Annotated in this window: 54 protein-coding genes (1 of these 54 running past the window's edge); 20 read left to right on the forward strand and 34 right to left on the reverse strand. The window is 39.3% G+C overall.

Annotated elements, in window-relative coordinates:
• The 6 genes from BUF13_RS20665 to BUF13_RS14170 all read right to left on the reverse strand — a co-directional run.
• On the reverse strand, positions 1 to 1,214 hold a 1,214-nt coding region (locus tag BUF13_RS20665; RefSeq protein ID WP_483188897.1), incomplete at its 3' end, for a glycine-rich domain-containing protein.
• Positions 1,215 to 1,545: 331 nt separating this feature from the next.
• On the reverse strand, positions 1,546 to 2,811 hold the full coding sequence (locus BUF13_RS14150; RefSeq protein WP_134204506.1) for a hypothetical protein: 1,266 nt from the start codon (positions 2,809 to 2,811) through the stop codon (positions 1,546 to 1,548).
• Positions 2,812 to 2,966: 155 nt separating this feature from the next.
• Positions 2,967 to 4,742, reverse strand: coding sequence for a transcription termination factor Rho (gene rho, locus BUF13_RS14155; RefSeq protein WP_073572487.1), 1,776 nt, complete (start codon positions 4,740 to 4,742; stop codon positions 2,967 to 2,969).
• Positions 4,743 to 4,944: 202 nt separating this feature from the next.
• Positions 4,945 to 5,634, reverse strand: a complete 690-nt coding sequence (recO, locus tag BUF13_RS14160; RefSeq protein ID WP_073572488.1) for a DNA repair protein RecO — start codon at positions 5,632 to 5,634, stop codon at positions 4,945 to 4,947.
• 98 nt (positions 5,635 to 5,732) lie between these two features.
• Positions 5,733 to 6,317: a thymidine kinase gene (locus tag BUF13_RS14165; protein WP_073572489.1), complete on the reverse strand. Its 585-nt coding sequence runs from the start codon at positions 6,315 to 6,317 to the stop codon at positions 5,733 to 5,735.
• Position 6,318: 1 nt separating this feature from the next.
• Positions 6,319 to 6,669: a 2Fe-2S iron-sulfur cluster-binding protein gene (locus BUF13_RS14170; protein ID WP_317129069.1), complete on the reverse strand. Its 351-nt coding sequence runs from the start codon at positions 6,667 to 6,669 to the stop codon at positions 6,319 to 6,321.
• A gap of 9 nt (positions 6,670 to 6,678) precedes the next feature.
• Here BUF13_RS14170 and BUF13_RS14175 point away from each other — a divergent pair, with 9 nt between their 5' ends.
• Positions 6,679 to 7,779: a hypothetical protein gene (locus BUF13_RS14175; RefSeq protein ID WP_073572490.1), complete on the forward strand. Its 1,101-nt coding sequence runs from the start codon at positions 6,679 to 6,681 to the stop codon at positions 7,777 to 7,779.
• A 353-nt stretch (positions 7,780 to 8,132) separates the two neighbouring features.
• Here BUF13_RS14175 and rodA read toward each other — a convergent pair whose 3' ends face one another.
• From rodA to BUF13_RS14200, 5 genes are read right to left on the reverse strand one after another with little or no spacing between them, the layout of a single operon-like run.
• Positions 8,133 to 9,410, reverse strand: a complete 1,278-nt coding sequence (gene rodA / locus BUF13_RS14180) for a rod shape-determining protein RodA (RefSeq protein WP_073572491.1) — start codon at positions 9,408 to 9,410, stop codon at positions 8,133 to 8,135.
• Positions 9,410 to 11,212: a penicillin-binding protein 2 gene (gene mrdA, locus BUF13_RS14185; RefSeq protein ID WP_073572492.1), complete on the reverse strand. Its 1,803-nt coding sequence runs from the start codon at positions 11,210 to 11,212 to the stop codon at positions 9,410 to 9,412. The genes rodA and mrdA overlap by 1 nt, the downstream gene beginning before the upstream one ends.
• Complete coding sequence (locus BUF13_RS14190; RefSeq protein WP_073572493.1) at positions 11,212 to 11,733, reverse strand: rod shape-determining protein MreD; 522 nt, start codon at positions 11,731 to 11,733, stop codon at positions 11,212 to 11,214. Before BUF13_RS14190 ends, mrdA begins: the two co-directional genes overlap by 1 nt.
• On the reverse strand, positions 11,723 to 12,559 hold the full coding sequence (mreC, locus tag BUF13_RS14195; protein ID WP_073572494.1) for a rod shape-determining protein MreC: 837 nt from the start codon (positions 12,557 to 12,559) through the stop codon (positions 11,723 to 11,725). Before mreC ends, BUF13_RS14190 begins: the two co-directional genes overlap by 11 nt.
• A gap of 7 nt (positions 12,560 to 12,566) precedes the next feature.
• Complete coding sequence (locus tag BUF13_RS14200; protein WP_073572495.1) at positions 12,567 to 13,595, reverse strand: rod shape-determining protein; 1,029 nt, start codon at positions 13,593 to 13,595, stop codon at positions 12,567 to 12,569.
• A gap of 335 nt (positions 13,596 to 13,930) precedes the next feature.
• On the opposite strand from BUF13_RS14200, the gene BUF13_RS14205 reads away from it, so the two are divergent.
• The 7 genes from BUF13_RS14205 to BUF13_RS14240 all read left to right on the forward strand — a co-directional run bounded on the left by BUF13_RS14205 (position 13,931) and on the right by BUF13_RS14240 (position 23,186).
• Positions 13,931 to 14,404, forward strand: coding sequence for a ribosome maturation factor RimP (locus BUF13_RS14205; protein WP_073572496.1), 474 nt, complete (start codon positions 13,931 to 13,933; stop codon positions 14,402 to 14,404).
• A gap of 5 nt (positions 14,405 to 14,409) precedes the next feature.
• Entirely contained in the window at positions 14,410 to 15,654 is a 1,245-nt protein-coding gene (gene nusA, locus BUF13_RS14210; protein WP_073572497.1) for a transcription termination factor NusA, read from the forward strand.
• A 61-nt stretch (positions 15,655 to 15,715) separates the two neighbouring features.
• The gene (gene infB, locus BUF13_RS14215; protein ID WP_073572498.1) at positions 15,716 to 18,574 is read left to right on the forward strand and encodes a translation initiation factor IF-2; all 2,859 of its coding nucleotides are present in this window, start codon (positions 15,716 to 15,718) and stop codon (positions 18,572 to 18,574) included.
• Positions 18,575 to 18,895: 321 nt separating this feature from the next.
• Positions 18,896 to 19,441 (forward strand): hypothetical protein, encoded by a 546-nt coding sequence (locus BUF13_RS14225; RefSeq protein ID WP_073572500.1) that lies wholly within the window; start codon positions 18,896 to 18,898, stop codon positions 19,439 to 19,441.
• Between the two features lie 111 nt (positions 19,442 to 19,552).
• Entirely contained in the window at positions 19,553 to 20,662 is a 1,110-nt protein-coding gene (locus BUF13_RS14230) for a protein involved in meta-pathway of phenol degradation (RefSeq protein WP_073572501.1), read from the forward strand.
• Between the two features lie 42 nt (positions 20,663 to 20,704).
• Positions 20,705 to 21,634: a transporter gene (locus tag BUF13_RS14235; RefSeq protein WP_073572502.1), complete on the forward strand. Its 930-nt coding sequence runs from the start codon at positions 20,705 to 20,707 to the stop codon at positions 21,632 to 21,634.
• A 10-nt stretch (positions 21,635 to 21,644) separates the two neighbouring features.
• Positions 21,645 to 23,186 carry a vanadium-dependent haloperoxidase gene (locus tag BUF13_RS14240; RefSeq protein WP_073572850.1) on the forward strand — a complete coding sequence of 514 codons (1,542 nt, stop codon included), beginning with the start codon at positions 21,645 to 21,647 and terminating at the stop codon, positions 23,184 to 23,186.
• Between the two features lie 15 nt (positions 23,187 to 23,201).
• Here the strand turns inward: BUF13_RS14240 and BUF13_RS14245 are convergent, their stop codons facing one another.
• Positions 23,202 to 24,836 (reverse strand): carbon starvation CstA family protein, encoded by a 1,635-nt coding sequence (locus tag BUF13_RS14245; protein WP_073572503.1) that lies wholly within the window; start codon positions 24,834 to 24,836, stop codon positions 23,202 to 23,204.
• Positions 24,837 to 25,048: 212 nt separating this feature from the next.
• Between BUF13_RS14245 and accD the strand changes: the two genes are divergently transcribed.
• The 7 genes from accD to BUF13_RS14280 all read left to right on the forward strand — a co-directional run bounded on the left by accD (position 25,049) and on the right by BUF13_RS14280 (position 31,968).
• Positions 25,049 to 25,891 (forward strand): acetyl-CoA carboxylase, carboxyltransferase subunit beta, encoded by an 843-nt coding sequence (gene accD / locus BUF13_RS14250; RefSeq protein WP_073572504.1) that lies wholly within the window; start codon positions 25,049 to 25,051, stop codon positions 25,889 to 25,891.
• 135 nt (positions 25,892 to 26,026) lie between these two features.
• Entirely contained in the window at positions 26,027 to 27,331 is a 1,305-nt protein-coding gene (gene nqrF, locus BUF13_RS14255) for an NADH:ubiquinone reductase (Na(+)-transporting) subunit F (RefSeq protein ID WP_073572505.1), read from the forward strand.
• Positions 27,332 to 27,473: 142 nt separating this feature from the next.
• Complete coding sequence (locus tag BUF13_RS14260) at positions 27,474 to 28,625, forward strand: formimidoylglutamase (protein WP_073572506.1); 1,152 nt, start codon at positions 27,474 to 27,476, stop codon at positions 28,623 to 28,625.
• Positions 28,625 to 28,852 (forward strand): cytochrome b5 domain-containing protein, encoded by a 228-nt coding sequence (locus BUF13_RS14265; RefSeq protein ID WP_073572507.1) that lies wholly within the window; start codon positions 28,625 to 28,627, stop codon positions 28,850 to 28,852. The genes BUF13_RS14260 and BUF13_RS14265 overlap by 1 nt, the downstream gene beginning before the upstream one ends.
• A gap of 1 nt (position 28,853) precedes the next feature.
• Positions 28,854 to 29,696 (forward strand): N-acetylglucosamine kinase, encoded by an 843-nt coding sequence (locus tag BUF13_RS14270; RefSeq protein ID WP_073572508.1) that lies wholly within the window; start codon positions 28,854 to 28,856, stop codon positions 29,694 to 29,696.
• Positions 29,697 to 29,768: 72 nt separating this feature from the next.
• Positions 29,769 to 30,578, forward strand: a complete 810-nt coding sequence (gene murQ / locus BUF13_RS14275; RefSeq protein ID WP_073572509.1) for an N-acetylmuramic acid 6-phosphate etherase — start codon at positions 29,769 to 29,771, stop codon at positions 30,576 to 30,578.
• 118 nt (positions 30,579 to 30,696) lie between these two features.
• Positions 30,697 to 31,968: a pseudouridine synthase gene (locus BUF13_RS14280; RefSeq protein WP_073572510.1), complete on the forward strand. Its 1,272-nt coding sequence runs from the start codon at positions 30,697 to 30,699 to the stop codon at positions 31,966 to 31,968.
• Between the two features lie 31 nt (positions 31,969 to 31,999).
• Here BUF13_RS14280 and BUF13_RS14285 read toward each other — a convergent pair whose 3' ends face one another.
• The 11 genes from BUF13_RS14285 to BUF13_RS14335 all read right to left on the reverse strand — a co-directional run bounded on the left by BUF13_RS14285 (position 32,000) and on the right by BUF13_RS14335 (position 43,954).
• Positions 32,000 to 34,108, reverse strand: a complete 2,109-nt coding sequence (locus BUF13_RS14285) for a beta-L-arabinofuranosidase domain-containing protein (protein WP_073572511.1) — start codon at positions 34,106 to 34,108, stop codon at positions 32,000 to 32,002.
• Positions 34,109 to 34,175: 67 nt separating this feature from the next.
• Positions 34,176 to 34,481: a thioredoxin gene (gene trxA / locus BUF13_RS14290; RefSeq protein ID WP_073572512.1), complete on the reverse strand. Its 306-nt coding sequence runs from the start codon at positions 34,479 to 34,481 to the stop codon at positions 34,176 to 34,178.
• Positions 34,482 to 34,540: 59 nt separating this feature from the next.
• Positions 34,541 to 35,089, reverse strand: a complete 549-nt coding sequence (locus BUF13_RS14295) for an OmpH/Skp family outer membrane protein (RefSeq protein ID WP_073572513.1) — start codon at positions 35,087 to 35,089, stop codon at positions 34,541 to 34,543.
• A 15-nt stretch (positions 35,090 to 35,104) separates the two neighbouring features.
• Positions 35,105 to 35,635 carry an OmpH/Skp family outer membrane protein gene (locus BUF13_RS14300; protein WP_073572514.1) on the reverse strand — a complete coding sequence of 177 codons (531 nt, stop codon included), beginning with the start codon at positions 35,633 to 35,635 and terminating at the stop codon, positions 35,105 to 35,107.
• A 90-nt stretch (positions 35,636 to 35,725) separates the two neighbouring features.
• Positions 35,726 to 38,419 carry a BamA/OMP85 family outer membrane protein gene (locus tag BUF13_RS14305; RefSeq protein ID WP_073572515.1) on the reverse strand — a complete coding sequence of 898 codons (2,694 nt, stop codon included), beginning with the start codon at positions 38,417 to 38,419 and terminating at the stop codon, positions 35,726 to 35,728.
• 7 nt (positions 38,420 to 38,426) lie between these two features.
• A complete protein-coding gene (locus BUF13_RS14310; RefSeq protein ID WP_073572516.1) occupies positions 38,427 to 39,164 on the reverse strand; it encodes an undecaprenyl pyrophosphate synthase in 738 nt (245 codons plus the stop codon).
• 85 nt (positions 39,165 to 39,249) lie between these two features.
• Entirely contained in the window at positions 39,250 to 39,999 is a 750-nt protein-coding gene (gene porG / locus BUF13_RS14315) for a type IX secretion system protein PorG (RefSeq protein WP_073572517.1), read from the reverse strand.
• 104 nt (positions 40,000 to 40,103) lie between these two features.
• A complete protein-coding gene (locus BUF13_RS14320) occupies positions 40,104 to 40,979 on the reverse strand; it encodes an NAD kinase (RefSeq protein WP_073572518.1) in 876 nt (291 codons plus the stop codon).
• Between the two features lie 3 nt (positions 40,980 to 40,982).
• Complete coding sequence (locus tag BUF13_RS14325) at positions 40,983 to 41,648, reverse strand: CBS domain-containing protein (RefSeq protein ID WP_073572519.1); 666 nt, start codon at positions 41,646 to 41,648, stop codon at positions 40,983 to 40,985.
• A 129-nt stretch (positions 41,649 to 41,777) separates the two neighbouring features.
• The gene (gene chrA, locus BUF13_RS14330) at positions 41,778 to 42,974 is read right to left on the reverse strand and encodes a chromate efflux transporter (protein ID WP_073572520.1); all 1,197 of its coding nucleotides are present in this window, start codon (positions 42,972 to 42,974) and stop codon (positions 41,778 to 41,780) included.
• Positions 42,974 to 43,954, reverse strand: a complete 981-nt coding sequence (locus tag BUF13_RS14335) for an isopenicillin N synthase family dioxygenase (protein ID WP_073572521.1) — start codon at positions 43,952 to 43,954, stop codon at positions 42,974 to 42,976. The genes chrA and BUF13_RS14335 overlap by 1 nt, the downstream gene beginning before the upstream one ends.
• 68 nt (positions 43,955 to 44,022) lie before the next feature.
• Here BUF13_RS14335 and BUF13_RS14340 point away from each other — a divergent pair, with 68 nt between their 5' ends.
• The 5 genes from BUF13_RS14340 to BUF13_RS14360 all read left to right on the forward strand — a co-directional run bounded on the left by BUF13_RS14340 (position 44,023) and on the right by BUF13_RS14360 (position 47,777).
• The gene (locus tag BUF13_RS14340) at positions 44,023 to 44,793 is read left to right on the forward strand and encodes a hypothetical protein (RefSeq protein WP_073572522.1); all 771 of its coding nucleotides are present in this window, start codon (positions 44,023 to 44,025) and stop codon (positions 44,791 to 44,793) included.
• 39 nt (positions 44,794 to 44,832) lie between these two features.
• The gene (gene serS, locus BUF13_RS14345; protein WP_073572523.1) at positions 44,833 to 46,104 is read left to right on the forward strand and encodes a serine--tRNA ligase; all 1,272 of its coding nucleotides are present in this window, start codon (positions 44,833 to 44,835) and stop codon (positions 46,102 to 46,104) included.
• Positions 46,105 to 46,595: 491 nt separating this feature from the next.
• Entirely contained in the window at positions 46,596 to 47,228 is a 633-nt protein-coding gene (locus BUF13_RS14350) for a peroxiredoxin (protein WP_073572524.1), read from the forward strand.
• A gap of 8 nt (positions 47,229 to 47,236) precedes the next feature.
• Entirely contained in the window at positions 47,237 to 47,548 is a 312-nt protein-coding gene (locus tag BUF13_RS14355) for a thioredoxin family protein (protein ID WP_073572525.1), read from the forward strand.
• On the forward strand, positions 47,529 to 47,777 hold the full coding sequence (locus tag BUF13_RS14360) for a DUF6952 family protein (protein ID WP_073572526.1): 249 nt from the start codon (positions 47,529 to 47,531) through the stop codon (positions 47,775 to 47,777). The genes BUF13_RS14355 and BUF13_RS14360 overlap by 20 nt, the downstream gene beginning before the upstream one ends.
• Positions 47,778 to 47,849: 72 nt before the next feature.
• Here BUF13_RS14360 and BUF13_RS14365 read toward each other — a convergent pair whose 3' ends face one another.
• From BUF13_RS14365 to BUF13_RS14415, 11 genes are all read right to left on the reverse strand, one after another.
• Entirely contained in the window at positions 47,850 to 49,058 is a 1,209-nt protein-coding gene (locus tag BUF13_RS14365; protein WP_073572527.1) for an outer membrane beta-barrel protein, read from the reverse strand.
• 44 nt (positions 49,059 to 49,102) lie between these two features.
• A complete protein-coding gene (locus BUF13_RS14370; protein WP_073572528.1) occupies positions 49,103 to 49,990 on the reverse strand; it encodes a bestrophin family protein in 888 nt (295 codons plus the stop codon).
• Positions 49,991 to 50,009: 19 nt separating this feature from the next.
• On the reverse strand, positions 50,010 to 50,882 hold the full coding sequence (locus tag BUF13_RS14375) for a DUF808 domain-containing protein (RefSeq protein ID WP_073572529.1): 873 nt from the start codon (positions 50,880 to 50,882) through the stop codon (positions 50,010 to 50,012).
• A 129-nt stretch (positions 50,883 to 51,011) separates the two neighbouring features.
• Complete coding sequence (locus BUF13_RS14380; RefSeq protein WP_083586469.1) at positions 51,012 to 53,459, reverse strand: glycoside hydrolase family 95 protein; 2,448 nt, start codon at positions 53,457 to 53,459, stop codon at positions 51,012 to 51,014.
• Positions 53,460 to 53,553: 94 nt separating this feature from the next.
• The gene (gene coaE / locus BUF13_RS14385) at positions 53,554 to 54,147 is read right to left on the reverse strand and encodes a dephospho-CoA kinase (RefSeq protein WP_073572530.1); all 594 of its coding nucleotides are present in this window, start codon (positions 54,145 to 54,147) and stop codon (positions 53,554 to 53,556) included.
• Positions 54,140 to 55,105: a YbbR-like domain-containing protein gene (locus BUF13_RS14390; protein ID WP_073572531.1), complete on the reverse strand. Its 966-nt coding sequence runs from the start codon at positions 55,103 to 55,105 to the stop codon at positions 54,140 to 54,142. The genes coaE and BUF13_RS14390 overlap by 8 nt, the downstream gene beginning before the upstream one ends.
• 9 nt (positions 55,106 to 55,114) lie before the next feature.
• Positions 55,115 to 55,426, reverse strand: a complete 312-nt coding sequence (gene yajC / locus BUF13_RS14395; protein ID WP_073572532.1) for a preprotein translocase subunit YajC — start codon at positions 55,424 to 55,426, stop codon at positions 55,115 to 55,117.
• A gap of 3 nt (positions 55,427 to 55,429) precedes the next feature.
• Positions 55,430 to 55,972, reverse strand: a complete 543-nt coding sequence (locus tag BUF13_RS14400; RefSeq protein WP_073572533.1) for a DUF1573 domain-containing protein — start codon at positions 55,970 to 55,972, stop codon at positions 55,430 to 55,432.
• A gap of 1 nt (position 55,973) precedes the next feature.
• Complete coding sequence (locus BUF13_RS14405) at positions 55,974 to 56,273, reverse strand: YtxH domain-containing protein (RefSeq protein ID WP_073572534.1); 300 nt, start codon at positions 56,271 to 56,273, stop codon at positions 55,974 to 55,976.
• A 7-nt stretch (positions 56,274 to 56,280) separates the two neighbouring features.
• A complete protein-coding gene (nusB, locus tag BUF13_RS14410; protein WP_073572535.1) occupies positions 56,281 to 57,465 on the reverse strand; it encodes a transcription antitermination factor NusB in 1,185 nt (394 codons plus the stop codon).
• 117 nt (positions 57,466 to 57,582) lie between these two features.
• On the reverse strand, positions 57,583 to 57,671 hold the final stretch of the coding sequence (locus BUF13_RS14415) for a Glu/Leu/Phe/Val dehydrogenase dimerization domain-containing protein (RefSeq protein ID WP_073572536.1). It continues 1,012 nt past the right edge of the window; the window shows 89 of its 1,101 coding nt (coding positions 1,013–1,101); its start codon lies off the right edge, out of view; the stop codon is at positions 57,583 to 57,585.

A 57,671-nucleotide genomic window follows, 5' to 3' on the forward strand; every position in this document is an offset into this window, starting at 1 on the left:
GTAAAAGAGTTGTCAATACAAACAGTAGGGGATGAAGATGCAGCACCCACTGTTTGATTTGCAGTAACAGTAATAGTCCCAGTTGCATTTACACCGGAAGAGAGACATCCTTCAACCGGAATTGAATAATTGAATGTCCCAGAAACCGAAGGAGTACCGGAGATTGTAATTGTATTACCGCTCCAAGTAGCCGAAACCCCAGTTGGTAATCCATTCGCCCCATCTACACCATCATTGGTAATACCAGTAGCATCTGTGGTTGAATGGGTGATGTTGGTAAAAGAGTTGTCAATACAAACAGTAGGGGATGAAGATGCTGCGCCAACTGTTTGATTTGCTGTAACAGTAATTGTACCGTTAATAACATTACTTGTACAACTGCCTGTAGGTGTAATTGTATAATTAAAAGTACCAGAAACTGATGGAGACCCACTAATAGTAACATTTCCACTAGAATAATTTCCTGAAATACCAGCTGGCAAGCCTGAAAAGGTTGCTCCAGTTGCCCCTGCAATTTCATATGTAATATTTGTTATTGGATTATTAACACATAAAGTTTGGCTGTCTGTACCAGAGGCAGAAGTTAAAGTGTTTGAACAGGACCATGTGATAATTATTTGGCCGTTACCGCCTAAAGGTACAGTATTATTGGAATTACCAGAACCACCACCTCCTCCTCCAGGGTTAGTGCCAGCAATGCCAGAGTTTCCACTGATCCCACCATTGCCACCATTTCCACCATTTGGCGAGTTGCCTCCATTACCGCCAACACTTCCTGAGCGATTTGCTCCATTTCCACCACTCGTTTTAGTTGTACCGTAGCCTGCTGAGGCAAGTCCTCCAGCTCCTCCGTTTCCATTGTTGTTGCCTCCTCCAATTCCTCCTACTGCCATTAGGGTGGTGGCTGATGAAAACCAGGTGTTGCCACCATTTCTTGTTGTTGAAGTACCTCCTTGTCCAATAGAATAAGAAAAATTTGAAGGGAGAGAAGTAAAAGTCATTTGAGAATAAGCTCCAGCTCCTCCTCCTCCTCCGCTATTTGTGCCTCCTGCCCCTCCAGCACCCCAGACTTGGACTGAAATGGTTGTGATTTTGTCTGGAACCACAAATGTTCCTGAACCAGGAGAAGTGATTGTTTGAGTTTGGGCAATGGAATTCCAACTGACAAAAATCAGACATATAAATAGTATGATTTTAAGTAGCTGTTTTCCCATCTATCTCTATTTTCAAAAATGAATTTTAAACCATTAAAAATGCATTTCAAAATTACCATTATAATTCTTAAATCCATAATTTATTTAGCCACTTTTCTTAGTATTGACTTGATTTTCAGGATTTAAAAACTTTTTAAGCGCAATAAGATGATTGCGTAAGGCTTATGAAAAGCAATAATTGTTATTTATAATTCATTATTTTTGATTTAATCCAAATATTGTGCAATTAAATTGTAATAAAAGGCAATAAATCTATATAATATTCTGATAATTAAAAAAATACTTTAAGAATTCTCTTTATTCTGGAATGCAATCTTAGAAAATCAAAAAATTAATGGTTGCGTAAAATCTTAATCGTTTGACTATTGTCTTTCCAAACTAAATCCATAAAGTACATTCCTGCACCATAATTACTAAAAAATTGAGTGATATAGAAAGAAACCTCTGACGGATTTTGTAAAATTTGAGTCTCACCAATACCTCTGGAATTGCTAATCTTAAGGTAAATAGGTTCTCCATTCCACGTTTCTAAATCTTTTAATTCTAAGTGAATTGATTGGTTGGAATTAGAAGGATTAGGGTATAGTACCCAAGGGTTTGTTCCTGATTTTTTGGAATACTGAATTGATATGGTAAAACTTGATGTGTTTTCTCCGCTAAAATCAACTTGCTTGATTCTGTAATAAGCCACACCAGAAGCCAAAGGTAAATTGTAATCGGTATAGGAGTAGGAAAGAGGTTGATCTGAATATCCTTGCCCTTTTACAATTCCAATAGTTTCCCAATTTGAAACGTCATTCAAGGATCTTTCAATTTCGAAATGAGAGTTTTCCCATTCCTTAGCTGTTGTCCATTCTAATAAGCTGGATCGATTTGATGATTGAAAGATTCCCTTAAATTCTAAAAGTTCAATTGGAAGAACTCTGGCATTTATTATGTCACAAATATCTATAGTTTCACTGGTCCATGTAATATTACCAGATGTTCCAGAGGTTGGTGCTGTAAGACCATCGCACAATTCCGAACCAGTCCAACCCTCGATAAGGATTCCATTGGTTGGATCGACTTCAATATCTGCTGCCCCAAAGTTTAGGGTGGCATTTGGGCCTTGCAAGTTGATAGTGACTCCTTCAAAACCAAAAATATCACGATCACCTGATTGAGTTCGCGAATCAAAATTAACAGTTCCTCCATCTTCTATACAGACAGACACGTTACTCATTTCATTGAAATAAATCAGATTTAAAGTTGATCCAGCGCCAACCACTATACATCCATTGGTGATAGTAAAAGCTGCAGTATTTCCTTGACTTGATTTATCCATATTCAAGGTTGAGCCTCCTGTTAATATGATTCCTCCTAAATTAAATGAGTTGTTTACCGAAAAAGTATAGCTGTTTCCAGTGGAAAACTTTGCGATTTCCCCTTGAGAAAATGCTCCTGATCCACTCCAATAGCCAGAAGTGGTGGATACAGTACTAGGGCCTGAATAGGTACGTGGACTTCCGCATTCACTGCATTGTGCAAATGTGGAAATATCCGCCATAACCATTAGAATCATCAGTGATCCGATGATCCTTAGAAATGACTTACTCAAATATTTTTACTTTTAGGGTGATTGGTTCCCAAATGTAATTAATTCTTATAAGAATTTAGTTTGTTGATGGTTTTATTGACAAAAATCATGTTACCAGATACAAAAAAAGCCTCTCCATTGGAAAGGCTTTGAATTATGCGTGATTTTATATGGTTTTACCCGTTCATGCTTATTAAGAATTCGGCGTTGTCTCGAGTACCTTTCATTCTTTGAAGTAGGAATTCCATAGATTCTTGAGAGGTCATATCGCTCATCAATTTTCTTAAGATCCACACTCTTTGCATTTCTTCTTTGTCCATTAGGAGGTCTTCTCTTCTGGTGCCAGAACTCAAGACGTCGATAGATGGATAAATTCTTCTGTTGGCCAGTTTTCTGTCCAAAGCAAGTTCCATATTACCAGTACCTTTGAATTCTTCAAAGATCACTTCATCCATTTTGGAACCAGTTTCTACCAAAGCAGTAGCGATGATAGTCAAAGAACCCCCATTTTCCACATTTCTTGCAGCACCGAAGAATCTCTTTGGTTTGTGTAGAGCATTTGCATCTACACCACCAGAAAGGATTTTACCTGAACTTGGTACTACTGTGTTGTGAGCTCTTGCTAGACGAGTAATAGAGTCAAGCAAAATCACCACGTCGTGTCCTACTTCAACCATCCTTTTGGCTTTTTCCAAAACGATATTGGCAACTTTCACATGTCTGTCTGCTTGTTCATCAAATGTGGATGAAATCACTTCAGCTCTTACAGATCTTGCCATGTCAGTAACTTCCTCTGGTCGTTCATCGATCAAAAGGATCATCAAATGAACTTCAGGATGGTTTTTTGTGATGGCATTAGCGATCTGTTGAAGAAGTACCGTCTTACCAGTTTTTGGTTGAGCAACGATCATACCACGCTGCCCTTTGCCTATAGGGGCAAACAAATCTACAACCCTCGTTGACATTTTGTCTGGAGTAGTAGTTAAGTTTAATCTTTCCTCTGGGAAAAGCGGTGTCAAATATTCAAATGGTACACGATCTCTGATTTCGTCTGTTGTCTTACCATTGACAGTTTCGATTTTAAGTAAGGCAAAATACTTTTCACCTTCTTTTGGAGGACGGATAGATCCTTTGATGTGATCTCCGGTTTTCAGACCGAAAAGTTTGATTTGGCTTGGAGATACATAGATATCATCTGGAGAAGCCAAATAATTATAATCTAGAGATCTAAGGAATCCATAACCTTCCTGCATGATTTCCAAGACTCCCTCGTTTTCAATCACTCCGTCAAATTCCTTTGCGCTAACATAGGTTTTCTTTCGGTTGCTTTGAACAGTTTCGGCAGCTGGGATCATGACCTCATCCTGAGACTTGTAGTTCTTTCTTCTTGGTAATTCTACTTCTTGTTCAGGTTTTGCTTCTACTTTAGTAGGCTTTTCTTCCTGAGCTTTAGGGGTAGATTCTTCGGAAGCTTTATCAACATTGACCTCTTCAAAAACTCTTCTTCTTGGTCTAAAAGTCTTGCCTTCTTCGGCAGGTTTTTCTGTAGGTGCCTGCTTTTTAGCTGGCTCTTCTGATTTTGTTGGTACTGCTTCCTTTTTTGCTTTAGGAGCAGGTTTTGGTTTTTTTTCAGGCTCTTTAGAAGTTTTTTCTTCCTGAGGTGCTTCAGTCACGTTTTGCCTTTTGAACTTAGGCTTGTACTCAGGTTCTTCTTCTGGAGTGGATTTTTCAGCTTTTTTCTCTATTGGTTTTGGAGATTCAGCTTGTTGACTTTCTGCCAGGGATGGCTTCTTTTTTGGGAGGGCCTGCTCGGGGGTGATGGCTTGCTGATCTAAGATCGCGTAGACTAGTTCGTCTTTTTTGAGAGATTTGTGGTTTTTGACACCCAATTCCTCAGCGATTTCCTTCAGTTCAGATAAAAGCCTGATTCTGAGTTCTTCTATGTTGTACATAAAGAGGGTATGAAATGTGTATTATGAGTAAAATACGTAATAGGAATCGTGGATGATTTTCTGAGCAAAAAAGGTCTGCAGGAAAAACTCAAACCAAAGTGGGATGGTTTGTTCATTCACGGTGATGCCACAATATTAAGTTATCCATGCCGAATTCGCAAATTTTTGAGTCTTAGCTGAATAATATTTAATGGGTTTTTTATTAATTCATTAATTGTCGCAAAATGCCGATTGATTTCCAGGGAGTTACACTGTCAAGTTGCTCCCGATAAAAATCCAAAAAATAATCCAAAAGCTGCCTTCTTAAGTGGATTTCTGGTCTAAAATTGCAACTGTAACTATCTGACAAGAGGTTTTCTATATATTCTTTGATTATTGGAATTTCTTCAGCTGTGAATGGGAGAGAGCGGCTTTCTTCGAAAAACTCTTCAGGTTGATCAGGCCCAAACCCTAAAAATCGAGCTTTGTGGACTAAAAAGGCTAAGGGGAAATGCTTCAACTCAGTGCTTTTTTGATCCAAGTGGATTAGACTTTCTTTCAAGAAGTCAAAAAGCCATTCATTTTGGTAATTGTCATACAGGGATTTTCCAGCCACTTCTGCCATAAACATAGTGATTCCTGATCTGCTAAAATCAAACGGGATCAATTGGTACGGAAAACCAATTTTGGCTTCTGAAATTCGCTGAAGTCCTCCTTTTTCTTTTTCATAAACCACCAGGTCCAAAATTGTCATAGGTTGATATAAAGCTGCTTTGGATTTGGCTCCCTGACTTCTGACTCCATTGACTATATAGGACTTCAAGCCAAGTTCTCTGGTAAAAATACGAACAATGATACTGGTATCTTTGTATCGAATAGAACTCAAAACAATGCCTTCAGTTTTCTTTAGCATATCAGTGAATAGTCTTTAGAAGTAAGATATAAGAAATTAGAAATTCAACCTCCAACCACCAACTTCCCGACTTTCAACTACTTCCCAACTTTAGCAAATCACTTTTTGTCTTCGTAAAAGCATTTTCTGCAGCGCGCTTCATATGCATCTTTTTCTCCAAGCATGACTTTTTGTTTGGAATCAGAAAGTCTGAAGGAAAAGGCTGCCAAATCGCCACACTTCATGCAAATCGCATGAACCTTCGTTACATATTCAGCGATAGCCATCAGTTTGGGCATGGGCTCAAAAGGCATTCCTTCAAAGTCCATATCTAAGCCAGCTAGGATTACTCTTTTGCCTTTATTCGCCAGTTTTTGGGCAACAGATACGATTTGCTCATCAAAAAACTGAACCTCATCGATTCCGACTACATCACAATCCCCGCTTAATAGCAAAATATCATCAGCAAAATTGACAGGAGTGGAGCGGATAGAAGTTTCGTTATGAGATACCACATCTTCTTCGTGATATCTTTTATCTACACTTGGCTTAAAGATCTCTACCTTCTGTCTCGCTATTTTTGCACGATTCAATCTACGGATTAATTCTTCTGTTTTTCCGGAAAACATAGATCCGCAAATCACCTCGATTTGGCCTTTTCTTTCTGGGTTTTTATGTCGCTCTATGGATGGTTCAAAAAACATCTTACTCGCTATATTCTATATGCGGAAATTTATTAATTTCTGCAACTCTGACTATTATCTCGCCTTTTTCTAAAACCGCTTGGCAAGATAAGCGTTCATTGGATTGTAGACGGTTTTGATTTCTGTAAAAAAGTTCGCGCTCATTGGGCTCACTGAGATTTTGCATACCCTCTTGAACTATAATCTTACAGGAGGTGCATCTTCCTTTTTTACCACAGGCATGCATCCAATCGATACCGTTTTCATGAATTAATTCGATAACTTTACGATGTGATGCTTCAGAATTAATTGAAAGATTAAATAGGTTTTCAATGACTATTCTTGGCATTTGTTCGTTGACTTTTGTAAACATCACCTTGCAATGACAGTTCAAATTAACAGCAATTATTTAGAAAAATATTCAGAAGAGTTCGCCAGTATAGTTTGCGATCGATATTATTCCGGAAAACAATTTATTACTGGTCAGGATATCATCCAGTTAACTAGCTCAATTCAAGTTAACTTTTTTATCATCAAGAGACTTTTTGAATTGTGGCAGGAAGAATTGACCAAGCTGAATAGCAACCCTTACTTCGATTACAGAGACATTAGTGTTCATGAGGCTCTGACTCAGTTTATGAATGTGCTTTCTCGTAGAATCAAGGTGGAAAGAGGCAGTTTTGAGCCTTTGGTTTCTTATGCAGTATCTCAAGCCATTCAAGTAGCTACAGATCCAGTTTTATTTTACCAAAAGGAAATCGACAATGCACCTTCTGGAAAAATCAATGAATATCTGAAAGAGAATAAGAAGTATTATAAATGGCATGACAAGGTAGTTTCTTTCCTTATTGACAAAGCTAGATTTGGGCATGATGAATCTGCCTATAAAAGAGCCATAGCGGCAAATTATCAAGCGATTACTGATAATTTGGAATCTGTCAATTTGTTGATTGCTACTTTGGGAGATGTGAAAGCTTTTAATCTAGATGCTTACATCGAAAATGAGTCCACGGCAACTGTAACTTCCGACCCAACTCCTGTTTCAAATGACCAGGGATCATTTTTTGATTCTGTAGCAGAAAGCCCAACTCCAGAACCTCCGAAGCAGGAATTTAAACCAGAATTAAAACCAGAACCTGTTGTGGCTGATTTGCCTCCTTCATCCTCATTTTCCCATGGACCAATCAATGCTCAAGAGCTCAGGGCACGTTTTTCCGTGGAAACTTATCGAGGAATGAAGGGGGTGATTGGCGAACTTTCTGAAAGTTTGGCCATCAACCAGCGATTTATGTTTACCAAAGAATTGTTTGATGGCAACGCTGATTTACTAGGACATGCTCTCAAGTCAATCGATGAATGCCGGTCATTTGAGGAATCAATTGACTTAGTCAATAAACGATATGTGAATGAGTTGAACTGGGAACCCAATACAGAACCTGTTCAGGAGTTTTTACAACTCGTATATCGCAAGTTTGCAGATTAATGGAAGCCTCTTCGGAGGCTTTTATTTTTTAGGCCAATTCTAATAGGATTATCGAAATCTTTGGAAAGTGATGAGGCCAACTTTAAGATGAAATCTACTTCCCAAAGAAGAATTTAAAGAATACATTTTAAAATCCTTCCTACATACTTTCTACGACTTTCCTACGTGGTTCCTACGACTTTTCTTCGTGTAGAAGTGGTAGAAAAGTCGTAGGAACCTTAGGGGAAGCTCGGAGAAACCCAATAAGGGTTTAAGGCGTAATTATTTTAGATTATTCGTGGCATTGATTTCAATAGAAATTCCAAGAACTCTATGAATGTCCTATAACCTGGATTGAGCGAGGAGATGCCTTTTTAGCTGATTCTTCCCAATTGTTGGGATCTAGAAGAATCAAGTTTGACGAATATGAAAAGTAAAATAGTAAATGCCCAAAGGGAAGAACCTCCATAACTAAAGAAAGGTAATGGGATTCCTACCACAGGGAAAAGTCCTATGGTCATGGCAATATTGATCATAAAGTGAAAAAGTAAAATCGAGATCACGCAATAGCCATAAATCCGGGAGAATCTATTTTTTTGTCTCTCTGCCATAATCACGAGCCTAATCAGGAGTGTGACAAATAGGCCAATGACTACCAAGCTTCCAGTCCATCCAAATTCTTCCCCGAGAGTACAGAAAATAAAATCGGTATGTTGTTCTGGCACGAAATCAAACTTGGTTTGTGTACCTTCCAAATATCCTTTGCCCATCAATCCACCAGATCCAATGGCGATTTTGGATTGAGTCACATTCCATCCCACGCCTAATGGATCAATATTAGGGTTGAAAAGTACCATGATCCGGTTTTGCTGGTGCTCAGGGAGCTTGGATACCACAAAGTCAATACTGTAGCTATATGCAATCATGCCCAAGCCAATCAGAGAAAAAGCTACAATTCTTTGCCAAGTCTTTTTACCCATTAGGATAAGGATTACCATGATGGCAATAATTCCAATTGCAAGATAGAGGTTGTTTTCTATTCCAAGGGAAAGGAGAGAAAGAGCAATAAATCCAATCCCAAGAATGTAATATTTCTGTGGGAAGCCTTCTCTGTAAAACATTAGGAACATGGAAAAATATACCATGGCTGTTCCTGTATCCGGTTGAAGTAGAATCAGTGCAACCGGTAGGAAAAGGATACCAAATGCCTTTAATTGATCATTGGTTTTTGTCATGTCGAAAGTGGGTCTTTCCATGACCTTTGCGAGTGCTAAGGCAGTTGCCAATTTTGCAAATTCCCCTGGCTGGATTCTTAATGAGCCTATACCTATTGAAAGTACCTGTCCATTGACTTCCTTTCCTATAAAAGGAGTAGCAATCAATATCAGGATAAATAGCATGTAGATGTAGAGGGAGAGATTTTCAAAAAATCTATAATCTGCAACCATGATCAAAATGATCAGGACTACCGAAATACCAATTCGCACCAATTGTTGGCCTGAATTGATGGACATATCAAACATGCTTTGAGGTGCTTGGCTGTCGTAGACTGCAGCATATATATTGAACCAGCCTATAAAGACCAATGCAAAATATATGACAACGACTAGCCAATCTACTCGGCTTATTTGTACATCTGTTGAACCCCTCATTAATAAATAAAGTTGCCGGCTAATACGTAATCTTGAAGTTCTGGACGGGTGATATCACCCTTGATGTATTTTTCAATCATCAAAGAAGCGGTACTTGCTGCAGCACGTCCACCCCAGCCAGCATTTTCTACATAGACCGCAATTGCGATTTTTGGATCATCTTTTGGCGCGAAAGCCACAAATACGGAGTGATCTTCTCCATGTGGATTTTGTGCAGTTCCTGTTTTTCCAGCTATCACCAAATCTTTGATAATTGCTCTCGCGGCAGTCCCATAGAGTGCTTCAGCCATAGCGTCCTGAACCATGTCAAAATGATGAGCATCAACTCCAACCTCATTTTTTACTCGGTATTGTGCTGGAATCTGACTTGGGTCTCCGTCTACAGATTTGATTAGGTGAGGTGTGTAGTAATAACCTTTATTGGCAAAGATTGCTGCCAAGTTAGCCATCTGAACGGGAGTAACTTGCAATTCCCCTTGACCAATGGATAGGGAGTAGATAGTGGAATATTTCCAGCGACCTTCTCCATAAAATTTGTCATATAATCGACTTGAAGGCACATCTCCTCCTTTTTCCCCAACAATATCAATCCCCAATCTGCTTCCAAGACCAAATTTTAAAACTTTATCTCTCCAATCATTCAGGCCGATTTCAGTGTCTTTAAAGGTATTGCTTGAAACTTCCCTGTTGATCATCTTTCTGAATGCCTGATGATAATAAGGGTTACATGAGTTTCTAATCGCTCCAAATAAATTGACAGGAGAAGGGTGATTATGGCATGCTACCAAAGATTTATTACAGGCAAAAGTGGTTTCAGGAGTTAAAATTCCATCCTGAAGTCCAATTAAACTTTGCACTATTTTAAAAATGGATCCAGGAGGATACATCGCCATGATCGGTCTATTGAATAAAGGCTTTTGAGGGTCTTTGTTCAATTGGGTATATGTTTTTCCAAACTCAGATCCTGTCAAGTCATTCGGATCATAAAAAGGAGCAGAGATCATAGCCAAGATTTCTCCCGACTTAGGCTCGATAGCTACAACGGATCCGGTTTTTCCTTGCATTAAGAACTCTCCGTACAATTGAAGCTCTCTATCGATCGTGGAAGTAAGATTAATACCAGCAACTGAGGCCGTATCATATTCTCCGTCCTTAAATGGTCCTTTGTCGATTCCTCGAACATTTACCATTTTGTATTTTACTCCCTTTTCACCTCGTAGATCGTCTTCGTAGAATCGTTCCATTCCACTCAGACCAACATAATCTCCTTGAGAATAGTAGTGAGCGGAATCTCTTTCCAGTTGACGGGCATTTATTTCACCGATGTATCCTAAAGCATGAGCTGCAATTGGCTCAGGATAGGATCTTACGGACCTAGTCATGATGAAAAGACCTGGGTAATCAATCAAAAAGTCCTGCATTTTGGCAAAATCCGTAGTGGAAATTTGCTTAATCAATGGAGAAGGTTTTACAGAGGAGTATTTTTTTGCAGCTGTGTATTTTTCAATCAAATGCTCCTTGGTGATTCCAAACAAGTTTAAAAAACGGGCAGTATCCTCTACATGGAATTCTTTCGGTACGACCATCAGGTCGAAAATTGGATTGTTATAAACCAAAAGTTTCCCATTACGATCATAGATCAATCCTCTGTAAGGATGATCTACTACTCGTTGAATAGCATTTCTTTCGGCTCTCTTCATGAAGCTATCATCCAATACTTGGATAGAAAATAGCTTGGTCAGAAGAACTAAACCTACCAATAAAATTAAAATGATGACAACAACCGGTCTTTGATCGTTCATTAAATCCCCCTCTTGCGTTTAAAGAACAGTAACTGTACAAGTATAGCCAAAACGAAGGTTAAAATCGAGGAAAAAAAGCTTTTGTTCAGGACGCCAAATAGACCAGCGGTTCCCCATTGATCTATAAGGAAAAAGGCCAATGAAAATATGAAAATCAGAGGCATGGCATAGGTGAAGTACCAGCCGATTCCCATTTCTTTCAAATCTGGGTCTGTACTGTCCACATATCCTCCTGTAGGGCTTATGATTTTTAACCAATAGGGTCTAATAAATCCAATCAAAGTCGCTGCTGCAGTATGAATTCCTAATGAATCGTAAAAGATATCCACAGTAAAGCCTATTCCAAAGCTGATCAAAATCAATGGGATATGTGAAATAGTAACTGGGATAGATAAAATTATCAAGAGATAGATAAAGCAAAGTGCTACTCCGAACAATGCCAAGTTTTTCAACAGTAGGATTTGAACCAAAATCAGTACAAATGCCATCAGTAAGAAGGATATGATAACTCTAATATTCATTGATTACCTCCGCTTCTTGTTGAAGTGAATCTATTTCTGGCAGTTGTGTATTCTCTACCAAATAGACATAATTAATGCTGCTGAAATCTGAGCTTAATGTCACGGTGATATCCAGATGGTTTTGGTTTTCGCCTGGACCTACAGCTTTAATAACCCCAATGGGAATTCCCTCAGGGAAAATAGAACTAAAGCCAGAGGTTACCACTGTATCTCCTGATTGCGCTTTCACATGTCGGGGGATGTAAAGCATTTTAGCCTCGTTGGCGAGTTTGCCATCCCAGTTGATTGAACCAAAGACATCAGAAGTCTTGATTTTGGAAGAAACCAACATGCCTGTATTCAATAAGGAAATGGCTACCGAATAGTTTTCGGAAACTGTTTTGATTCTGCCTACTACACCGTCTTGGTTAAATACACCCATACCTACTTCCACACCATCTTTACTCCCTTTGTTGAGCGTCAAATGATTTTGAGAAAAGCGCAGTGTTTGGCTTATAACTCTTGCACTCTTGAATTTAAAAGTGGCTTCAAAAGCTGAATCTAAATCAAATGTGACTGAGTCAGATGGGGGATTCAAATTAGTAAGCGCTTCCATTAAGGCTGCATTTTGTTCAATCAGCTTCTCATTGGCTTCTGCTAATGAGAAAAAGTCCACAACATCTGACTGGGTTTGAAGTATCGACCCGGTCACTGCGGTGGATGAATTGAAGAAAGCAGCACCCTGAGGAGAATTATTGGCGACAATCATCCAGATTGCTACCAATTCAAGCAAAATAAAAAGAAGAAAAGACCTTAGACTATAAAGGAATTGAAGGATGCGTAGCATTCAGGGTTTAGGTCATCAATACGGTTCTGAAATTTTGTACGTTTTTCAAGGCGGTTCCGGTACCTCTCACTACCGCTCTTAATGGATCTTCTGCAATGTGAATTGGAAGCTTGGTCTTTTGGTGAAGTCTCTTATCCAATCCTTTTAGCAATGCGCCACCTCCAGTTAGGTGGATACCATTGTCATAAATATCCGCAGATAGTTCTGGTGGAGCGATTTCCAATGCTTTCAATACAGCTTCCTCGATTTTAGAAACTGATTTATCTAAAGCAAAGGCAATTTCTGAATAGGAAACCTTGATCACTTTTGGAATACCTGTCATCAAATCACGACCTCTGATTTCGTAATCCTCAGGAGCTTCGTCCAATTCTGTCAAGGCAGATCCGATTGCGATTTTTACTTTTTCTGCAGATCTCTCACCAATCAAAAGGTTGTGCTGTCTTCTCATATAATCCAAGATGTCCTTGGTGAATGTATCACCAGCCACTCGGATAGATTGATCAGCTACGATTCCAGAAAGTGCAATCAAAGCAATCTCAGTAGTACCCCCTCCGATATCTACGATCATGGAGCCCATAGGCTTCTCAATGTCAATACCAATACCAATAGCCGCAGCGATTGGTTCGAAAATCATATAAACCTCTTTTGCCCCAGCATGCTCCGCGGAATCACGGACAGCTCTTTTCTCTACTTCAGTGATACCAGATGGAATACAGATCACCATTCTGTGAGACTGAGGAAACATTCCTTTTTTCTGGCCGGGAATCATTTTGATCAAGCCACGGATCATTTGTTCTGCTGCGTAAAAATCAGCAATTACTCCATCTTTTAAAGGACGGATAGTTTTAATATTTTCATGGGTTTTCTCATGCATGTTCATCGCTTCACGACCCACAGCAAGGACACGATTATTGGTCTTGTCTATCGCAATAATCGATGGTTCGTCTACGACAATTTTATCCTTGTGAATGATCAGTGTGTTAGCGGTACCCAGGTCGATGGCGATATCGCTTGAGAAAAAATCAAATAATCCCATTTTTTACTGTTTGGAGTTTTGTATTTGAGGTTTAGGGTTTAATATAGCAAAGTTGGATGCTTATTAAACGGGGGTCGGCAAAATTATTATGTTCATCCCATAAAATGGAGTGATTCCCGATATTTTTTGAAGATTATTTTAATATAGAAATTCTCCATGGTTGAGTTTTTGATATTGATAAATGAAAAGTGGAAGATTTTGCCCCCCAAGTGCTTTAAACTCATTTTCTTGATTTTTTAGATCAATTGTTTTTAGAATAAAATTATTTTACCTTTGTGCCGTATTCGAAAAGTTTCTAGAGGGGACACCAAGTCCCCTCTTTCATTATGCATACTATGTCGGGTTTAAAAGAAACATTGGCGGAACTAGTGGAAAAGCATCTTCCAGATGCAAGTCACTTCCTTGTGGAGTTGTCTATGGGCACCAAAGGTGAACAAACAACCCTTAATATTTTGATCGATGCAGACCAAGGTGTCACCATCGATACATGTGCCAAAGTCAGCCGGGCAGTATCAGATGAAATAGAGGCCAAAGAATTGATTGATAATGCCTACAGGATAGAGGTTTCCTCGCCTGGAGTGGATTATCCTTTGTCCAGCAAACGCCAATATCAAAAGAATATTGGACGGACTCTGAAAGTGAATTTAGAGGAGGGCAAAGAGGCCAAAGGGAAACTGACTAATGTGACGGACCAGGGAATCGTATTGCTGGTTGCAAAAAAAGAAAAAGGTAAAAAGGCGACTGAGGAGGAAACCTCAATCCCTTTTGAAGACATAAAAAAATCAGTTGTACAAGTATCTTTTAAATAAATAAAATGGATGCCAAAGTCTTAATAGAATCCTTCGCTGAATTTGCGAGATCTAAAAATGTGGATCGACCAACAATGATCCGTATTCTGGAAGATGTTTTTAGAGCAATGATCCGCAAGAAGTTTGAAACTGATGAGAACTTCGACGTAACGATCAATGCTGATAAAGGAGACTTGGAGATTTTCCGTATTCGGGAAATTGTAGATGACAACTCTGAGGACATCTGGGATTTTGACAAGATCAGTTTTTCTGAAGCTCGTAAGATTGAGCCAGATTTCGAGATCGGTGAAGAAGTGTATGAAAAGATTGAGTTAGAAGAATTTGGTAGAAGAGCCGTGCAGATGGCTCGTCAGACTTTGATCCAAAGAATCAAAGATCTGGAAAAAGATATTCTATTCAACAAATACGAAGAACAAGTAGGAGAGATCGTTTCAGCTGAGGTATATCAGATTTTGGGACGTGAGATCCTTTTAATAGATGGAGAAGGTAATGAATTGATCCTTCCTAAAGGAGAGCAAATCCCTAAGGATAGGTTCAGAAAAGGAGATACCGTAAAAGCTATTGTTCACAAAGTGGACATGATGAACGGAAATCCAAAAATTATCCTTTCTAGAACATCTCCAGTTTTCTTGGAGAGACTATTTGAAAATGAAGTTCCAGAAGTTTACGACGGTTTGATCACTATTGTGAAGATCGTTCGTGAGCCAGGAGAAAGAGCGAAGGTAGCAGTTGAGTCCTATGACGACAGAATTGATCCAGTAGGAGCATGTGTGGGGATGAAAGGATCCCGTATTCATGCTGTCGTTCGTGAGTTGCAGAACGAAAACATTGACGTGATCAATTTTACAGACAATTTGGATCTGTATGTTTCCAGAGCTTTGAGCCCTGCAAAAGTGACTTCGATTTCTGCTAACGAAGAGACGAAAAGAATTTCTGTGTTCTTGAAACCAGATCAAGTGTCTCTTGCGATCGGAAAAGGCGGATACAATATCAAATTAGCAAGCCGATTGGTAGGTTATGAAATTGACGTATTCCGCGAATTGAATGAGAATGAAGAAGAAGATGTTGCCTTGATCGAGTTCCAAGACGAGATCGACGCATGGATCATCGAAGAGTTAAAGAAAACCGGTTTGGATACAGCCAAGAGTGTATTGGCACTAGGTAGAGAAGATTTGCTTAGAAGAACCGAATTGGAAGAAGAAACCATCGATGAGATTTTCAGAATTCTCCGACAAGAATTTGAACAATAATGGGATAAATGCCCAGATAATTACCCAATTTTAAATAAGATTTCGAAAGAGGTTTTTGCTTATGTCAGAAGAAAAAATGATGCGATTAGGCGCTTTAGCTAGAAAACTCAACGTTGGTACGGCAACCATCGTGGAGACTCTGGCGAAAAAGGGCTTTGATGTGCAGGACAATCCGAATTCCAAAATCAGCATGGAGCAGGTAGGTATGCTGAACAAGGAATTTAAGTCCTCTGCACTTGAAAAGGAAGAGGCTTCCCACCTCTCGATAGGGAAAAGGCATGAAACTGTCTCCTTAGATCCAGAACCAAAACCTGAATCTAAGCCTGAGCCAGCTCCAGCTCCTACGCCAGCTCCGGCACCTAAGCCTGAGCCAGCTCCAGCACCTGCGCCTGCACCTGAGGCTAAAAAAGAAGAACCAAAGCCTGCACCTGCTCCAGAGGCTAAGAAAGAAGAGCCTAAACCTGCTCCTACTCCGGAACCTGAGAAAATTTCTAATGAAGCTCCTAAGCTTGGAGGAATCAAAGTTCTGGGTAAAATAGATTTGAATAAAAAGCCTAATCCGGCTCCAAAACCTGCGGCTCCTGCGAAGGCTCCAGAGGCAAAAGCATCACCAAAATTTGAGGGAAAAAAAGCTCCTCATGCTCCAAGACCTGAAGCGAAATCTGCCGATAAACCTTTCAAGCCGAAAGAAAAGCCATTTAATGCACCTAAAACTGAAAAACCTGCACCTCCAAAAGAGGAAAAGTCGGCAGGCAATGAAGTAATTGCAGCTAAGGCCGATTCTTTGAAAGGATTGACAGTATTGGGTAAAATCGAATTGCCAGTTGAAAAGCCGAAGAAAAAAGGTGGACCTGTGGCATCTTCTGATGAGAGAAACCGAGACAAGAAACGTCCTAGAAAACGTATCGATAAAGGTGGAAATCAAGGAGGAAACAGAAACCAAGGTGGAGGAAACCAAGGTAATAGAGGAGGTAATAGAAACCAAGGAGGTCACAAAGGCGGTAATAACCAGCAGCGTCACCAAAAGGCTGAACCTACTCAAAAGGAAATCCAAGATCAAATCAAACAAACTCTTGCGAGACTTCAGGGTAAAAGCTCTGGAGGCAAGAAGAGCAGAAGAGATAAAAAAGCTGAGCGCGAACGCGAGGTTGACGTAGAAAACGAAGAAACCAAAATCTTAAAAGTAACCGAATTTATTTCGGCTAACGACTTGGCTGCATTAATGGATGTGACTGTAAATCAGATCATTTCTGCGTGTATGTCTTTGGGTATGTTCGTGTCTATCAACCAACGTTTAGATGCTGAAGCTATTACCATTATTGCTGATGAGTTCGGTTATGATGTAGAATTTACTAAGGATATTGAAGAGGAAGCTGTAGAATTAGAGGAAGAAAATCCAGATGATTTGGAGGAACGCGCTCCGATTGTCACGATCATGGGGCACGTTGACCATGGTAAGACTTCCTTGCTTGATTATATCCGTATGTCCAAGGTCACTGCTGATGAAGCAGGGGGTATTACACAGCACATCGGTGCCTATGACGTAATGACCAAGACAGGGCATAAGATTGCTTTCCTAGATACTCCAGGTCACGAAGCATTTACAGCGATGCGTGCCCGTGGTGCGAAGATCACTGACGTCGCGATTATCGTGATTGCAGCTGATGATAACATCATGCCTCAGACTAAAGAAGCAATCAACCACGCACAAGTTGCTGGTGTACCAATGATTTTTGCGATCAATAAAGTGGATAAGCCAAATGCTAATCCTAACAAGATCAAAGAGGAATTGGCTAATATGAACTTGTTGGTGGAAGAATGGGGTGGTAAATACCAGTCTCAGGATATCTCTGCCAAAACAGGTCAAGGTGTAGATGAGTTGCTTGAAAAAGTATTGCTTGAATCTGAAATCCTTGAATTGAAAGCAAATCCAAATAAAAATGCAGTAGGAACTGTCATCGAGGCTTCCCTAGACAAAGGTCGAGGTTATGTAGCTACAATGATGATTCAAGCTGGTACTTTAAGAATTGGAGATGTAATGCTTGCAGGTCAGCATTATGGTCGTGTAAAAGCGATGTTTGACCACAAAGGTAAAAAGATGAAAGAAGCCGGACCTTCTACTCCTGTTCAGGTGTTGGGTCTAAGTGGTGCTCCTCAAGCTGGTGATACTGTCAAAGTTTATGACTCTGAAAGAGAAGCTAGAGAAATTGCGAACTCTAGAGAGCAAATCCAGAGAGAGCAAAGCTTGCGTACTAAGAAACATATTACTTTGGATGAAATCGGTCGTCGTTTGGCAATCGGATCATTTAAGGAATTGAATATCATCATCAAAGGTGACGTGGATGGATCCGTGGAAGCACTTTCTGATTCCTTGTTGAAACTATCCAAGGATGAAGTGAAAGTTAGCATTATCCATAAAGGTGTGGGTCAGATCTCTGAATCCGATGTATTGTTGGCTTCTGCTTCTGATGCGATTATCTTAGGATTCCAAGTTCGTCCTTCTGCAAATGCTAAGAGATTGGCTGAGCAGGAAGAAATTGAAATCCGTCATTACTCCATCATCTACGATGCGATCAACCAGATCAAGGATGCAATCGAAGGTATGCTTGAGCCAGAGTTTGAAGAGGTAATCACTGGTAATATCCAGGTGAGAGAAGTCTTCAAAATCTCTAAAGTGGGTACAGTGGCTGGTTCTTATGTGACTGATGGTTACATCACTAGAAAGAACAAGATCCGTGTAATCCGTGATGGTATCGTAATTCATGAAGGTGAGATCGATCAATTGAAGCGATTCAAAGACGATGTAGCTGAAGTGAAGGCTGGATATGAATGTGGTATCTCTATCAAAGGCTTCAACAACATCCAAATAGATGACACGATTGAGGGTTATGAAATGAGAGAAATAAAGAAAAAGAAATAATTTCTTTGGAAATAGTTAGAAGAGAGGAACGGTGAGAGCCGTTCCTTTTTTATTTTCAAGTCATGATAGAAGCAGTTCAAGCAGTACTGATTTTCTTTTTGGTTTTAGCTATGCTAAACCTCATTTTAGGGCTGATCAAGCCAGTATGGGTTCTTTGGTTTTTGGATAGCTTTCATAGGCTTAAAGTAATTCAAGTTTATGGTACATCAATTATTCTGATAACTATAATTTTATTTTTCATAAGGTTGATTTTTTGAAATTATATATGGTAAAAATTGTTTCTGTCGATTATTTGTCTGTAATTTCAGCAAAATTGCCTTTTTGAGAAAACTAATTTCCATATCGCTTTTGCTATGTTTTGCCATCTATCACTTTGGCTATTATGCGTTTTACTATTCGCATCAATACCAGATTGAATCCAATTGGCATGACAAAATCTATAGCAGTTTGGATGTTGGTTTGGAAGAGAGAATCATGGAAGTTCCCTTGGCAGCTCCTTACATGGCAAACCAAGAGGAGTTTCAGGCTACCAATACAAGATTTGAAAAAGACGGGAAATATTTTCGTGCTATCAAGCAGCGGTATCAAAATGATACTTTGCAAATCGTTTATGTGCCCGATACCGCTCGAAAGACGTTGGAATCAACTGTTCAGCAATGGATTTCATTGGTGACAGATGATGATTTCTCTGGCGAAAATTCTAACTCCACACTATTAAAGGTATTTGTAAAAGACTATGTAGAATCACAGATGATAGACTTTGTGGCTATTCAAGAAGTGATTTCAATACAGCATCAAGGGTTTATTTTTTCATCTTACAAGAATCCTATTTTTCAACAAAACTCTCCACCTCCGCAGGTAAGCTAATAGATTTCTTGGTCAAGCACTTTTCTGGATTCTTTTGATTCCCAGTAGAAGTGTATTCTATCTATTTCATTCAAGATTTTTCTTGGATGGTTATCTATTACGCTTTATCAAATGAAAAAAATACTACTATCAGGTTTGGTAGCAGCAAGTCTTATGTTGTTGCCAGCAATTTCGTACGCACAAGGCTGTGTGGCTATTCGTCAATTTTCCGGTCTTGGTAATGCTGTGGGCCAAGGAAATATTCTTGAAAAAGGAGAATGGAATATTTCTGCCAACTATCGCTACTTCAAGTCATTCAGACATTTTAGAGGTTCACATGAAGAAGCAAACCGTATTGAAGATGGTACTCAGGTGATCAACCATCAACATGGAGTAGATTTCAATATTAGTTATGCTTTTTCTGAAAGACTATATGGAATCGTCTCCCTTCCCTTTCAATACAATGAAAGAAGCTCACTCTATGAGCATGGTCGAACTGAGCGCCATACCACCTATTCCAAAGGTTTTAGTGATATGAGAATCGGGGCTGGTTACTGGTTGCTTTCCGGTGAAAAGGCTAAAAAGGGAAACACAGCAATTGGTTTTGGTTTGAAGTTTCCAACAGGAGACTATGCAGCTACCAGTACTTTTTATAATCAAGGAGATGAAGGAGTGGAACAAATCAAGACTGTCGATCAGTCCATTCAATTGGGAGATGGCGGGACTGGTTTGATCATCGATTTCCAAGGTCTGTGGAATATCACAAGTACTTATTTCTGGTATTATGATGGGTTCTACATGTTCAATCCGAAGGAAACAAACGGTACTCCAACGAATAGAAGGAGAGAGAATGAGGCGATTATGAGTGTGCCGGATCAGTATGCCGTTCGGACTGGGGTTTTCAAATCTTTTGAAAAAATACATGGACTAGGGATCTCATTAGGAGGAAGAGTGGAAGGAATTCCTGTTCATGATGCCATCGGTGGAAGTGATGGTTTTAGAAGACCGGGGTATATCATATCTGTCGAACCTGGGATCAGCTATATGAAAGGAAATGTGACAGGGACCTTGAATGTGCCTATTGCCCTTTATCGAAATAGAACCCAAAGCGTGACGGATATCGAAAATTCAACTCCAGATGATGTGGTCCACGGAGATGCTGCTTTTGCAGACTATCTGATCAATTTCTCATTGGCTTGGAGAATTCCAAAGAAGGCTCCTAAGGTTTTTAACTCACTTTAAAAATAAGGGCAGGGTATTCCCAACACCTTTAATAAATCCAAAATGAAAAGTTATTTGACTAACCTAACAGGTGCCTTCTGTCTCTTTCTTGTGTTTTCTACATACTCTTTGGCTCAATCACCCACAGATGAACTGATGATGCCAAAGAATGATTTCTGCCTCTTGTTCAATTATGAATATGGAGAGTTTAATCAATATTGGGAAGGAGACTTTCTAAGAAAAAATGAGACCATTGCAACTGTTCAAAGAAGGACCGCTATGCTGATGGCTGCATATGGAATTACAGAAAAACTGGATGTTTATGCTGGTTTGCCTTACATTTCTACAAACTCCACTACACCAAACGGAGGAAAGTTTGCTGGAACATTCGGAGTTCAAGACCTTTCCATCGGCTTGAAGTACAAAGCTTTGGAAAAGTCATCTGATAAGGGAGATTTTTCCCTGTACGGTTCGGTTTTGTTTTCTACACCGGTTTCTAATTATCTGTCGGATTACCAGCCTTACAGCTTAGGACTGGGGACTCCGCAAATTGCTTGGAGAGGAATTGCTCATTATCAATTGAATAATGGGTTCTATGGTAGAGCAGCTGTTGCCTATGTTTGGAAAGGCTATACTGAGGCTGAGCGTACCTATTATTATAATGATGGAAGCTACTACACTCCATGGATGGATGTGCCTAGTTCCTGGAATTTTGGTTTGGCTTTGGGTAAATGGTTCTTCCAAAATGCGCTTCGAGTTGAGCTTTCTGCAAGTAATCAGACATCCACATCAGGTGATGACATTCGCCCCTACAATGCGCCACAGCCTACCAATAAAGTGGATATGACAAGAGTAGGCGCATTTGCTCATTACTATTTTCCGAAGATCAAAGGGTTGGGAGTCCTAACCTATTTCAATCAAAATGTAGCAGGAAGAAATGCTCCAAAGATGACTTCTTTTGGAGTGGGAGCTACCTATCAGTTTGGATTCTAATCAACCCGTCATGAGAAAATTATACTACCTAATATATATCCTTCCTTTGGCAGTTTTGATTTCTTGCTCAAAGGATTTGCCAACAGAGTTGGCTTATGAAAACTATGTCTTTTCTTCCACTGATGAAGATGGGGGAAATTGGACACCGATATTACTTTCATCGGGATCTGAAATAATGATTGCTGAACCTAAAGAAACAAGTTCAGCAGAATACCAAGCAGAATTGATGGAAGTGAAAAATGCAATAGCTTCCATAACTTCTCAACAGAAAGAAAACCTTAAAAAATGGACCAATAATCCGGTAATTCGATGGAATGAAATAGCCTTGGAATTGATTGCCAAATACAATTTAATACCGGGTCCAAATGAAGATGGATCTTATACCTTGCCCAATCCTGCAAATCCTGAAGGCCCTCCAGTTTTTCCTTTTTCCCATCCTCCTTATGCAAGCAGGGCTTTGGCATATATGTCCGTTGCCCAATTCGATGGATTGATTTCAGCATGGCATTATAAATATAAGTACAACCGTGCCGCTCCTTATTTACAGGATTTGGAAATAAACCATGCCTATGAAGAAAACCCTATTCCTTCCTATCCATCTGATGGAGCTGTGATTGCATCGGCATCTGCTGAAATTTTGAAGGTAATGTTTCCATTGGAAGTGGAATATTTGAATTCTAAAATGAGTGAGCATCTGGAATCCTTGCTCCTTTCGGGAGAAAATGTCCAAAGTGATATCGATGGGGGAGTAAAAATAGGTGAGGAAATTGCCGCTTTGGCTTTGACAAGGGCTTCTACAGATGGGATGAAAAACGCCCAAACATCTAAAGCCGTTTCAGATTCCATAGCAAATGCAGCATACGAGCGATTTGGCTGGATGTGGATCAATCAGGAAGCTCCACAAAGACCGGTGGGTTTAACTCCTCTTTTTGGGAAGGTGAAAATGTGGAGCGTTCCAAACGTAGAAGCCATTCGACCACCAGTTCCTCCGACTCCAGGTTCACCAGCCTATGAAGAAGATGTAAAAATCTTAAAGGGCTATTTGGCCGAGCACAGTGAAGAGTATAGAAGAATCGCCAATTTTTGGCAGGATGGATTGGGCACTTATACACCTCCAGGACATTGGAATGAATTTGCCAATGCGTTCATTGTGAAAAACAAACTCAATACCCTTCGAGCTGCAAGGACGATGGCTTATATGAACATGGCCATTATGGATGCGGGAATCAGCTGTTGGGATGCGAAATACTATTATCATTATCCACGTCCTATTCAGACCATCGAAGGATTTGAAACCATAGCGAGCACTCCAAATTTCCCTTCCTATACCTCTGGCCACTCTGTTTTTTCAGCTGCAGGAGCTGAGGTCCTGGCATATATTTTTCCTGATGAAGCAGACAAAGTAAGAGGTTGGGCCAAAGAAGCCGCGATCTCAAGAGTTTATGGTGGAATCCATTGGACCTTTGATGCCACAGTAGGCACGACCCAAGGAATCAATGCCGCACAATATTCTATCGATCGGGCAAAGATCGATGGAGGCGATAATTTTTAGTAATGTAATCAGAGATCAGAGAGCCTTTGCGGGTTCTTTGATCTCATTTTTTATGCTTTTTGTAGCCAAAACCATTAGGGAAATGGCCAAGATGAATAAAAGAGCGGCAATAAGGGAAAGCACATACACTTGATCCTGGAAGTTTTTCCAAGCAAAAAGTCCCAAAGAGGCCAAAGTCACCGTAAACATGAAAAACATGGGGATGGTCACAAATAGGGCGTTTTGCTTTTTGCGAATCATCCAAACTGCGATTGTTAAGAGAGCCAATGCCGCCAGGAGTTGATTGGCTGACCCGAATATTGGCCAAAGTGTGGTGAATCCACCTGAAAGGAGTAGCAGTATTGAGAAGACAACTACCAAACTGGTGGAGATGTATCTGTTTTGGGCTATTTTTTTTGCTGCTGGTTGAGGAAGATCTTCGAAATATTCTTGTAAAGTAAATCGAGCAAGCCTTGTACAAGTATCTAAAGTTGTCAAGGCAAAAGCAGAAACAGTCAAGGCGACAAAAGCCACCGCAAATTCTTCAGGTATCCCAAGAGTAGAAATCATTCCACCCAATCCGGTGGAAAAAAGAGCGACAGGCCCTTCTCCGGCAAGTCTTTCCATGTATTCGCTTTTTGTCAAAACCACCACAGCGCCTACGGAAATAATTGCCAAGAAAGACTCAATAAGCATTCCTCCAAATCCGACAACTTTCGCATCTGATTCTTTATCCAGTTGTTTGGAAGTGGTTCCAGATGCTACCAAAGAGTGAAATCCACTAATTGCACCACAGGCAATCGTCACGAATAGAACAGGGAAAATATACCCGAGATTTTCTGTTGAAACTGTGATTTCATTGCTCATTTTGATTTCTGGATTGGCAATGAAAACTCCCAAAATGGCAGCGATCATCATCCCATAAAGCAAAAAGCTGTTGAGATAGTCGCGTGGTTGAAGCAATAGACTTACAGGGGTTACAGATGCTATAAAGGCATAAGCGAGCAAAGCCAAAATCCAGATTTTATAATCTAGAACAAATGGAAGCTGCATGCCGAGATAGACAAAAAAGTACATCAAAACCACACCTATTATAGAGATGATAATAAATGCGACTTTTTTATCTCCAACCATTCGGTTGACAATTCCGAAACCAATAGCTAGGAAAATAAACAAGATTGAAGCTGAAGCTACACCTGGATTTGCAACAAATGTCTTAGCTATGATGTCAGCAAACACTCCAATTACCAAGATTAGAGTAGAAAAGCTGAAAAGGATGAATAACTGTTTCCCCTTCAAGCCTATTTGATTTCGGATAATTACCCCAATAGATTTACCATCTGCTCTGAGTGATGCCGCCATACTTCCCAAATCATGTACTGCACCAAAAAATATTCCTCCTACCAAAATCCAAATTACGGCTGGAATCCATCCAAAAGTCACCGCAATAATAGGTCCTACAATCGGTCCGGCACCAGCAATAGATGCAAAATGATGACCCAAAACCACAATTGGCTTACTGGGTTCATAATCTACACCATCTCTATGAGTATGTGATGGAGCTACATTTTTATCTGAAAGACCAAATTTTTTATAAACAAATGCCCCATAGAATCTATAGGCTAAAATCAATATGATAGCTGATATAATTAATAGAATAGCGAGATTCATAGATGATTATTTGGGTATTATATGGTTTGGTACAATGATCGGAAACAAATCTAAGGCTATTTTCACGCCCTTCAAAAGGAATTTAAAATAGTGGATTGAGCGGAAAACTTGGGGTTGTTCGGTCAGCTTTAAATTTGGGTGGTTTTATTTAACGGATTTTAGGTCTAAATTTGTAACCTTTGACTCGTCAAAAATCATTTTAAAAACTCAATATGGCTTGGTTTAAAAGAACTGACAAAGGGATCAAAACCTCCACTGCAGAGAAGAAAGATGCACCGGATGGATTGTGGTTCAAAACGCCTAATGGCAACATCATCCATACGCGAGAGCTGAAAAACAATGCTTTTGTTTGCCCTGATGATGATTTTCATGTGAAAATCGGATCAAAAGAGTACTTCGAAATCCTTTTTGATAACAATACTTTCACGGAGCTTGATAAGGATATGAAGTCTGGAGATCCGTTGAAATTTACTGATACCAAACCTTATACTTCCAGAATCAAGGCTACCATCGAAAAGACGGAATTGAATGATGCCGTTAGATCTGCCTATGGAAAAATGAATGGGTTAGATATCGTTGTAGCTTGTATGGATTTCAATTTCATTGGTGGATCTATGGGGTCTGTTGTTGGTGAAAAGATTGCAAGAGCTATTGATCACTCACTGAAAAACAAGATGCCTTTCTTGATGATCTCCAAATCTGGAGGAGCAAGAATGATGGAAGCAGGTTTTTCCTTGATGCAAATGGCAAAAACTTCTGCGAAGTTGGCGCTTTTGGGTGAAGCTGGAATTCCTTACATCTCATTATTGACCGATCCTACCACAGGCGGGGTTACGGCTTCTTACGCAATGCTAGGAGATTTCAACATTGCTGAACCGGAGGCTTTGATTGGTTTTGCCGGTCCTCGAGTAATTCGCGAAACAATAGGGAAGGACTTGCCAAAAGGTTTCCAAAGTTCTGAGTTCGTTTTGGAACACGGATTTTTGGATTTTATCATCGATAGAAGGCAATTAAAAAACAGGTTGACAGTATTGTTGAACCTCTTGAACAATTAATCACAAGTTTTAAATAATTCTAAAGATCAAAGAAGGCAAATTTGAGAAGCTTTTTAGCCTGTTTTATTGATTAATAGATATATTTGTGCACCCAAAAAGGGAATCAATCCATAAGAAAAGTTAAACCAAAATTTCATGGGTTCTGTAATTATTACGTCCATTGTAGCATTTACTGTTATTATTTTGCTACTGGTATTTATTCTTTTGTTTGCCCAGTCTAAGCTGGTCAATTCAGGAGATGTGAAAATCGTTATCAACGGAGACGAAAGCAATCCAATTGTCACTGCGGCTGGCACTAGCTTACTTTCTACTCTAGGTAACCAAAAAATCTTCCTTCCCTCTGCTTGTGGTGGAGGCGGTACTTGCGCAATGTGTAAGTGCGTTGTGGAAGACGGTGGTGGAGAAGTTCTACCTACCGAAGTTGGTCACCTGAGTAGAGCTGAGCAGCAAGGTCATGTGAGATTGGCTTGTCAGGTGAAGGTAAAGCAGGATATGAAAATCCGTGTGCCAGATGAAATCTTCGGTATCAAGAAGTGGGATTGCGAAGTTATTTCTAACTACAACGTCTCTACTTTTATTAAAGAATTCAAAGTAAAACTCCCTGAAGGAGAGACCTTGAACTTTGAGGCAGGTGGATACATCCAGATTGATGTTCCAGCTATCACGGTAAACTTCAAGAAGATGGATATAACTCCACATCCTGAATTGGGTCACCCTGCAGATGTTTATCAAAGTGATTGGGATAAATTTGGTTTGTGGGATCTTGTCATGAAAAATGATGAGGAGCTTTTCAGAGCTTATTCCATGGCTAACCACCCTGCAGAAGGTAATATTGTAATGTTGACGATTCGTATCGCAACTCCACCATGGGACAGAGCAAATAACAAATGGATGGATGTAAATCCAGGAGTATGTTCTTCTTATGTATTCTCAAGAAAGCCGGGTGATAAAGTGACTATTTCTGGTCCTTATGGTGAATTCCATATCAACCCAACTGAAAGAGAAATGATCTATATCGGTGGTGGTGCTGGCATGGCTCCTTTAAGAGCTCAGATTTTCCACCTTTTCCATACTGAAAAGACTCATAGAAAAGTATCTTACTGGTATGGTGGTAGATCTAAAAAGGAATTGTTCTACGTTCCTCATTTCAGAGCCATTGAAGATGATTTCCCTAATTTCAGCTTCAATATTGGTCTTTCTGAGCCACTTCCTGAAGATAATTGGAAGATCAAAAAGTCTTTGGAAGACAAAGAAGGTGATGGTTATGTAGGATTTATTCACCAAGTATTGTATGACAATTACTTGAAGAATCATCCTGAGCCAGATGAGGTAGAATTCTACCTGTGTGGTCCTCCATTGATGAATGCAGCTGTTTTGAAAATGCTCGAAGATTTGGGTATTCCAGACGAAAACATCAGATTTGACGACTTCGGTGGTTAATCAAAAAATACAAATCCCGCTTCGGCGGGATTTTTTTTGTCCAATTTTTTTGATCTAGCTAGTAGATTCAATTTGAGTTCTTTAAGAATTTGGCTTAATTCTTGGCTCTTTTTTGATTATTTTTACCCTAGATCGTACCCTTATGAATATTCAGTCTTTTTTCGAACCAGTACCCGAGTTTCTTTGGCAAAAGAAGTATCCAGACAATTCATTCTTTAAGCAAATCCATTGGTATGGAGAAGAATTTCCCGATTTAAAAGGGATTCAGATTGCTTTGGTTGGGTTAAAAGAAGCAAGAGGAATCAAGAAGTCTGAAAGTGTAGAAAGAGCTTCTTTAGAAATCAGAGAAAAACTTTATGATTTAAAAAGAGGGGTAGGACCCTATCGCGTTGCTGACTTGGGGGACTTGATTCCCGGGGATACCTTGGAAGAAACTTATGAGCGTATCCAGAGAGTAGGAGAAGCTTTGATGAAGCAGCAAATTTTGCCCATTTACATAGGAGGGACTCATGATCTAGATTATGGCCAATACTTGTCTTATCAAAAGATGAAGAAGTTGGTCAGCCTACTTACTATTGACGCTAAGTTGGATATGGAGGAAGATGGTCCTCTTTCTGATCAACATACCCAGGAGATTATTCTTCATCAGCCTAATTTCTTGTTTTCCTATTCACATTTGGCCTATCAAAGCTTTCTTGTGGATCCTAACTTGATCAATGTGATTGAAAAATTGTATTTTGATCATATGCGACTGGGAGTTGTGAGAAAGGAATTCAAAGAAATAGAACCCTTGATTAGAAATGCAGACTTTCTAAGTTTTGATTTGTGTGCAATTCAATCTTCTGATGCTCCGGGAGCGATAGATCCTCAACCATTTGGATTGACTGCTGAAGAAGCCTGCCAAATTTGTTGGTTTGCAGGAATGAATGAAAAATTGAGCTCCATCGGTATTTATGGATATGATCCCTATTTTGATGATGCTTCCAACAAAACTGCGAAAGTGACAGCAGTGATGATTTGGTATTTTATTGAAGGGTTTTATTCTAGAAAGGATAGTCTTTCCTTCAAGAGTAGTGATTACATTAAATACAATGTCTCTTTGGATACTCAACCAAACACCTTGGTGTTTTATAAAAGTAAAAGGAGCGGGAAGTGGTGGATGGAAATTCCACATAATGAAACAGAAAAATTTGATCGGGTAAGTACTGTTCCATGCAGTTACTCAGACTACCAAGTCGCTCAAAAAGGAGAGATTCCTGAGAGATGGATCAATGCCCAGATCAAATTGCTTTAATGAAAGAGATTACACGCCAACAGCTTGCTCTTCGAAATGGGCAAGATAAACCCGAAGTTTGGATCGCATACAAGGGGATCATCTATGAGGTGACTCAATCCAGATTATGGAAAACAGGCAAACATTACGAACATTGGGCGGGTCAAGACCTGACCGAGGAACTGAAAGATGCTCCTCATACAGAAAAAGTATTTGAAAAATTTTCGCCCATAGGACGATTGATTTAGTATGATTTTAATTGCAGATAGCGGATCGAGTAAAACGGACTGGAGAGTCATTCATCAAGATGGAAAGATTTCTCAGCATAGAGGAGTAGGGTTCAATCCTTATTACCAAACATCTGAGGAAATGGCGATTCAAATGCGTCACGACTTTTTAGTAAATATTGAAAGTGAAATCTCAGAGATTTATTATTACGGAGCCGGTTGCTCTTCCCCTGAAAGAAAATTTGAGGTTGAACAAGCACTGAGAACCATTTTCTCCAAAGCTGAGATAACAGTAGATCATGATTTGGCCGCCGCGGCTCATGCGACATGTGGGCATCAAGCTGGAATAGCCTGTATTTTAGGAACTGGATCTAATAGTTGTGATTATGATGGAAAAAACATCATAGACTCAAGACCAGCTCCTGGTTATATTTTGGGAGATGAAGGTGGTGGAGGATATGTTGGTAGAAAGTTCCTTCGAGATTTTATCAATGATGATTTGCCTTCTGAAATCAAGGATGAGCTGATTGATAAATTCCACCTAACTGCCAATACCATTCAAGAACATGTTTATAGAAAGCCATTTCCAAATCGGTATATGGCAAGTTTCTGCAGGTTCATTACAGAGCGTAAGTCGAACCCATATTGTTACAACCTCTTTTATGACTCTTTTCAAGATTTCTTTGATACGCATGTTTGTAGATATCAAAACCACCTTGAAAAACCAGTCAATTTTGTTGGTTCCATTGCTTACTATAATTCCGATATTCTTCGAAAAGCCGCGATTGATCGCGGTTTGAATGTTAATATTATTATTGAGAGCCCTATTGCAGGGTTGACACTATACCATCAAGAAAAGTTATAGATCAAATATTCCAAAATGGAATGGACTGTCTATTTGTGAATCACTTTGCCTAATACAACAAATAAAAATCTCATGAAAGTAACAGAGAGTACCTCTCATTATGATAATCTAGACGAAATGAGCGTCCAGGATCTATTGGAAAATATAAATAAAGAGGATCATCGTGTACCTGAAGCTGTGAAGTTGGTCATTCCTACTATCTCTAGCCTTGTTGAAGAGATTGTGCCCAGAATGGAGCTTGGTGGGAGATTGATTTATATTGGTGCAGGTACCTCTGGGAGATTGGGGATTTTGGATGCATCAGAGTGCCCCCCAACTTATGGAGTTCCACATGACTGGGTATTGGGTTTGATTGCAGGAGGAGATTCTGCGATCCGAAAAGCTGTCGAAAATGCTGAAGATGATCCAACACAAGCTTGGGTTGATATTCAAGAATATGGATTCAATTCCAATGACACTATCATTGGAATTGCAGCCTCTGGGACTACCCCCTATGTGATTGGAGGTGTCAAAAAAGCAAAATTAGAGGGCTTGCTGACTGGATGTATTACTTGTAATCCTGATTCTCCCTTAAGTAAAGAGGTAGAACATGCAATAGAGGTGGTAGTAGGTCCTGAATTTGTAACAGGAAGTACTAGAATGAAAGCTGGAACAGCCCAGAAATTGGTTTTAAATATGATCTCAACCACTGTCATGATTAAGTTGGGACGTGTGAAAGGGAATAAGATGGTCGATATGCAACTTTCAAATGCCAAGCTGGTAGATAGAGGAACTAGGATGATCATGGAAGCTACAGGACTTGATGAAGAGACAGCTAAGAAGTTTTTACTTTCAGAAGGTTCGGTAAGAAAGGCTACGGAATATTATTATAAAAACAAGTAATTTTTGAATGGACTGAATATAAATTCATAGAATCCCCGTATCTTTGCAGCCCAATTAAGCGATTGACTTCCAATTGTTTATTTTAACTAACTAAATACAGCAGTGATGCTGCATACTTATGAAAAAGCACAATTCCAAAAGGCCATTTTTCAACAATGATTCTCAGGGGTCTGATGATTCCAAGAAATTCGAAAAAGGTAAATTTTCTAAATCCAAAGATTCAGGAAAGAGTTCATTTGGAGAGAAAAAGGACTGGAAAAAAAGTGGTCCTTCTAATAAATTTGAAAAGGAGAATCGATTCGAGAAAAAGACCTCTCGATTTCAGGATGATTCTAAAAAGCCTTTCAATAAATCATTTGATGGGAAGAAAAAGTTCTTTTCGCCTAAAAATGAGGAATCTGAAGAGTCCAAAGGATTTGAAAGAGGTAGAAAATCTTTCGGAAAAGGGAAAGGTGATTCATTTTCTTCCAATTCTGGAGGAGACAAGAAGAGAACTTATTTAGGTAGAGGAAAGGATCAAAAGCCTATCTATGGCGATAAAGAAGTAAAATCATTCTCAAAAGGTCCGGCTAAGAGAGGTTTTGGAAAGAATCGACCAGTAAGAATGGATCAGGATCAGGATAGACCTGATTACAATTTTGATGCACTTCCATCCAAGAAAGTAAAAGGAGCTGAGGATTCAGACTTGATTCGATTGAATAAATACATCGCCAATTCAGGTATTTGTAGCAGAAGAGAAGCTGATGATTTGATCGCGCAAGGCTTGGTGACTGTCAACAATGAAGTGATCACAGAGCTTGGCTACAAAGTGAAAAAGGCCGATAGAGTGGTTTATCAAGGAAAGAGAATCAATCCAGAGAAGCCAGTTTATGTTCTTTTGAACAAGCCAAAGGATTTTATCACTACTACCAATGACCCAATGGAAAGAAAGACGGTTATGAAATTGGTTGAAAATGCTTGTGAAGAAAGGATTTTTCCAGTGGGTAGATTGGATAGAAACACAACTGGTTTGCTTCTATTTACAAATGATGGTGAATTGGCAGCAAAGCTTTCACATCCATCCAATGAGATCAGAAAAATCTATCAGGTAACATTGGATAAGCCATTGACCAAAAAAGATGAAGAGGCGATTTTGGAAGGGTTGACTTTGGAAGATGGTCCCGCAAACGTCGATGACATGCAGGTTCTTTCTAAAGACAGAACGATCCTTGGTCTAGAAATCCATATCGGTAGAAACCGAATCGTAAGAAGGATTTTTGCTCATTTAGGCTATGAAGTGACAGCATTGGATAGGGTGATGTTTGCAGGATTAGATAAAAAGGATTTGAAACGTGGTAATTTCCGATTCCTTTCTGAAAAGGAAGTGATCAAATTGAAATTCTTCGTTTAATATATAAAAGCTCCCAAATCGGGAGCTTTTTTTATTCCAATACCTCAACCACCGGAAATTCTGTAATCCTCAAAGTACTACAGCCATATGGGATCAAAGTCAATAGCTGGTTTTGATTTTCCCATTCCGACATTGGGATATTTTTTCTCAAATTATCAGGAAGGAGAGGGGCTCCATTTACAGTTCTCCATTCAGAAACCTGAATTCCTCTCACCTTAATTTCTAAAGGAGCATTTTCAAGATTCCAGGGATATGAGCCATCCCATTTGTTTTCTATAATCTCGATTGAGTTGTTGATATTGATTAATTCAGATTGGGAAAGTGCAAAGTTCCAAGGACTAATTGCTTCATGTTCAATAAAAGGTCTGAATCTATCCATTCGATCCTTTGTTGAAGATTTAGATTCGATTTTTAGACTATAAACCAAAGGGCCTTTTTCGATAGCTGCCATACCTTTGTACCATGTCGATATTTCTGCTTTACTAGGTAAAGCTAGAGTAATTTGATCTCCATTATTCCAAGTTTGATTGAGGATTGTAATTCCGTTTTTCACTTCAAAGTCAACCATTTCTCCATTGATTGTAATTGTTGGAGAGATAGCCCAAGCTGGAATTCTCAGATGAAATGGAAATTCAGAAGACTCAGAAAGCCCCATCTCAAATGAAACTTGGTCTCTAAAAGGATAGCCAGTCGTTTCCTTTAAAGTCAGTTCTACATTTTCTCCAACCTTTAAAGTCGCTGAACTTGGAGCATATTGGAAAGCAGCTACACCACGATCATGAGTAGCATAAAATAGGTTTTGGACAAACTTTGGCCAACTTTGATGCATGTTTGTGGTACAACATGGATAACCAGATAGTGTCCCAAATACGAAATCAGTTCCTCCGTGATGTTCAGTTTCATAGGAAGTATCCATACTATCAGAAAGTGAAACTTGATTCGCCGCCTGAAAATATTGACGGGAACTGTAATCGTCTGAGGCTTGTGTAGGCAAAGCGTTGTAAACAATCTTCTCTAAGAGATCAGCAAATTCCATATCTCCTGATATTTTGATCAAGCTTTCCAATGAAAACATTTCTTCAGAAATGGAGCAAAATTCTATTCCTTGAGTAGGAGCATTTCCATGTAGGGGCTCATCACCTCCATACATGCCTTGAGCTTGGCCATGATGCTTTTTCAAAGTTGCCAAGGCAGTTTTTATGGATTCGATGGCTGATGGATCTCCACTTTTTTGATAGTAAATACCTGGCTGTTTTAATCCTTGAGCAATATTGACAGTGTGAAGTCCTGGGATCTGAGTAAGAGTAAGGTTTTGGATTTCTTCCGAATCAAAAGGATAGCCTTTCACCTGATTATAATGCCAGATGTTTTCAAATACACGGTCATTTTCGGGGTTGTTATATATGGTTTGCCAAGGAAAAGTTTGTTCCTGTATGATTTCACCCAATTCAATCAATTTTGGATCTCCCGTAATATTATAGAGCCAATAGACCACCTGTAAATTGTCTCCAGCTCGACGATTTGCCCAAAAGGACAAATGATCCATCGGCATAGAAGGCAATTCCTCTAATTGAAAATGGAAGTATTTGGTTAATGCTGAGATTACTCTTTCGTCCTGTGTTGCTTGATAATATTGCTGGAGAACTTTCAACATGACCATTTTAGGCCACCAGTCTTTTCTTGGACCTTTCTGTATACCGGCTTCAGATTCTGGATCAGTTTCAAAAGGTATAGGACCGATGTATCCAGATTCTGCTTGATTGTCCAAGGTCCAATTCACCCACTTTAGGGCTTTTTCTTTTAGTTTTTCGTCGTCAAGAATATAGGCCAAAGGTAAAAGTCCATCTATCCAGTAGGGGCCTCTTTCCCATCCATCTCCATCACCACCAAGCCAGCCATTTCTTTCACCTACTACTTCTGGATAGATTTCATCTAAATGCCCTGTCATCCCATTGGCCATTCTCAGAAGTTGGTCTTCTAGCCAGTCTTCTGGTTTGATACTTCCAATGGGTAGTTCCAAATAAGCTTCTTGAATCAAAGGAGCTTGATTAGATAGATAAAGTGGTTTTACCTTTTCATTTGGAGAAGAGCAGGCAAAAAAAACTAGAAGGAAAAATAGTGATGGGAATCGATTTCTCATGGTGGGGATCTTTGGAATCAACAAAATAGGAAATCAATTTTTTGGAAAGCTACCTTTCAGAGAAAATTCAAATAAAGCCTTTTAGTGATTTAGAAAGGTCTCTTTTGGTAATAATTCCGCCTTTTCTCCAAAGAATTTTCCCTCTTTTAAAAAGCATATAGTGGGGGATAGAACGAATACCAAATTGCTGAGCCAACTGAGGGTGCTTGTCTACGTTCACCTTGAGTAATTTGACTTTTCCATCCAATTCATTCATCACCTCAGAAATTACCGGATCCATGCTATGACATGGGCCACACCAGTCTGCGTAAAAATCAACAAATATTGCCTCTTGGCTTTTGCTGATGACTTCTTTTATGGATTTCTTAGCCATGGTATAAAAATAAAAAAACCGGTCTTTGGAACCGGTTTTCAAAGAAATTATATTTCTAATTACTGTCCTCCTGTTGGAGCAGTTGGCATTTGAAGGCCTAGTTTAGCCAATACCAATTCAGTGAATTTGTCTTCTTCTTTAGTGTAAAGCAAGATTGGAGCTTGTCCAGCAGTCTCAGCAAATACGTGAGTATAGTTGTTTTCAGCAGCTACAGCATTGATTGCGTTGATCACTTTGTTTTGTACTGGCTCTAGCAACTCACCCAATTTTCTCTGATAAGAGATTTGAGCATCTTGCTCATATTTTTGAAGGTCGCTTTGAAGCTTTGTTAATTCTTGCTCTTTAGCAGCTCTAGCTTCCTCAGTCATAGTCTGGGCTGCTTGCTGATAAGATTGAACTTGTCTTTGGAAATCAGCTCCTTTGGTTTGGATATTAGTTTGAAGCTGAGTCTGGTAATCTTGCAAATCAGCACCGATTTGCTCCATCTCAGGCATCAAGTCCATGATAAATTCTACATTGGTATAACCAATTTTTAGCTCCTGCGCTTGGGCGACAAATCCTACGCAAAACAACGCGATTGCGGAAAGGATAACTTTAACTTTCATCATTATTGAGTTTGTATTTTAATTGTTGTCTTCTATTCCTAATTCATCCAGGACAAATTCAGAATAATCATGTCTTGGATCAGTATAAATAATCCCCGAAGGTACTGAGGCCTTGTCAAATAACATGGCCAAGTTGTTTTTACGGGAAACCCGCTCTATAGCATCATAAATTTTCGACTGCAGGGGCTGTAATAGTTCTGCTTGCTTCTGGAAATATTGACCTTCAATTCCAAATATCCGGCTATTGAATTCTCTGGAAGCCTGTTCCTTTTTATTGATGTCCTGCAACCTACTTTGATACATTTCCTCAGTCAAAAGGACTTCTTCCGCTTTGAGCTGAGTGTACATATCTTTGATCTCTTTATCCAAACTTTGTGCCTCTTTCTTCCAGGCGTCACTTAGATTTTCGAGTTCCTGTTGCACAATTTTGTAATCAGGATGCTTATTCAAAATATACTCAGAATCGATATATCCGAATTTTTGTGCTGTCAGCGTACCTGAAATCAGCATAAAGAGGAACAAAAGTACAATTTTTGGCGAGTTATTCATGTCTTTATCAAATTGATGGTTACCTCTTAAACGAGAAAGCCTCTTTTAAAATTTTGACATAAATTAACCATTCCCCTGCCAATTTCAAGTTTATCTCAACTGCTGACCAATTGTGAAGTGGAATTGAGCACCACTTCTCTGAGTACTTCCAGGAATTGCGTCGAAACCATATCCCCAGTCAACACCTAGCAAACCAAATGCAGGCATAAAGATTCTGGCACCAACTCCAGCTGATTTTTTCAAATCATAAGGGTTGAAGTCTTTGTAAGATCCCCAGTTATTACCCGCCTCAGCAAATGTTAGCAAGAAGATAGTAGCAGATGGGTTAGGAGATACCAAGAATCTCAATTCCATTACATACTTGTTGTAAACAATACCACCATAAGGATCTGGATCTGCTGTACCTCTAGTATCTCTACCAGGAGTGATTGATTGGTTTTCATATCCTCTCAAGCCAATGATTTCCTGACCCAAGGCAAAGTTGTTGAAGGTCATACCATCACCACCCATTACAAATCTTTCCAATGGAATCATTCCAATTTTGTTACCATAAGATCCCAAGAAGCCCATGTGAGCTCTTGCACTCGCTACAAATTTGTTTGAACCAAATAGAGGGGTGTAAATGGAGGCATCAAACATCCACTTATGATATTCTAGCCACTTGAACTTCTCTTCATCTGAAGATTCAGAATCCAAGTTCTTGTTCAAAGAAGCATAAGGTGGAGTGAATGAAGTCGAAAGGATAATATTAGATCCGAACCTTGGGAAGGTAGGGTTATCTACGTTACTTCTTGAGATAGTATTGTTTACAGTAATACTATTGGATCTACCAGTTGGGTAGCTCAAACCAAAGGATGTACCAAATTGATCAAATTCATATATCTGGAACTGCAAGGAGTTGGAGACATAGAAATAGTCATCAGGCCAAGTAACCCTTCTAGATAAACCTACGGTCGCACCTGTGATTTTGAAGAAGCCAAGCTCATTTCCAAAGTTATTGGCATTGTAGAAGTCAACTTGTCTTTGAACAGAGTGGTTAAAGCTAAAGCTCAATGCATTTGGTTTCTTGCCACCAAACCAAGGCTCAGTTAATGATACTGAGTAGTTTTGGAAGGATCTACCATTGGCCTGAACTCTCAAGGAAAGCTTTTGTCCATCTCCAACCGGAAGTGGATCCCACTTGTCGAAGTTTCCAATGTTTTTAATTGAGAAGTTGTTGAATACCAAGCCAACTGTACCTACGAAGCCATAGAAACCACCCCAACCACCAGACAATTCAATCTGGTCATTTGGTCTTTCTTCCAATTCGAATGTAATATCAACTGTCGCTGCTTCGAAGTTTGGTCTTAAGTCAGGATTGATAGTTTCTGGATCAAAATAACCCAACTGGGAAAGTTCTCGAATCGTTCTTACCAATAAGGCTCTGTTGAACTTTTGACCTGGAAGAATTCGGATTTCCCTCATTACAACGTGGTCGGAAGTTCTCTCATTACCTGTGATACTTACAGAGTTTACAGTTACCTGAGGCCCTTCAAAAATCCTCATTTCCATATCAATGGAATCTCCTACCACATTGACTTCTACCGGGTCGATGTTGAAGAATAGATATCCATTATCCTGATAAAGAGAAGAAACGTCATCCCCTTTGGCTGGGTCATAATTGAGACGCTTATCCAATTTTTCTTTATCATAAACATCTCCTTTTTGAATACCTAGCTTAGCAGCAAGGACTTCATCTGGGTGAATGAAATTTCCAGAAAATTCAATATTTCTATAATAGTATTTTTCCCCCTCCTCAATGTCAATGTCTATATTGATTTCATCATCATCGTAGTTGTAAACAGAGTCAGCTAAAATTTTAGCATCTCTAAACCCTTTACTTTGATAGAAATTGATGACATTATCTTTATCGTTTCTATACTCTTTAGGAATGTATTTAGATCCGGCAAAGAAGTTTAATTTGAAATTCTTATTGATGTATTTTTGAACATCCTCTTTGGAAGCAGAATCGGTATGGGTGAGGGTATTTGCAATGTCTGATGCAGATGCATCCGTCAATCTTGAATAAACATCCTTAAACACGCTGACACGAGCATGTTCTTTGGTCTTTTTAAGTTTCTTTTTGACTCTTGAATCTGCAATTTCTTCATTTCCTAAGATCCTAATTTCATTGATTTTCACCTTGGATTTAGTATCCACGTCAAATCTCAATTTCACAGAATTTGGAAGGGTTGTGTCTCTTTCCTGTGCTACCTTGACCTCTGTATTCAGAAAGCCTTTATCGATGAAGTACTTTTGGATATTTCGTTGAGAAGAATTCAATACATCTTCTCTCACTACTCGTCCTCGAATATTTACTTTGTCTTTCAATTCACCTTCCTGAGTTTTGTTTACACCAGTAAACTCAACTCTGGAAAATCTAGGACGCTCAGTCAAATCCAATAAGAGTGAAATGTCTTCACCTTCTACCTTTGTGACCAAAATTTTCACATCACCGATGATACCTTGGTTCCAAAGCTTTTTCAATGCTCCAGAAATAGCATCACCTGGCACCTCAATGCGATCGTCTACTTTTAGTCCAGAAAGTGAAAGGATGGCAGTTTCATCCAAGGTGGTCAGTCCCACCGCTTTGATTTCAGCGATTCTATAGGTCTGTGGTTTGGAATAATTCAATTCCATGATATCCACAGGTTTGGACGTATAGCGACTTTGTCCCAGACGTATCTGAGCCATTGCTGAACTTGCCCACACCAGACAAAACAGAATCAGTAAACTTCTTTTCATCAATTACTTAAGATTTAACTTGCTCACCGGTTTTACCAAATCTTCTTTCCCTTTTTTGAAAATCCAAAATGGCTGCAATCAGGTGCTCTCTTCTAAAATCCGGCCATAGTACTGGTGTAAAATACAATTCAGTATAGGCCGATTGCCATAGCAGGAAATTGCTTATCCGATATTCTCCACTAGTCCTGATCATCAGTTCAGGGTCGGGGATTCCAGCGGTTTCTAAATGGTCGGCAATCACATCTTGAGTGATTTCTTCCAATTTCAATTTCCCTTCAGAGACTTTTTGAGCAATGCGTTTGGTCGCTTGGGTGATTTCCCACTTACCACTATAGCTAAGTGCTAGAATAACAGTAAGTCCGGTATTGACGGAGGTTGTTTTTTTTGCCTCCATCAGTTTGTTGTATGCAGAACTAGGTAGACTGTCAATATCTCCAATACTATCCAGTTGGATATTATTTTTCATCATCATTGGAACCTCATCGGTAATGGTTTTTACCAATAGTTCCATGAGTCCATTGACTTCTTCTTGAGGTCTAGACCAATTTTCTGTGGAGAATGAGAACAGCGTAAGGTAATCAACACCTAAATTTTCAGCTCCTTCGATTGAATCTTTAACTGCCTGAATGGCATGTCTATGACCGAAGATCCTCATGGCGCCTTTTTTCTTGGCCCATCGGCCATTGCCGTCCATGATAATTGCGATATGTCTGGGGATCCGATCTGGGTTGAGTACTTCCTTCATTACTTAGGGTTTCCGAATACCTTACATTTTTGGAGGTACAAAAATGCTATTTCTTTTCCAATAATTAAGCCTATGGCTCAATTAATTAATAGGCGTAGCATTTCGTGGTTGCAAATGTGTAGCTAATCGTCACACCCAAAAAGTAATACCAGTCTTTATCGTAGGGATTGCCGTAGTTTATCCCCCAGGCCTGATCAGGATTACTAGAGTCTGAAAACCTCGGGATAGGGGGAGTATTGCTGTCAATTTTATCTATATAATCTGTAAATGTAGCCCTTATTCCAGCTTCTAATGCCAAAGTCCAACGGTCATTTAGTCTATATTTTACACCTCCTCCAAATGGAATAACAACTGATCCTAGATTGTATCTTTCAGAAACTTGATACGCATAAGTATTTCCTTTGAGAAAGAAATGAGTGTATCCAATTCCAAAAAATGCATAGGGAGACCAGAAGAATTCGGAATCATTTCTGAGAAAATCCAAGAAATTGAATTCCATCACTGCTGATCCTTCAATTATTCCACCTCTAAATCTGGCATCTCTTCTTTGAGCTGCTAAATCATAGGGTTTTACACTGTCTGTTGCTCTCAATGTTCCGGCTGTTATACCGACCCGAAGCGTCCATACATTGTCAAAATTTCTCTTGCCAAACAACGTGCCGTGAAGACCTAAATGGTCCAGATCAATTTTTCTAAGGATATCACCTGTATAGGCAGTAGTCCCTAAACCTCCTCCAATCTCATAAATCTGTGCTTTGGATTCTGCAATGAAAAAAAGCAGGAAAGCAAAGATTCCGACAATGGTTTTGGTATGCTGAAAATTGACCTTTTTCAAGACGATGCAAGTTATGAAGTGTCTAACGTTTAAAAAACGGAGACTAGTATTTACGCGGTTAATATTTGTTAAGCTCAAAAGGCCCAAAAAAGGCGATTTAAGCATTAATTTCTCATATCGAAACCCCAATTTAGTTTATACCTGAGAGTATCAAAAAAATTGTAGGTAGGTAGTTTTACTAATCGAGCATGAAAGTTCTCTTTTTTGACCATTAATTTCAAGTCAGACGAAATTGAAGTTGACCTGGAGTCCAATGATATCAGGAATTTTTCAGCTCTGCCCTCAATTTCAAAAGTAATCTCGCTTTCATCAGAAACGATAATAGGCCTTACATTTAAATTATGTGGACTTACTGGAGTTATCACCAAATTTTTTGCCTCAGGAGAGATCAATGGGCCTCCGCAACTCAAAGAATATCCTGTTGACCCAGTTGGTGTGGCCACAATCAATCCATCTGCCCAATAGCTATTGAGGTATTTTCCATCGATATAAGTATGAACCGTAATCATGGATGAGGTGTCTCTTTTGTGGATTGTGAACTCATTCAATCCAAAATTGATCCCATTGAAGAGTCTTCTATTACAATTTAAGGAGACTAAGGTTCGCTTCTCAATTTGGTAATTGTTATCACTCAAATGAGCAACGGCCTCGTGAATCATGTCAGTGGCTACTGTTGCTAAAAAGCCTAATCTGCCGGTATTTAATCCTAAAATAGGAGTCTCCAATTCTCCTACTTGACAAACTGAATCCAATAAGGTTCCGTCTCCCCCGATGGAAATCAGAAAATCCATTTGACTCATATCATCAGTTCCGTCGAGGAGCCAATAGCTTAGTCCGATATTTCCATGCATTCTGAGCTGCCTGTCAAACTGCTCGGTGACAAATACATCGAAATTGTGATTATGTAGGGCGGTAAATAGTGTCCTGACGTCTTCTAGAAATTCTATTTTCAGAGTCAAGCCATGCAAAGCGACTTTCATTCCTTAAATATCTAAAAATCTCAGCAAGTTACCGATTCGGTCCTCTTCACTGCTGATTCCAGTTTCTTCTTGATAGTGGTCTAAAATTTTATATCCAAAGCGCTCAAAAGTAGCTTTGATATGTCGAGGTTCTGGCTGGTCTAGTTTTAAGGTCAGTTTGATTTTGGCATCATCCAGAGGATCACTTGTCATGAAAGAACTCAGGATTTTAGTGTTTTCAGATTCCACTATTCGGGCGATTTCTGCCAAAGAATAATCCGTCATGTTCATAGATAAAATCATAACTGATCCCTGTGACTGAATTGAAAGACTATCTGCAAAAGCGGCGATCGCATCCTCCATCGTCACAACTCCCATATAGGTCAATTCTCTGTCGACAACGGCTACAATATTGGAATCAAACTCAGAGCTAGCCTTTAAGACATCATATATATGCTTGTCACTAAAAACCCAGCAATCTGTCTGATCAGGCTCGATTTCACCAATCGATTTCTCTGGATCATTGATCTCATAGATCATTTCCTCACTCAGCAGTCCCAAAAATTTCCCCTGATCCACCACAGGTAATCTATCTGTGCGGATTTCTTCCATCCAGGCCAATGCCATTTTGGTTTTGTCCGTCAGTTTTAGAGGTGGAATAAGGTTATTGATAAATTCGAAGGCCTGCATTGAAGAAAGATAGGGAATGATTTAGATTTTTAAAACGTCAAACAGCCCTTTCTTGTTCCTATTCTTATAATGTATTCTGATTTTGAAGCAATTAATGGATGAAATAGAATTGCTAATGCATATTTCGGGTTAAAAGAAATAGTTGAATAAAATCCCGGAGAATATCCCTCCAATAATAATCCAAGGAGAAGCAATTTTGGTAAACTGAAGAAGACTGTAGGTTCCCAAAATCATAAAAATATTGAGCAGATTCGCTTCCAATGGTTCAAATAATAGATATGCTGCAGCGATCAACATACCGCAAGAAACAGCATTTATTCCTTCTAGTGCAGCCCTAACTGGCCGGTATTTTTTCAGCTGATCCCAAAAGCGAATTACAAAGAAGATCATGAAAATGCCGGGGAGAAAAATCCCAGCAGCGGCAATCAATCCGCCAGTTAAGAAACCCATCAATCCAAACTCCTTCATTGAAAAAGCACCAACATAGGAAGAAAATGAAAAGGTAGGTCCGGGAACTCCTTGAGAAATGGCGTACCCTGTTAGGAACTCTTCAGAGTTTAGAAAATGCTTAAAGTCTACAAATTCAGTATATAAATAAGGGACTAAGACTTGACCTCCTCCAAAAATCAAACTTCCATTTCTATAGAAGTTTTCAAAAAGGATGACAGGTTGGTATTTGGTGGAAGCACCGAGAATCGCGGCAAATGCTAATACTCCTCCCCATAGATAAAAGTTGGACCATTGTATTACCAGTGGCTGATCCTTTTCCAGTTTGGGTTGCTTTTTATATTTGATCGAGGTACTAAGCCCACCAATAATCAGCAGAATTGGAAATACATAAGGAGAGCTGTAGAAGAAGGATACAAAAGTTGAAATCAATACCAAAACCATTGCTTCGGTGGTCTGGATCATTTTTGAAATGGTCTTTTGAGCAGCATAAATGATAAACCCGATTGCCATAGGTTGGATAAACTTGGCAAAATTCAGTGCTCCTGGGGTGTTTTCTTCCAAAAAGTAAATGACCGCAGCTGCGGCTGTCATGATCAATGTGGCCGGTATGATCCAAACCAATAAGGCTAGGTAAGCCAAATTTGGACCGCCAACTCTAAAGCCAATTGCAGATACCAACTGGGTTGAGGAGGGTCCTGGAAGCATATTGCAGAGTGCATTGAGTTCCCAAAGTTCTTCTTCAGTGATATAATTTCTGGCCTTGACCATTCGGTCCAAAAGCATGGCTAAAAAAGCCTGTGGACCTCCAAATGCAGTCAAAGAAAGGGTCAGAATGTCCCTTAGAAACAGGTAGTATCTGACCCTTTTTACTGACATTATTTGCGAAGTCCTAGTTCGCGAAGTCTTTCTTCCAAAAACTCGCCTGCAGTAGCATCTTCAAATTGCTTAGGATGTTCATTGTCGATGCAGCTTTCCAAACAAGTCAAATCCATCTCTGATCTTGGATGCATAAAGAATGGAATGGAATAACGACTTGTATTCATCAATTCACGAGGTGGATTTACCACTCTGTGGATGGTGGATTTCAATTTTTTGTTGGTCAATCGCTCCAACATATCTCCTACATTCACCACCAATTGATCAGGGAGGGCAGTGATCGGAATCCATTTTCCATCTTTTCTCAATACCTGCAAGCCATCTGCACTTGCTCCCATCAATAGGGTAATTAAGTTGATATCTCCATGCTCCGCGGCACGTACTGCATCTTCAGGGACTTCTTCTGGATTGGTGATAGGGAAGTAATGGATCTGTCTCAAAATGGAATTTCCGTAAGCGACTTTGTCCTCAAAGTAGTCTTCTGGCAATTCTAAATTCAAAGCGATAGCTTGAAGCATGGCTTTTCCGGCTTTTTCCAAAGTCTGATAAGCTTCTACAGCATCTTTTTCAAATTCTGGGATTTCCGATGGCCAAACATTGGCAGGATATTCGGACTTAATAGTGTCAGTTTCCGGTATAAATCCCAACTCTTGTCCAACGTGGTAAAATTCTTTTAAATCACCGGTATTTCTACCCTTGGCATGCTCCTTCCCTTTCCCAGTATAGCCTCTTTGATAGCCAATTTCTGGCTTCTCATATTTTGCTTTTGTCTCATCATCCAATGCGAAGAATGACTTGATAGAAGCATAAAGTCTATCTTGTAAATCTTGTGTCAAACCATGGTTTTTGATTGCTACAAAACCGATGTTTTGATAAGCTTCGCCTAACTTTTTGACAAATTGGGCCTTTTGGGTTGGAGTTCCCGCCGTGAAATCAGCCAAGTCTAGGCTTGGTATCTCATCAAATAGAATGTCCATGATTATTTCTGTTAGCTATGAATCCGAAATTTTGTCTAAAAATAATACCTTTAGTTTCAAAACCCCGCACTATGAAAAAAAACCTGATATGGACCATAGCTCTTCTTCTCATGATTGGAGCCTGTAGTGAGGAGCGTAAAAAGATCAATGAGAGCGTGGTGGATTTGCCTGGAGATTCCCTGGCTATAAACCCTGAAAAACCTAAGGTTAGCTTTTATCAATATGAAGATGTTGATTCCTATCCAGATGCGATTTTGGAATTGTATACTCCACTTGGAAATCAGATTTTTCGTCCGGGAAAGGTTCCTTTTGAATTTAACATCAAGAACTATCCTTTTGAAGAGGAAGCTTCAGATCGATTTTTATTGTTCAATATTTTAAATGGGGGCGACCCAGCAGGCTTCAGAACTCCAATTTTCCAAAGAGAATTGGAAGAAGGAAGTTATAGAGTTGTTGCTTATTTGGTGGATGAGGAAGGTTTAGCCTTAAAGAATTTTGGAAATTATGTGGATCGCGACTTTCAGGTAGGGGAGTCCAGACCATTCCCTTATTCGGCAGAACCTTATTTGGCTGTCAATTTCCCTAGAAACAATCAAATCGTAGATGAAGAGCATGAGTTGATTGTTGACTTTTTGGTAGTTGGGGGAGATATGAAATTGGACGGATTGAAAGTTCATATTGAAGTGGGAGATTATTCCTACGAAATAGATCATATGGCACCTGTGAGGGTAGCAAATCTTCCAGCAGGAAACTATCAAGCCCATATCAAATTGCTTAGAAGTAATGGGGAAGAATTAGAAGGGCCATTCTCTTCTGTTTCGAAGTCCATCATTGTAAGATAAGTCCCTATCTTTGCAGCTTTCTAAAGTGTAATTATTCTCATGCTATTAGTAAATCAAATCCGAGAGAACTTCGAGACCGTATTAGCAGGTCTTCAAAAGCGAAATTTCCCAAATGCTGAATCTATCCTTCAGGAAGTGATCCAGCTAGATGATCAGCGTAAATCGTCCCAAACTCAAAGGGACCAGATTCAGGCTGAATCCAATTCGATTTCGAAGCAGATCGGAATGTTGATGAAGGAAGGAAAGAGAGAAGAAGCTGAGCAAGCAAAAGCTAGAACAGCTGAAATCAAATCTCAAATCAAGGAGCTAGATGAACAAAATTCTCAGGCTGAAGAGTCTTTGAAGGCTTTGTTGTATACAATTCCAAACGTTCCTCACTCTTCTGTTCCAGTTGGAAAAGCTGCGGAGGATAATGAAGTGGTTTTGGAACATGGAACTATTCCTACTCTTTCTGAGGATAAATTGCCGCATTGGGAATTAATCAAGAAATACGACATCATTGATTTCGACCTAGGTGTAAAAATCACCGGAGCTGGATTTCCAGTTTATAAAGGTAAAGGAGCCAGACTTCAGAGAGCCTTGATCAATTTCTTCTTGGATGAGGCGATTGCTGCCGGCTATTATGAGGTTCAGCCCCCAATCTTGGTCAATGAAGACTCAGGGTATGGAACTGGACAGTTGCCAGATAAAGAAGGGCAAATGTATCATGCCACTGCTGACAATTTGTATTTGATTCCAACTGCAGAGGTTCCGATCACCAATCTTTACAGGGATGTAATTCTTTCAGAAGAGGATTTACCTGTTAAGAATGTGGGCCATACCCCTTGCTTCAGAAGAGAAGCGGGATCTTGGGGTGCACATGTGAGAGGTTTGAATAGATTGCATCAGTTTGATAAAGTAGAAATCGTTCAGATTACCCATCCTGATAAATCTTATGAGGTGTTGGAAGAAATGAGTCAGCACGTTCAAGGGCTTTTGAAAAAGCTAGAGCTTCCTTACCGAGTATTGAGATTGTGTGGAGGAGACATGGGCTTTACATCTGCCTTGACTTTTGATATGGAAGTATTCTCTGCTGCTCAGGAAAGATGGTTGGAAGTGAGTTCTGTTTCTAATTTTGAAACTTATCAATCCAACCGATTGAAGTTGAGATTCAAAGGAGCAGATAAGAAAACTCAATTGGCACACTCACTGAATGGATCTGCTTTGGCTTTGCCAAGGATTGTTGCTGCGATATTGGAAAACAATCAGACTCCTGATGGAATCAATATGCCGAAAGTGCTTCACCCATATTTGGGCTTTGATAAAATTTAAGTCTAAAGAATCAAGATACAAGGATCAATATCCATGACGCTTTATTTACCCTTCAAGAGTTTCAAACTCTTGAAGGGTTTTTTCTGCCTACAGTGGCAGATTTCTGAAAATGTTTGATATCAGAGGTAGTTTAATGTTCGTGATGCCACCAACATGGGCGTAGATTAGCCCTGCAAGAGCTCAGGACTTTTGAAGGGTTCTTTTTTATCTGCCTACTGCTTCGGCCAAACACACCATTTCTGATAGCTTTTTCAAATGATCAATAGAATCTTTCAATCATTATTTTTTTCTTCTGCACGCAATGGTTTGCGGGTAATTTAAAAAATCAATAAATCTTTAATTTTGAAATTTAATTTTTCAAATAGGTAATGAATGAATTTTTATTCTGAATATTCTTCTTTTGAAAGTAGGATTCGATAGCTTCTACTTTTTTAAAATCCTATTTCCTGAGCTAGCTTTGTTCTATCAAATTTTAATAAAAACAACGAAACATGGCATTAGTCGGAAAAAAAGCTCCAGCGTTTTCTGTAGGAGCAGTAATCAATGGAGAAGAGATCGTAGAAAACTTCAACTTGGAGCAATTCCTAGGTAAGAAGAACGTCATCCTTTTCTTCTATCCAAAGGATTTTACTTTTGTTTGCCCAACTGAGCTTCACGCTTTCCAATCTAAATTGGCTGAGTTCGAAAAGAGAGATACCGTAGTTTTGGGTTGCTCTACTGATACTGAAGAGACTCACCTTGCTTGGTTGATGACTCCAAAAAATGAAGGTGGAATCGAAGGTGTGACTTATACTATCTTGGCAGATGCTGCTAAAACTATCTCTTTGAACTATGGTGTTTTGGCTGGTGAATATTCTTTCGACGCTGAAACTCGTCTTTGGTCTTTCGCTGGTGCTCCTATCGCATTCAGAGGTACTTTCTTGATCGACAAAGAAGGAATCGTACGTCATGAGTCTATCAACGATCTTCCATTGGGAAGAAACATCGACGAATATTTGAGAATTCTAGATGCACAACTTCACGTAGAGAAGTTTGGCGAAGTATGTCCTGCAAACTGGGAGGAAGGAAAAGAAGCCATGCAAGCTACCAACGAAGGTGTTGCTAACTACCTATCCAATAATTAATTAGAAAAATGATTGAACTAACTGAAGATACTCTACAGGAGCTAGTGGATTCAAACGATCAAGTGATCGTTCAATTCTCTGCTGGCTGGTGTGGCAACTGCCGCATTATGAAGCCTAAGTTTAGAAGACTGGCAGGTGAAAACGCAGACAAAGTTTTTGTTATCGTGGACGCTGAAAAATTCCCTCAGTCTAGAAAATTGGCTCAGGTAAACAACTTGCCAACTTTCGCTTCTTTCAAAGGAGGTCAGTTGGTCAACCAAATTCAAACGAACAAAGAGGACCAATTAAAAGCTTTGATCAATGAAGTTGCCAGTAATTAAGACCATTCAAAAAACCTGTACTCCTGAGCAGATCGAGACAGCACTAGAGGTATTGGAAAATATCTCTGAGGCTCCATCTTTGAAGGAACCAGAAATCGACGTGATTGGAGAATTGATCTCCAACCTATGTGGTGCTTTGGAGGTTCACGAATTAGTAGCTGGAGGCATGACTGAAAAGGATGCCGGAAATACTTTCATGAAAAAAGTGTTGGGCTCTATCGATAGATAATAGATATACAATTTGGGTCTAATGTTAATTGAGAAAAGGAACTCCAATCGGGGTTCCTTTTTTGTTATTCCTTTAGAATAGCGAATACCCAATTATAAAATTAAAGGATTGATATTGGGATGACCAATTATTATATGTCCCTAAAACATCCCGATTGGTATGGGCTCTTAGTTCAAAGTTGAGTTTGTCTAAATACTTAAAGCCGGCTCCCATTGCAAAGTTTCCAGCGCTGTGTGTCTCCAATGGTGTAGGTTGTGCTCCATCGAATCTTTCAAATTCTATTAAGGACCCTGAACCAAATTCAATCACATAAGAGAGATTTATAAAAAGTTTTGACCTCTCATTAAGAAGAAAATAATGCCTGAACCCAATGGGTAACTCGATTGAAGTGTACTCAATAGAAACAAGATAGTCCTCATTAGTATTGACCGTTGTGATATTTTCTTCGGATTTATAATACCGGTATGTAGGCTCCACTATCACACCCCATCTGTTCTTGTCATGAGGTAGGATAAATTCTGCTTCTAAACCCAATCTAAAATCCATGGATTCCCCAAAGTCAATTTCACCATAAGAAGATTGGGAGTTTTCAATTTTCAAACTGTTAAAGCTGATGCCAGGTCTTACTGAAAGATGAAATAAATTGGATTCGCGTTTTTTAAAAGTTTCATATTGAGAGTTTGAGCATTGGTTATATTCAATAAAATATTTTCCAAGGCCACTTTGGGTGTATTCCAATTCCATAGGTGAATTTATGGACACACAAGAAAGGTCGAATGTCAATTGATTTCTAAATTGATTGTTTTCTCCGACGCGTTCATTGACTTTGTATTTCTTATAGATCAATTGTTTTGGATCGGCTCCGGATATTGAATAGAAATACCTTTTTACTACTTGGTTTTCATAAGAATAAAGAGTTGCCTTTCCTTCTACCAATACATTTAAAAACACTTCTTTGGATTGGAAAGAAGGGTTCATGTCCTTAGACATTGCATTTAAACTTGAGCTTGATTCATCTAATTCAACTGTTGCTTTGATATATTTTAATAAACCATTAATCCCAAATTCTTTAACAGATTCCAGATTTCCGATTTTAATTTCTTGAGATGAAGGGAGTTTGTATTCGAATTGGGTTGGATTCTTCTTCCAATCCAAATTTTTTATCTCACACTCAATTCGGTGATCTGATTCATTGATTAGATATCCTTTTTCAAATGCTATTTGAGAAAAGGATTTACTGTAAAAACAGAGTAAAAATGAAAGGATTAGTAATTTTCTCATTAGGGATTTTTAATATAAAATTTATGCTTAAAAAGCAGAGTTGCTTACTCCAAAATTTCACCAACATGTTTCTCAATATTCTGGGAGATTTTGTCCATCGGTAGATCATTGGCATCAAAGCCAAAAGGCTCTTCGATTTCCTCTGCAATCAATTCCAAACTTGCCAACACATAAAAAATAAAGGCAACAATGGGAACAGCGTAATAACCCAAAGAAAAGGAATAGCCCCAAGGAAGTGTCAAAATATAGAGCATGATGAATTTTTTGATAAAAGCGCTGTAGCTATAGGGAATGGGCGTATTCAAAATTCTTTCACATGCCCCGCAGATATCGGTGAAACTGGAAACTTCTCCATTAAGAACAATCAGCTGATCTCCTGAGATTTTTCCTTCAGTATAAAGCAAGTTTACCCGGGCAAAAAGCTGCTTAGCTATCTGGTTAGGGATGTGTTTGTTGTAATCCATTGCAAACAGTTTCTTTTTTCCATCTTCTGAATCATCCAAGCTGTATTTTGTCTTTTGAGATTGAAGGTGGTCTTTAAGTGCAAAAGCATACATGGGAATCAATCTTTTGAAAAATGAGCGATTTTCAAGATCTTCTTCGGGGACCATAGCATCAATTTTCAGGGCAAAATTCCGACTGTTATTGACCAAACTTCCCCAAAGTTTGCGGCCTTCCCACCAGCGGTCATAAGCAGTATTGGTTCTAAAAACCAATAAAAGAGAAATCACAAAACTGAGCAAGCCATGCATGGCAGGTAGGTTTTTCAGCCAAGAATCTTCCGAAATATGAAGGACTTCCAATTCTAAAATGATTACTCCGACTGAATAGATAACCAAAAACAGAATCAAGGGAGCCAATCTAGAAACCGTATCTGACTTCCGGATCAGAAAGAGAAATTGCCAGAGATCTTTGGAATCGTAGGTTTTCATAAAAGAGGCAAAAGTTTGTTTAGCTTTTCTTTAAAATCTTTTTCACTAAACTCAAAATTCCCAATACAATAAAACCAATCACAATTCCAAAAATGAACTCCTGAATAAATGAAGGGATGGACTCCGGTAATAAGTGATGGAAAAAGTCAATCTTGTGTGCGAAAATCCCCCCTGAAACTAAGAATAGGGCGATTGTTCCTATAAATCCCAATGCTTTGATCACCATAGGAAGTGCATTGACTAGCAATCGTCCTACTTTGTCCGAAAAGCTATTAGTTTCTTCATTTAGATCAATGAGTTTGTAGCCGAATTCATCCATTCTAACAATCAAGGCAACGATTCCATAGACACCTACAGTTGCTAGAATGGCAATAATGGTAACTACGACGATCTGAGTAGTGATCGGAGAGCCTTCGACAGTTCCCAGTGCGATAATAATGATCTCAACAGAAAGGATAAAATCAGTGACAATAGCGGATTTCACTTTCTCTTTTTCTCGCTTGAGAATTTCATCCTTGCTCAACTTCTCATCCAAATCAACTTTGGACTCGTGGTGATGTGGAACAAAATACTCGTAGACTTTTTCTGCTCCTTCGTAGGCCAAATAAAGCCCACCGAGGATTAGAATAATAGTAACTGCAATCGGGACAAAAGCACTGAGTAGAAAGGCGACAGGAAGAATAATCACCTTGTTCAACAATGAACCTTTGGTAATTGCCCATAAAACAGGAAGCTCTCTGTCTGAAACAAACCCGGATGCTTTTTCGGCATTTACTGCCAAATCATCCCCTAAAATACCGGCAGTCTTTTTAGCTGCCACTTTACTCATTACTGAGACATCATCCATCAAGGTGGCGATATCATCCAACAGTGCAAATATTCCTGATGCCATTTCTAAAAGTCAAAATTGAAATCGAAGGGAAGATACAAGGAACAATCCCTTTGGACAATTTATTTTAAAAATAGGGACAAAGATGAAAGCAGAATCAGATTATATCTATTCAATTCTGCTTTCAAGTCCTTATTTAGATAGGAGATAGGTTCCTCCAGCCTGAGTGGGGAAGTAGAAAATATCTGCTTGGTCACCTGAATTTTCTGCAATTATTTTTCCTTGAGCATCTTTGATTTTCATACCACTTGGTACAAGGAAACTGCAAGATTTGCCTAGGTTTGAGGTGATTTGGCCTTCCATTATTTTTCCTTTTTCCCAAGAAAAATCAACCACAAATCCTCCTCTGGCATGCATTCCTTTCATGCTTCCTGATTGCCAATCAGAATCACTGGGTAAAGCAGGCAGAAGTCGAATGGTTTCCTCATTTCCATGACTTTGGAATAGCATTTCTATAATTCCTACAGTACCTCCGAAGTTTCCATCAATCTGAAACGGGGGATGGGCACAGAAAAGATTGCTATAGGTTCCTCCTTTTTGCATCACGATTTTTTCACCATCATCTGTGACTGGATCCAGTAGTTTTTTTAGCAAAACCAAAGCATGATCTCCATCACCAAGTCTTGCCCAGAAATTGATTTTCCAAGCTCTACTCCATCCAGTCCCATCGTCTCCTCTTATAGCCAGCGTTTTTTTAACAGCCTCTGCTAAATCAGGAGTATCCCATGGAGTGATTTCATCATAGGGGTGTAGACCATAAAGGTGAGAAACATGTCGATGTTGTGGTTCGGCATCTTCCCAGTCTTCTAGCCATTCATTCAAATCTCCTTTTGCACCAATTGAATTTGGAGCCAGATTCTTTCTTTTCTCTTTCAAATCTCTTACGAGATCTTGGTCGATTCCCAAGATTTCGGCTGCTTGAATGGTGTTTCCAAACAATTCTCTCGCAATTTGCATATCGATTGTTGGCCCCATTGCTGTAAAGCCTCTAAATCCGTCAGGCATCAGGTAAGAGTTCTCTGGTGAATTGGAAGGTGCGGTGACATAATAGCCATGCTTCGGTTCTTTGATCAAGACTGCGGCAAGGAACTCAGATGCTCCTTTCAATACCGGGTAGTATTCTTTTAGGAAAAGGGTGTCTCCGGTATATCTGAAGTGCTCCCATATATGTTCAGTCAGCCATGCACCGCCAGTCATAGTTGATCCCCAGCTAGCTCCTTCTCCAGGGGAAGTATACAACCAAGGATTGGAAATCACATGAGCGACCCAGCCTGGAGCATTATAGTACGCTTTTGCAGTTTTTGCTCCGTTTTCCATCAGATTATAGGTGAATTTGTGAAGTGGCTCTGCCAGTTCTCCATACCCCATCGGCTCTGCCAACCAATAATTCATTTGTACATTGATATCAATGTGATAGTCCCCATTCCAAGGAGTTTGATATTCTTGCGCCCAGATTCCTTGAAGATTCGATGGAAGTTCTCCAGGTTGAGAGGATGAGATCAATAGATATTTTCCGTAGTTGTAATACAAGACTGGTAACTGAGCATCTTTTCCACCTTGAGAATAATTTTTCAGTCTTTCCGGCGTACTCATGGATTGTACAACGGGATTAGAAGTATCCATTTTTAGAGAGTTTCGATTGTACCAAGCCTGAAAAGCTTTCAAATGTCTTTCTTTGGCTCCATCTAGTCTGAATGAGTTGATTCTAGATTTGACTTTTTCAAGTGGATTTCCATCTCTGGATGCAGGATTTTGGAGACTGTAATCAGTAGCTGCAGCAATGATGATAAAGACTTCCGACGATTCAGAAATTTTAATTTGATTATCAATTTGGGATAACTGTCCGTTGGATGGTATTACTTGAACCAAACTGGCAAACTTCATCCCTGGAAGGTCTTTATTTGGCAATTGACCTACCATTTGAAGTCGGTTCCCTTCCTCAATAGTTACTTTGGCATTTTCTTTTCGATCAAGTCCTAGTGAAAAATTCAGCCCATTTGATTTTTCGGAACTCACCCGAATAATCATCACTTGGTCTGGAATACTGGAATAGAATTCCTGAGAAATTTTGTTCCCGTTTCTATCCCAATTCACAGTGGCAATTGCCTCCACAAGGTTTAATATCCTTGAATATTCCCTCACTTCTGAGAGTGTGTCTTTCCAGGTAATCCATAGATCTCCCAAGGTTTGATAGGCTCCATAATGCTCTTTGGCACCTTTGGCATTTCCCGAACCAACCCCTTTGCTTACAAAGTTAGCTTGAAGTAGATCCTGAGCCTCTTTATTTTTTCCTTCGAGAAGTAAGTTTTGGATTTGTTCGAGGTATTGATTGGCGTCCTCCCTGTCAGCATCCTGCATTCCTCCAGACCACAATGACTTTTCATTCAAAATCAGTCTTTCTCGGTTTGGATTGCCAAAAATCATGGCTCCTAGACTTCCATTTCCAATCGGTAAAGATTCGGTAAAATTTTTGGCAGGAGTCTTAAAGTAGATAGTGTGATCTTGGGAATATCCAAAGAGAACCGGTATAAAATAAAACAGCAAATGTGCTATAAAAGAGATAGATATAGGTTTTTTCATGGGTTTGGATACTAAAATAATAAGGTCCAAGATACAAATCTATGAACGACTCAAAAGATGAAATATTAAAAAAGTACAATTATTTTGAAAAAAACTATGGTGTGAGTTTTTGGTGAATGGCCAAAACTTGTGGGATAAGCATTTTTGTATCTGTGTTTTTGATCACGAAATCCGCCCTTTCATTTTTTTCCTCATCCGGCATTTGCTGATCAATGATATGATTTACCTGATCTAATGATCTATGCGAATCTCTCATCAAAACACGAGAAATACGAATTTTAAGAGGGGAGCTTACATTGATGATAGCATCAAGTTTCTTCTCTCCTCCAGTTTCAAAAATCAATGCTGCTTCCTTTAGCACATAGGGAGCATTTTGATGAGAAGCCCAGATTTCAAAGTCTTTTCTCACAGCTGGATGCACGAGACTGTTGATCTTGGCTACTTTTTCTGTATCGGAAAACACTGTGGAGGCTAGATAGCTTCGATTTAAATTTCCCTCCGAATCATAACTATCAGTACCAAATGCTTCCTGTATTTTTGATTTTAATTCTTGATCAAAATTCATGAGCCATTTGGCTCGGTCATCTGCGTAATAAACTGGAATGTGGAGGATTTCAAAAATTTTGGCAACGGTGGATTTTCCTGAGCCTATTCCCCCGGTCAATCCAACTAATTTTGGACTACTCATACTTGAGATTTAAAAGAGAGGGTTCTACTCTTACCTGGTCCAGATAATCAGGTAGAGGTTTGATCTGAACAGAAATAGTAGAGTCTTGTTTGTTTCTTTTAGAGAAATCAAGAACAGCTTCAAATTCAATGTCTTTCAACTCTTCTGTTTTTCTTTCATCTACCAAGTAATACATCATGATGGTAGGGTTTTCTATTTCCAAACTGATGTTTTTCGGGAAATTCTCTTTTCTAACCCTAAGCCTTTTGTTTCCTTCAAAAAATCCCACGACATCCAAAGTAACCACCACTGAAGACTCTTCAATGGTAAGTAGGCCTTCATATTCTTTTGAGACTTCAAGGTTCACCTCTTTGCTCATATCTTGCTCAATTCTACTTTCATTGAGTTTGACAGGGTATTTGCCTTCCAATACTTCAAGTAGAGAGGAGGGACCTTTAACTGTAATCTGGCTTGGATCGAATGTAGGTTTATCAATCATTCGATAATTTTTGCCCAAGGTGTAACTCAATGAGTCCAAAACCGGGGTTAGTCGGATAGTTTGGATTTTGTCAATTTCGAAATCCAAGGAGTCCTGAACCATAGAAACCAACTGAGTAGGTGATAAAAATTCTGAAAGCCCTCTTTTTAAATCTGCTGTCATCATATATGACTGAGATGATGGGTTTTCCAATTCTATGGTATAAGGTGTATTGTTGATGTTGAAATACTTCCTCAAAAGATCCCAACCATTTCCGGAAATTTCTATTTCCACGGTTTTAGGAAGGTCTTTTACTGCCATGTAGTTTTCGTGATTGTATTCGAATTCTACTGGAAAATCGACAATAGTAGTATAGTCGTCCTTGTTCAGGGCGTTTAAAATCCAAAAAGTGGTAGCCGCTGCAACACAGAGGACTACCACTTTTAGATTAGAGAGTTTTTTGGGAGAAATCCCCGTTGGGGACTTTTTAATTTCCGGCAAAATTCAATCTTATTTGGTTGGTTTTTTTGAGAAATCCAGAGAGATAGCAGACTTTTCAACTTTTACTTTGAAGCCTCTATCCAATTCCAAGAAAACAGCATCTCCTTCTACGGAGCTTACTTTTCCATGGATACCGCCAATAGTTACGACGTCGTCTCCTTTTTTGATTTCTTCAATAAATTTCTTCGTTTCCTTTTGTTTTTTCTGCTGGGGACGAATCATAAAGAAATACATGATCAATATGATGGATCCGAATAGAAAAACCTGGCCCATAATGCCTGCGCCACCAGCCGAAGCCTGCGCCAAAATTATTGCTGTCATTGATTATCTTTTTACTGGACCAACTGGATTTGCGGCACCACCAACTTTAGGTGTTACAGTTCCGCGCATTCTCAATCGGGTTACAGTAGGGTTTGTGTTTGCCTGAATAGTTACAGTTGGAGCTTGAGCACCAGATTTTGCAGTAGAATTGAAAACTACTTTAACAAAACCTTCTTCTCCTGGATTGATTGGAGTCTTAGTCCAATCAGGGCTAGTACATCCGCAAGATGCAGTGATGTTGGAAATCACCAATGGAGCTTCACCGTTATTTGTGAAGTTAAACACGTGTTCTACAACTTGTCCTTCATTGATTGTTCCGAATTCATATTCCATTTCTGAAAACTCAAATCCACCCAAAGTGCTTGGATCAGCAGCAACAGTACTTTGTGCATTTACAGGAGTGATGGATGATCCTTTTGACTCAAGTTGAGCAATTTTATCTTCCAAAGCCTGGATTTTAGCATCTTGATCTGATTTTTGGCTACAAGCAGAACCTAAAGCGATCATTAGGGTCAATGCAGCTACACTTAATAGTTTCGCCTTCATATCAATTGTCTTTGTTTATTTGGTCAATTAGTTTGTTTACATCATTGAGCAGGTTTTCTGCCTTATTTTTGGCCTCACTGATGACACGCTTGCCTTCAGTTTTTGCCTCATTCAAGTGTAATTCTTTTCCTTCGACTAACTCCTCGATTAGATCTTCAAGCTCTTTTTTATATTTTGATAGTCTATAGGAAAGTCTATCTCGGGTGTTTGAACCGCTATCAGGTGCGAAAAGTACACCCATTGCTGCACCAACACCGGCGCCGATTACAAATGCAAGGAGTGAATTGCTGTTTTTGCTCATAGTATTTTTATTTATTGTCCAAAAGTCCTCGTCCACTCTTACGGATTTTTCCGCTGTCGGTTAACTCCTTGGCCATCACATCTAGCAGCCCATTGACAAATTGTTTACTCTTTGGAGTGCTATAAGTTTTGGAAATATCAATATACTCATTGATACTTACCTTTACAGGAATACTTGGAAAACGCTGCATCTCTGTAATCGCCATGGAAATGATGATTTTGTCAGTAAATGCCAAACGGTCAATATCCCAGTTTTTGGTTTTCTGAGCGATCAAAGCTTTATTCTCTTTATCACTCTCGATGGTGAAGTTAAAGATATTTTGAAAAAACTCCTTATCCTCATCCCAGTTCATTGCAATCTCTGGAAGCTGACCATCAGATTCTTCTCCTAAATTTGCAGCGTTTTTTAAAACTTTGGAAGCTAAGCTTCTAACTACCGACTTGTTCTCTGTCCAATTAAGGTCTTTTTCAGAGAAGTAGTTCAAAATCACATCGTTTTTGAACAAAATCTTCTTCAAAAGCTCATCAGCAGCATTCAAATCATCCTCTATTGTAGGATCTGTGATTTTCAAATACTCTTGATAAGCTTCAGATGGCTTGATATAATCTCTAAACCATTCTTTGATCTCCAATTCGATTTCTTCCAAGTCCACATTGTTGATGGCAACAGCTGCTTGGTAGGCATTAGATTCTCTTAGATTTTTAAGAACCTGATTATTTGCCAAGTTCAAATCACTCAAGAATCCTACTGCTCCACCTCCTTGGAATTTCTTCTTTTTCTCAAATTCATTAGAGACGTGTTGAGCGAAAGCCTGAAGCAGCTCAATAGGAAGGATGTAAAGTTGAGGGATTCTTTCGGCAGAGACAACCATGTTCTTCAACAAAAACTCTTGGTCTTTCTTGTTGGCATTGTGGAACTGCTGAATAGCTTCCAATGCTACTTTCTTGATTTTTGGATTGGTCTCCGCGTCTTTGATCAAGTCTTTGCTGTCTACGCCTCTTTCAAATAATTGAATAGTAGCGTCAGCATCTCGGTTGAGGGCGGCTTTATCCTGGACCTCCATACTGTTGAGGTCAGGTAGAAATGATTCCCGTATGAAATCTTTTGCAAGGTTGAAATTGGACCCCTTGCACTGCTCATAGGCATAAAGGTTTTGAAAAGCTTTGACCCTGAGGATTCTTCTGTTTAGCATAAGTCTGAGAACTAGCTGCAAATATAGACATTTTGGATGGGCTTCTCCCACCCGGATATGGACAAAAAAACCACCAGAATTAGCCTCTGGTGGTTTAAGGATTTGTTATGACTAAGTTTAGAAAGGAAGTTTGACTCTTCCGATCGCCTCAATTCTTTCTTTAGCAGCTGCAATAGCAGCCTGTTGAGCAGGGATTTGCTCTTTTT

This window comes from Algoriphagus zhangzhouensis, assembly GCF_900148515.1.
Lineage (GTDB): Bacteria > Bacteroidota > Bacteroidia > Cytophagales > Cyclobacteriaceae > Algoriphagus > Algoriphagus zhangzhouensis.

Coding starts and splice junctions, on each gene's coding strand:
- BUF13_RS14205 (WP_073572496.1), top strand. CDS start 13,931: ATGTCGGGTTTAAAAGAAACATTGGCGGAACTAGTGGAAAAGCATCTT.
- BUF13_RS14280 (WP_073572510.1), top strand. CDS start 30,697: ATGAAAAAGCACAATTCCAAAAGGCCATTTTTCAACAATGATTCTCAG.
- BUF13_RS14235 (WP_073572502.1), top strand. CDS start 20,705: ATGAAAAGTTATTTGACTAACCTAACAGGTGCCTTCTGTCTCTTTCTT.
- BUF13_RS14380 (WP_083586469.1), bottom strand. CDS start 53,459: ATGAAAAAACCTATATCTATCTCTTTTATAGCACATTTGCTGTTTTAT.
- serS (WP_073572523.1), top strand. CDS start 44,833: ATGCTATTAGTAAATCAAATCCGAGAGAACTTCGAGACCGTATTAGCA.
- mrdA (WP_073572492.1), bottom strand. CDS start 11,212: ATGAACGATCAAAGACCGGTTGTTGTCATCATTTTAATTTTATTGGTA.
- nusB (WP_073572535.1), bottom strand. CDS start 57,465: ATGCTAAACAGAAGAATCCTCAGGGTCAAAGCTTTTCAAAACCTTTAT.
- BUF13_RS14230 (WP_073572501.1), top strand. CDS start 19,553: ATGAAAAAAATACTACTATCAGGTTTGGTAGCAGCAAGTCTTATGTTG.
- chrA (WP_073572520.1), bottom strand. CDS start 42,974: ATGTCAGTAAAAAGGGTCAGATACTACCTGTTTCTAAGGGACATTCTG.
- BUF13_RS14365 (WP_073572527.1), bottom strand. CDS start 49,058: ATGAGAAAATTACTAATCCTTTCATTTTTACTCTGTTTTTACAGTAAA.
- rho (WP_073572487.1), bottom strand. CDS start 4,742: ATGTACAACATAGAAGAACTCAGAATCAGGCTTTTATCTGAACTGAAG.
- BUF13_RS14285 (WP_073572511.1), bottom strand. CDS start 34,108: ATGAGAAATCGATTCCCATCACTATTTTTCCTTCTAGTTTTTTTTGCC.
- coaE (WP_073572530.1), bottom strand. CDS start 54,147: ATGAGTAGTCCAAAATTAGTTGGATTGACCGGGGGAATAGGCTCAGGA.
- BUF13_RS14175 (WP_073572490.1), top strand. CDS start 6,679: ATGACAGTTCAAATTAACAGCAATTATTTAGAAAAATATTCAGAAGAG.
- recO (WP_073572488.1), bottom strand. CDS start 5,634: ATGCTAAAGAAAACTGAAGGCATTGTTTTGAGTTCTATTCGATACAAA.
- yajC (WP_073572532.1), bottom strand. CDS start 55,426: ATGACAGCAATAATTTTGGCGCAGGCTTCGGCTGGTGGCGCAGGCATT.
- BUF13_RS14350 (WP_073572524.1), top strand. CDS start 46,596: ATGGCATTAGTCGGAAAAAAAGCTCCAGCGTTTTCTGTAGGAGCAGTA.
- BUF13_RS14200 (WP_073572495.1), bottom strand. CDS start 13,595: ATGGGATTATTTGATTTTTTCTCAAGCGATATCGCCATCGACCTGGGT.
- murQ (WP_073572509.1), top strand. CDS start 29,769: ATGAAAGTAACAGAGAGTACCTCTCATTATGATAATCTAGACGAAATG.
- BUF13_RS14325 (WP_073572519.1), bottom strand. CDS start 41,648: ATGCAGGCCTTCGAATTTATCAATAACCTTATTCCACCTCTAAAACTG.
- infB (WP_073572498.1), top strand. CDS start 15,716: ATGTCAGAAGAAAAAATGATGCGATTAGGCGCTTTAGCTAGAAAACTC.
- BUF13_RS14375 (WP_073572529.1), bottom strand. CDS start 50,882: ATGGCATCAGGAATATTTGCACTGTTGGATGATATCGCCACCTTGATG.
- BUF13_RS14310 (WP_073572516.1), bottom strand. CDS start 39,164: ATGAAGGAAGTACTCAACCCAGATCGGATCCCCAGACATATCGCAATT.
- rodA (WP_073572491.1), bottom strand. CDS start 9,410: ATGAGGGGTTCAACAGATGTACAAATAAGCCGAGTAGATTGGCTAGTC.
- nusA (WP_073572497.1), top strand. CDS start 14,410: ATGGATGCCAAAGTCTTAATAGAATCCTTCGCTGAATTTGCGAGATCT.
- mreC (WP_073572494.1), bottom strand. CDS start 12,559: ATGCTACGCATCCTTCAATTCCTTTATAGTCTAAGGTCTTTTCTTCTT.
- BUF13_RS14355 (WP_073572525.1), top strand. CDS start 47,237: ATGATTGAACTAACTGAAGATACTCTACAGGAGCTAGTGGATTCAAAC.
- trxA (WP_073572512.1), bottom strand. CDS start 34,481: ATGGCTAAGAAATCCATAAAAGAAGTCATCAGCAAAAGCCAAGAGGCA.
- BUF13_RS14340 (WP_073572522.1), top strand. CDS start 44,023: ATGAAAAAAAACCTGATATGGACCATAGCTCTTCTTCTCATGATTGGA.
- BUF13_RS14400 (WP_073572533.1), bottom strand. CDS start 55,972: ATGAAGGCGAAACTATTAAGTGTAGCTGCATTGACCCTAATGATCGCT.
- BUF13_RS14245 (WP_073572503.1), bottom strand. CDS start 24,836: ATGAATCTCGCTATTCTATTAATTATATCAGCTATCATATTGATTTTA.
- accD (WP_073572504.1), top strand. CDS start 25,049: ATGGCTTGGTTTAAAAGAACTGACAAAGGGATCAAAACCTCCACTGCA.
- BUF13_RS14405 (WP_073572534.1), bottom strand. CDS start 56,273: ATGAGCAAAAACAGCAATTCACTCCTTGCATTTGTAATCGGCGCCGGT.
- BUF13_RS14240 (WP_073572850.1), top strand. CDS start 21,645: ATGAGAAAATTATACTACCTAATATATATCCTTCCTTTGGCAGTTTTG.
- BUF13_RS14170 (WP_317129069.1), bottom strand. CDS start 6,669: ATGTTTACAAAAGTCAACGAACAAATGCCAAGAATAGTCATTGAAAAC.
- BUF13_RS14320 (WP_073572518.1), bottom strand. CDS start 40,979: ATGAAAGTCGCTTTGCATGGCTTGACTCTGAAAATAGAATTTCTAGAA.
- nqrF (WP_073572505.1), top strand. CDS start 26,027: ATGGGTTCTGTAATTATTACGTCCATTGTAGCATTTACTGTTATTATT.
- BUF13_RS14165 (WP_073572489.1), bottom strand. CDS start 6,317: ATGTTTTTTGAACCATCCATAGAGCGACATAAAAACCCAGAAAGAAAA.
- BUF13_RS14305 (WP_073572515.1), bottom strand. CDS start 38,419: ATGAAAAGAAGTTTACTGATTCTGTTTTGTCTGGTGTGGGCAAGTTCA.
- BUF13_RS14295 (WP_073572513.1), bottom strand. CDS start 35,089: ATGATGAAAGTTAAAGTTATCCTTTCCGCAATCGCGTTGTTTTGCGTA.
- BUF13_RS14360 (WP_073572526.1), top strand. CDS start 47,529: ATGAAGTTGCCAGTAATTAAGACCATTCAAAAAACCTGTACTCCTGAG.
- BUF13_RS14270 (WP_073572508.1), top strand. CDS start 28,854: ATGATTTTAATTGCAGATAGCGGATCGAGTAAAACGGACTGGAGAGTC.
- BUF13_RS14370 (WP_073572528.1), bottom strand. CDS start 49,990: ATGAAAACCTACGATTCCAAAGATCTCTGGCAATTTCTCTTTCTGATC.
- BUF13_RS14265 (WP_073572507.1), top strand. CDS start 28,625: ATGAAAGAGATTACACGCCAACAGCTTGCTCTTCGAAATGGGCAAGAT.
- BUF13_RS14300 (WP_073572514.1), bottom strand. CDS start 35,635: ATGAATAACTCGCCAAAAATTGTACTTTTGTTCCTCTTTATGCTGATT.
- BUF13_RS14190 (WP_073572493.1), bottom strand. CDS start 11,733: ATGAATATTAGAGTTATCATATCCTTCTTACTGATGGCATTTGTACTG.
- BUF13_RS14260 (WP_073572506.1), top strand. CDS start 27,474: ATGAATATTCAGTCTTTTTTCGAACCAGTACCCGAGTTTCTTTGGCAA.